The sequence below is a fragment of the Paenarthrobacter sp. NPDC089675 genome, from assembly GCF_044749185.1.
Taxonomy (GTDB): Bacteria; Actinomycetota; Actinomycetes; order Actinomycetales; family Micrococcaceae; genus Arthrobacter.
This window is the reverse complement of sequence record NZ_JBIVHM010000007.1, coordinates 112770-157767: the sequence shown is the minus strand read 5'-3', so window position 1 is coordinate 157767 and position 44998 is coordinate 112770. Positions and strand designations below refer to the sequence as shown.

The 44998-nt window shown below is 63.2% G+C and carries 45 protein-coding genes and 3 tRNA genes (1 of these 48 running past the window's edge); 26 read left to right on the top strand and 22 right to left on the bottom strand.

Annotated elements, in window-relative coordinates; all coding sequences use genetic code 11:
- Nucleotides 1-21: 21 nt before the first annotated feature.
- Together ACIPY2_RS15960 and ACIPY2_RS15955 are read left to right on the top strand one after the other, a co-directional pair.
- Nucleotides 22-94, top strand: a tRNA-Asn gene (locus ACIPY2_RS15960).
- A 115-nt stretch (nucleotides 95-209) separates the two neighbouring features.
- Nucleotides 210-282: transfer RNA gene (locus tag ACIPY2_RS15955), tRNA-Asn, on the top strand.
- A gap of 44 nt (nucleotides 283-326) precedes the next feature.
- Here ACIPY2_RS15955 and ACIPY2_RS15950 read toward each other — a convergent pair.
- The 5 genes from ACIPY2_RS15950 to ACIPY2_RS15930 form a co-directional block, all read right to left on the bottom strand.
- Complete coding sequence (locus ACIPY2_RS15950; protein WP_400267361.1) at nucleotides 327-734, bottom strand: hypothetical protein; 408 nt, start codon at nucleotides 732-734, stop codon at nucleotides 327-329.
- A 63-nt stretch (nucleotides 735-797) separates the two neighbouring features.
- Nucleotides 798-2081 (bottom strand): alpha/beta hydrolase, encoded by a 1284-nt coding sequence (locus ACIPY2_RS15945; RefSeq protein WP_400267360.1) that lies wholly within the window; start codon nucleotides 2079-2081, stop codon nucleotides 798-800.
- 22 nt (nucleotides 2082-2103) lie between these two features.
- The gene (locus ACIPY2_RS15940) at nucleotides 2104-4533 is read right to left on the bottom strand and encodes a bifunctional lysylphosphatidylglycerol flippase/synthetase MprF (RefSeq protein ID WP_400267359.1); all 2430 of its coding nucleotides are present in this window, start codon (nucleotides 4531-4533) and stop codon (nucleotides 2104-2106) included.
- 152 nt (nucleotides 4534-4685) lie between these two features.
- The gene (locus tag ACIPY2_RS15935) at nucleotides 4686-4865 is read right to left on the bottom strand and encodes a hypothetical protein (protein WP_400267358.1); all 180 of its coding nucleotides are present in this window, start codon (nucleotides 4863-4865) and stop codon (nucleotides 4686-4688) included.
- A gap of 54 nt (nucleotides 4866-4919) precedes the next feature.
- Nucleotides 4920-6149 (bottom strand): multidrug effflux MFS transporter, encoded by a 1230-nt coding sequence (locus ACIPY2_RS15930; RefSeq protein ID WP_400267357.1) that lies wholly within the window; start codon nucleotides 6147-6149, stop codon nucleotides 4920-4922.
- A 173-nt stretch (nucleotides 6150-6322) separates the two neighbouring features.
- Between ACIPY2_RS15930 and ACIPY2_RS15925 the strand changes: the two genes are divergently transcribed.
- The 6 genes from ACIPY2_RS15925 (at nucleotide 6323) to ACIPY2_RS15900 (ending at nucleotide 11613) form a co-directional block, all read left to right on the top strand.
- Entirely contained in the window at nucleotides 6323-7171 is an 849-nt protein-coding gene (locus tag ACIPY2_RS15925) for a phage holin family protein (RefSeq protein ID WP_400267356.1), read from the top strand.
- Nucleotides 7172-7257: 86 nt separating this feature from the next.
- The gene (locus ACIPY2_RS15920) at nucleotides 7258-7881 is read left to right on the top strand and encodes a CDP-alcohol phosphatidyltransferase family protein (RefSeq protein WP_400267443.1); all 624 of its coding nucleotides are present in this window, start codon (nucleotides 7258-7260) and stop codon (nucleotides 7879-7881) included.
- Entirely contained in the window at nucleotides 7881-8783 is a 903-nt protein-coding gene (locus ACIPY2_RS15915; protein WP_400267355.1) for a DMT family transporter, read from the top strand. The genes ACIPY2_RS15920 and ACIPY2_RS15915 overlap by 1 nt, the downstream gene beginning before the upstream one ends.
- Before the next feature lie 110 nt (nucleotides 8784-8893).
- Entirely contained in the window at nucleotides 8894-10090 is a 1197-nt protein-coding gene (locus tag ACIPY2_RS15910; protein WP_400267354.1) for a glycosyltransferase, read from the top strand.
- Between the two features lie 84 nt (nucleotides 10091-10174).
- Nucleotides 10175-10248: transfer RNA gene (locus ACIPY2_RS15905), tRNA-Ile, on the top strand.
- Nucleotides 10249-10422: 174 nt separating this feature from the next.
- Entirely contained in the window at nucleotides 10423-11613 is a 1191-nt protein-coding gene (locus ACIPY2_RS15900; protein WP_400267353.1) for an acyl-CoA dehydrogenase family protein, read from the top strand.
- Between the two features lie 46 nt (nucleotides 11614-11659).
- On the opposite strand, the gene ACIPY2_RS15895 is transcribed toward ACIPY2_RS15900, so the two are convergent.
- Entirely contained in the window at nucleotides 11660-12178 is a 519-nt protein-coding gene (locus ACIPY2_RS15895) for a M23 family metallopeptidase (RefSeq protein ID WP_400267352.1), read from the bottom strand.
- A 402-nt stretch (nucleotides 12179-12580) separates the two neighbouring features.
- Between ACIPY2_RS15895 and rpsB the strand changes: the two genes are divergently transcribed.
- The 6 genes from rpsB to ACIPY2_RS15865 all read left to right on the top strand — a co-directional run bounded on the left by rpsB (nucleotide 12581) and on the right by ACIPY2_RS15865 (nucleotide 17447).
- Nucleotides 12581-13426: a 30S ribosomal protein S2 gene (rpsB, locus tag ACIPY2_RS15890; protein WP_400267351.1), complete on the top strand. Its 846-nt coding sequence runs from the start codon at nucleotides 12581-12583 to the stop codon at nucleotides 13424-13426.
- Between the two features lie 123 nt (nucleotides 13427-13549).
- Nucleotides 13550-14386: a translation elongation factor Ts gene (gene tsf, locus ACIPY2_RS15885; RefSeq protein WP_400267350.1), complete on the top strand. Its 837-nt coding sequence runs from the start codon at nucleotides 13550-13552 to the stop codon at nucleotides 14384-14386.
- 121 nt (nucleotides 14387-14507) lie between these two features.
- The gene (gene pyrH / locus ACIPY2_RS15880) at nucleotides 14508-15245 is read left to right on the top strand and encodes a UMP kinase (RefSeq protein ID WP_400267349.1); all 738 of its coding nucleotides are present in this window, start codon (nucleotides 14508-14510) and stop codon (nucleotides 15243-15245) included.
- A 100-nt stretch (nucleotides 15246-15345) separates the two neighbouring features.
- Nucleotides 15346-15903: a ribosome recycling factor gene (gene frr, locus ACIPY2_RS15875; RefSeq protein ID WP_400267348.1), complete on the top strand. Its 558-nt coding sequence runs from the start codon at nucleotides 15346-15348 to the stop codon at nucleotides 15901-15903.
- Entirely contained in the window at nucleotides 15903-16838 is a 936-nt protein-coding gene (locus tag ACIPY2_RS15870) for a phosphatidate cytidylyltransferase (protein ID WP_400267347.1), read from the top strand. Before frr ends, ACIPY2_RS15870 begins: the two co-directional genes overlap by 1 nt.
- Before the next feature lie 24 nt (nucleotides 16839-16862).
- Nucleotides 16863-17447: a DivIVA domain-containing protein gene (locus ACIPY2_RS15865; RefSeq protein ID WP_400267346.1), complete on the top strand. Its 585-nt coding sequence runs from the start codon at nucleotides 16863-16865 to the stop codon at nucleotides 17445-17447.
- Here ACIPY2_RS15865 and ACIPY2_RS15860 read toward each other — a convergent pair.
- The 5 genes from ACIPY2_RS15860 to ACIPY2_RS15840 all read right to left on the bottom strand — a co-directional run bounded on the left by ACIPY2_RS15860 (nucleotide 17444) and on the right by ACIPY2_RS15840 (nucleotide 21968).
- Nucleotides 17444-18151 carry a hypothetical protein gene (locus ACIPY2_RS15860; RefSeq protein WP_400267345.1) on the bottom strand — a complete coding sequence of 236 codons (708 nt, stop codon included), beginning with the start codon at nucleotides 18149-18151 and terminating at the stop codon, nucleotides 17444-17446. The genes ACIPY2_RS15865 and ACIPY2_RS15860 overlap by 4 nt on opposite strands.
- Before the next feature lie 86 nt (nucleotides 18152-18237).
- A complete protein-coding gene (locus tag ACIPY2_RS15855) occupies nucleotides 18238-19707 on the bottom strand; it encodes a cation acetate symporter (protein WP_400267344.1) in 1470 nt (489 codons plus the stop codon).
- Nucleotides 19704-20063, bottom strand: coding sequence for a DUF485 domain-containing protein (locus ACIPY2_RS15850; RefSeq protein ID WP_400267343.1), 360 nt, complete (start codon nucleotides 20061-20063; stop codon nucleotides 19704-19706). Before ACIPY2_RS15850 ends, ACIPY2_RS15855 begins: the two co-directional genes overlap by 4 nt.
- Nucleotides 20060-20779, bottom strand: coding sequence for a LytR/AlgR family response regulator transcription factor (locus ACIPY2_RS15845; RefSeq protein WP_400267342.1), 720 nt, complete (start codon nucleotides 20777-20779; stop codon nucleotides 20060-20062). The genes ACIPY2_RS15850 and ACIPY2_RS15845 overlap by 4 nt, the downstream gene beginning before the upstream one ends.
- 16 nt (nucleotides 20780-20795) lie before the next feature.
- On the bottom strand, nucleotides 20796-21968 hold the full coding sequence (locus ACIPY2_RS15840) for a sensor histidine kinase (RefSeq protein WP_400267341.1): 1173 nt from the start codon (nucleotides 21966-21968) through the stop codon (nucleotides 20796-20798).
- A gap of 196 nt (nucleotides 21969-22164) precedes the next feature.
- On the opposite strand from ACIPY2_RS15840, the gene ACIPY2_RS15835 reads away from it, so the two are divergent.
- On the top strand, nucleotides 22165-22545 hold the full coding sequence (locus ACIPY2_RS15835) for a DUF485 domain-containing protein (protein ID WP_400267340.1): 381 nt from the start codon (nucleotides 22165-22167) through the stop codon (nucleotides 22543-22545).
- 5 nt (nucleotides 22546-22550) lie between these two features.
- Entirely contained in the window at nucleotides 22551-24158 is a 1608-nt protein-coding gene (locus ACIPY2_RS15830; RefSeq protein WP_400267442.1) for a cation acetate symporter, read from the top strand.
- A gap of 71 nt (nucleotides 24159-24229) precedes the next feature.
- Here ACIPY2_RS15830 and ACIPY2_RS15825 read toward each other — a convergent pair whose 3' ends face one another.
- From ACIPY2_RS15825 to ACIPY2_RS15805, 5 genes are all read right to left on the bottom strand, one after another.
- Nucleotides 24230-25249 carry a PHP domain-containing protein gene (locus ACIPY2_RS15825; RefSeq protein WP_400267339.1) on the bottom strand — a complete coding sequence of 340 codons (1020 nt, stop codon included), beginning with the start codon at nucleotides 25247-25249 and terminating at the stop codon, nucleotides 24230-24232.
- Between the two features lie 74 nt (nucleotides 25250-25323).
- Nucleotides 25324-25911 (bottom strand): hypothetical protein, encoded by a 588-nt coding sequence (locus ACIPY2_RS15820; RefSeq protein ID WP_400267338.1) that lies wholly within the window; start codon nucleotides 25909-25911, stop codon nucleotides 25324-25326.
- Nucleotides 25912-25975: 64 nt separating this feature from the next.
- Nucleotides 25976-26383, bottom strand: coding sequence for a DUF4383 domain-containing protein (locus tag ACIPY2_RS15815; protein ID WP_400267337.1), 408 nt, complete (start codon nucleotides 26381-26383; stop codon nucleotides 25976-25978).
- A gap of 126 nt (nucleotides 26384-26509) precedes the next feature.
- On the bottom strand, nucleotides 26510-27193 hold the full coding sequence (locus ACIPY2_RS15810; RefSeq protein ID WP_400267336.1) for a hypothetical protein: 684 nt from the start codon (nucleotides 27191-27193) through the stop codon (nucleotides 26510-26512).
- A 166-nt stretch (nucleotides 27194-27359) separates the two neighbouring features.
- Nucleotides 27360-27830 carry an Lrp/AsnC family transcriptional regulator gene (locus ACIPY2_RS15805; protein ID WP_400267335.1) on the bottom strand — a complete coding sequence of 157 codons (471 nt, stop codon included), beginning with the start codon at nucleotides 27828-27830 and terminating at the stop codon, nucleotides 27360-27362.
- Nucleotides 27831-28023: 193 nt separating this feature from the next.
- On the opposite strand from ACIPY2_RS15805, the gene pdhA reads away from it, so the two are divergent.
- Genes pdhA through ACIPY2_RS15790 form a run of 3 tightly spaced genes read left to right on the top strand, consistent with a single transcriptional unit; the run spans nucleotide 28024 to nucleotide 31624 of the window.
- On the top strand, nucleotides 28024-29193 hold the full coding sequence (gene pdhA, locus ACIPY2_RS15800) for a pyruvate dehydrogenase (acetyl-transferring) E1 component subunit alpha (RefSeq protein ID WP_400267334.1): 1170 nt from the start codon (nucleotides 28024-28026) through the stop codon (nucleotides 29191-29193).
- Nucleotides 29193-30203, top strand: a complete 1011-nt coding sequence (locus ACIPY2_RS15795) for an alpha-ketoacid dehydrogenase subunit beta (protein ID WP_400267333.1) — start codon at nucleotides 29193-29195, stop codon at nucleotides 30201-30203. The genes pdhA and ACIPY2_RS15795 overlap by 1 nt, the downstream gene beginning before the upstream one ends.
- Entirely contained in the window at nucleotides 30200-31624 is a 1425-nt protein-coding gene (locus tag ACIPY2_RS15790) for a dihydrolipoamide acetyltransferase family protein (RefSeq protein ID WP_400267332.1), read from the top strand. The genes ACIPY2_RS15795 and ACIPY2_RS15790 overlap by 4 nt, the downstream gene beginning before the upstream one ends.
- A gap of 94 nt (nucleotides 31625-31718) precedes the next feature.
- Here the strand turns inward: ACIPY2_RS15790 and ACIPY2_RS15785 are convergent, their stop codons facing one another.
- Both ACIPY2_RS15785 and ACIPY2_RS15780 read right to left on the bottom strand, forming a co-directional pair.
- A complete protein-coding gene (locus tag ACIPY2_RS15785; RefSeq protein ID WP_400267331.1) occupies nucleotides 31719-32591 on the bottom strand; it encodes an NAD-dependent epimerase/dehydratase family protein in 873 nt (290 codons plus the stop codon).
- Between the two features lie 152 nt (nucleotides 32592-32743).
- Entirely contained in the window at nucleotides 32744-33373 is a 630-nt protein-coding gene (locus tag ACIPY2_RS15780; protein ID WP_400267330.1) for a TetR/AcrR family transcriptional regulator, read from the bottom strand.
- Between the two features lie 128 nt (nucleotides 33374-33501).
- Here ACIPY2_RS15780 and ACIPY2_RS15775 point away from each other — a divergent pair, with 128 nt between their 5' ends.
- Genes ACIPY2_RS15775 through ACIPY2_RS15745 form a run of 7 tightly spaced genes read left to right on the top strand, consistent with a single transcriptional unit; the run spans nucleotide 33502 to nucleotide 41386 of the window.
- Nucleotides 33502-35112 carry a carboxyl transferase domain-containing protein gene (locus tag ACIPY2_RS15775; protein WP_400267329.1) on the top strand — a complete coding sequence of 537 codons (1611 nt, stop codon included), beginning with the start codon at nucleotides 33502-33504 and terminating at the stop codon, nucleotides 35110-35112.
- Between the two features lie 2 nt (nucleotides 35113-35114).
- A complete protein-coding gene (locus tag ACIPY2_RS15770; protein WP_400267328.1) occupies nucleotides 35115-37277 on the top strand; it encodes a biotin carboxylase N-terminal domain-containing protein in 2163 nt (720 codons plus the stop codon).
- Nucleotides 37274-38437, top strand: a complete 1164-nt coding sequence (locus ACIPY2_RS15765; protein WP_400267327.1) for an acyl-CoA dehydrogenase family protein — start codon at nucleotides 37274-37276, stop codon at nucleotides 38435-38437. Before ACIPY2_RS15770 ends, ACIPY2_RS15765 begins: the two co-directional genes overlap by 4 nt.
- Before the next feature lie 39 nt (nucleotides 38438-38476).
- Complete coding sequence (locus ACIPY2_RS15760) at nucleotides 38477-39256, top strand: CoA transferase subunit A (RefSeq protein WP_400267326.1); 780 nt, start codon at nucleotides 38477-38479, stop codon at nucleotides 39254-39256.
- A 2-nt stretch (nucleotides 39257-39258) separates the two neighbouring features.
- On the top strand, nucleotides 39259-40011 hold the full coding sequence (locus tag ACIPY2_RS15755) for a CoA transferase subunit B (protein ID WP_400267325.1): 753 nt from the start codon (nucleotides 39259-39261) through the stop codon (nucleotides 40009-40011).
- Nucleotides 40008-40514 carry a MaoC family dehydratase gene (locus ACIPY2_RS15750; RefSeq protein WP_400267324.1) on the top strand — a complete coding sequence of 169 codons (507 nt, stop codon included), beginning with the start codon at nucleotides 40008-40010 and terminating at the stop codon, nucleotides 40512-40514. The genes ACIPY2_RS15755 and ACIPY2_RS15750 overlap by 4 nt, the downstream gene beginning before the upstream one ends.
- A gap of 23 nt (nucleotides 40515-40537) precedes the next feature.
- Nucleotides 40538-41386 (top strand): HpcH/HpaI aldolase/citrate lyase family protein, encoded by an 849-nt coding sequence (locus ACIPY2_RS15745; protein WP_400267323.1) that lies wholly within the window; start codon nucleotides 40538-40540, stop codon nucleotides 41384-41386.
- A 73-nt stretch (nucleotides 41387-41459) separates the two neighbouring features.
- Here ACIPY2_RS15745 and ACIPY2_RS15740 read toward each other — a convergent pair whose 3' ends face one another.
- The 4 genes in view from ACIPY2_RS15740 to ACIPY2_RS15725 are tightly spaced (at most 37 nt apart) and all read right to left on the bottom strand, a layout consistent with a single transcriptional unit that may run on beyond the window.
- Complete coding sequence (locus ACIPY2_RS15740) at nucleotides 41460-42581, bottom strand: Gfo/Idh/MocA family protein (protein ID WP_400267322.1); 1122 nt, start codon at nucleotides 42579-42581, stop codon at nucleotides 41460-41462.
- Nucleotides 42566-43267, bottom strand: a complete 702-nt coding sequence (locus ACIPY2_RS15735) for a ThuA domain-containing protein (protein ID WP_400267321.1) — start codon at nucleotides 43265-43267, stop codon at nucleotides 42566-42568. Before ACIPY2_RS15735 ends, ACIPY2_RS15740 begins: the two co-directional genes overlap by 16 nt.
- Before the next feature lie 37 nt (nucleotides 43268-43304).
- Nucleotides 43305-44309, bottom strand: a complete 1005-nt coding sequence (locus ACIPY2_RS15730) for a sugar phosphate isomerase/epimerase family protein (RefSeq protein ID WP_400267320.1) — start codon at nucleotides 44307-44309, stop codon at nucleotides 43305-43307.
- Nucleotides 44306-44998, bottom strand: partial view of a Gfo/Idh/MocA family protein gene (locus tag ACIPY2_RS15725; RefSeq protein ID WP_400267319.1) — the 3' portion only. Its footprint extends 552 nt past the window's final position; only the last 693 of its 1245 coding nucleotides appear in the window; the start codon falls outside the window, past its right edge; it ends in the stop codon at nucleotides 44306-44308. The genes ACIPY2_RS15730 and ACIPY2_RS15725 overlap by 4 nt, the downstream gene beginning before the upstream one ends.

The following is a 44998-nucleotide window of genomic DNA, read 5'->3' as shown; positions in this document are numbered from 1 at the left end:
TTAAGCTAATTACCGCTTCAATCCTCCGTAGCTCAATTGGCAGAGCATTCGACTGTTAATCGAAGGGTTACTGGTTCAAGTCCAGTCGGAGGAGCGTGCAATCCCCCCGTTCCGCGACTGCGGAACGGGGGGATTTTTTATACCCCCAGGGGGTATGGGGTCCGATTTCGTTTTTCGGCCCGGCCCTGTTAAGCTAATTACCGCTTCAATCCTCCGTAGCTCAATTGGCAGAGCATTCGACTGTTAATCGAAGGGTTACTGGTTCAAGTCCAGTCGGAGGAGCGCACGAATCCCGCACCGGCCTGCTGCTGGTGCGGGATTCTTTTTTACACGAAGTCCATTTCCACCTGCAGGAAACGCGAGGCTTCCCCGACTGCGGCCAGGAAGGCCTCTTGTTCCGTTGGCGGCGTTCTGGGATCCCTGGGATGCCACTCGTGGGGAGCTGAGTAGACGCGGGTGAAGCCACCACCGGGTGGGGCGTAGAAAATGCCGAAGCGCTGGACAGGCCACTCGGGGGAAGTTTCCGGAGCCACCAGCAGGGCCGCATCGGCGTCGGGGTTGTACCACTGGGCGATGGGTCGGCGCCTGTCGTCCGTGAAGAGACCTGCCGCGTATAGGGCTGCCGATTGCGGGCTCGTCACGGAGCACAGCCTGTCCCACCACAGCGGCAGGATGCGTTCATCCCGTCGCTGCCAAGGTGCCGGAAGCGGCTGCAGCTCTTGCCAATGTGGCACATATCAACTTTATCGTCCGCGCCGTATGCGCAACAGGGGCGGGTGCGGCGAGGGGGACGCATTTCAGGGCGATAGACCCAGCCGGGGGTACAACACCTCGAAGCCCTTGGCCAGGCCCGCGTTCAGGGCGATCCCCACATGTCCGCCGTTCGGCACCTCGTAATAGGTCACGTGCATCCCGGCGGCCTTGGCAGCAGCCGAGACAGCCTTGGCAGCGGCCACGTAGACCACGTCGTCCGATCCCGCCGTGAACACCGCCGTGGTGTCCGGGAATTGCTTCCCCTTCATGATGTTGATGGGCATCTGGGCGTTGTACGCCGCCTGGTCTCCCTCGAAGATGTCCGCAAGGTTCCCCGCCGGGTCTTCTGCGCCGGGATATTCCTCCCCGGAGATGTCCACCACGTTGCCCCACATCTGCGGATACTTCACGGCAAATGAAATGGCACACTGCCCGCCATTGGAGTACCCGGCAATGGTCCAGTGGTCCCGGTCAGGAAGGATATTCAGGTTTGCCTTGGCCCAGTTCACCACGTCCACGTTGATGTATTTCTCCACATTCCCGTACGTGGGAGTGTCGAGGCAGAGAGTGTCGTCTTCATTGGGTCCGATCTGGTCCGCAACGATCACGATCGGGGCCAGTCCGTTGTTCCTGGCGGCAAAGTCATCCAGGGCTGCCGCAACGTATTGCGGGTCGGGGAGGCCGGGCTGCCCCATCATGAGCACGAACAACGGCAGCTTCGGAGGATTGGCGGTGAGGGCTGCCGGAGGCAGATAGATTCCCGCGGGGCGGGCATTGAAGCCTGAATCCGTGGGAGGGATGACCTGGGTGCCCACCTTTCCCGCGGCAGGCATGTTGGCCGGCGGCTGCCAGTTCCGCCACAGCGGGCCGGAAGGGACACGCTCGTCGGGGTTTGGCTTGGCCAGCTTGATGGGGTCCTGGGTGGGAATGCCCAAAGCGGATCCCAAAGTGTTGTTGAGGCCAAACTCCATATTGATTCCAAGCGCACTCACCAGCACGAAGACCGGGATGGAGAACGCCGCGGCGACTTTCCGCCACCGGGGGCTGTGCCGGAACGTGACCACTGCCAGTCCCAGCGCGGCGAACCCGCTGATGGCCCAGAACCAGACCCTGGGAGTGAGGCCCACATGGAAAACATCCAGCACGTCCTCCACCAGCCATACGGTCAGCCACCCAAGGACGGCGGCCGCGGCGATGCCCAGGATTGCCGTGACGGTCCAGCGCGAGGACGGGCGTAGGAGAAGGAGCAGGAACATTCCGACCCCCACCGCTACGGCGACTGTCATGACCACGGGGCCGGTGATTTCGAGTTTCAGGAGCTCGTTCATTGCGACTGTTCCGGTCCCGCGATCATGCGGCGGGCTCCCTTGCCACCATTTGCCGCAGCAGGCCTGCGCTCTGCGTGGGGGAGAGCCCGGGGAGGTAGGCGGAGCCGACCGCCAAACCTATTGCCGGAAGCGACAACGGGTCCCGGTAGTACATGTACAGCGTCCGGTGCTCGGGCTGGAATCGTGACTTGAATGCCGCGAGTGACTTGAAACCGTACATCGGTTCCAGCGCATTGCCCAGGAGGGCGAGGACCCGGTCCAAGGTGCTGTGGTCGCCTTCGGCAGGGACATCGGCCGCGTTGGCCAGCGGGGAACCGGACAGGGAAATCTGCGGTACGTCCTCCCTGAAATGAGTGACGGCGGAGGCGATCAGGAACTCCATGACGCCTTTGAAACCCGTGGTGCGTCGGCGCATGAAGTCCAGGGTCCAACCAGTCACGACGCCGTCCGTGAAAACCGGCAGCCAGCTGGTGACGCCGTGGACCAAGCCGTCGTCGTCCACCGCGACGCAGCACAGCACTTCCGGGTCCTTCAGTTCGTCCAGGCCGCCGAGGGTGAACCCCATTTCGGGGAGCGCCTTGTCTGCCACCCACTCTTCGGAGATTTCGGACAACTGCGCCCGGATCCCCGGCGGCATCTGGTTGTAGTGGTGCCAGCGGTCCCTGATCGAGAGCTTGTCCGCCCGGTTAAGGGCGGTCCTGACGTTCTGCCATTCCTTGCCTTTGAATGTCATGGTCCGGACATTCAAGAGGGTTTCCTCGGCCACCTCCAGCTTGCGGAAGCCGCGGGCGAGAAGTGGTTCGTCGAGCTCGTCGGTCGCCGAATAGAAACATGGTGTGAGGCCCAAGGACGCACAATGTGCAAGGAATCCTGTCGCAGCATCAGCATGGTGTTGCCTCACGCCGAACGGGCCGGCAACTGTCAGGGCCACGCCATTATGGACCTGGTAGGCGATGCCCGCCCTCCGGTCCCGGGTGAACCAGTACCGGTTGTTGTCCCACAGCGCCATCCACGACAGCGAGCCGCCGCCGTCGTGGATCAATTCCCGGGCGTGTCCGAGGTCTGCTTCCGGGTCGGTCGCCAAAGCGCGGAACCGCTGGAAGTTGCCGAGGACAAGGAAGAGGATGGCCAGCCAGATGACGACGCCTCCCAGTCCGTAGATGACAGTACTGAACAAGCCCTGGGGGAGCTCAGTGACGAACGGCAGGGGGAAAGGAACCAGGATATGCATCAACTGGCCCACGAGGTCCCACGGGGTTGAACGGTCCGGATTGCCCTCCATGAACCAGAAGAGGATGTACAGCGTCACCGCGGCAGTGGTCATGGCCAGGGTGGTCACGCCGAGGATGCGGTAGCCGGCGTCGCTGGACTCTACCCGGAACTTGTGGCGGTTTCCCCACAGGAGTGACGCGATGATGAGCGGGGCGAGGATGGCCGGGACGGCATACAGCAGGAGGAATCCCGTGTCTTCGCTGCCCAAGGTTACTTCCGGGTCCGTCACGTACTGCACAATCGTGAAAACAGTGACTCCTGCCAGGTAGAGCTGTATAGCCAGCGTCAGCCTGTACGCAAGGCGGCGACCGCGTCGCAGCCCTTCGGCGCACACCAGCAGCAACAGGACAGGAATCACGCTAAGGATGGTGGCGCCAAAGCTCCGCACACCAACGATGCTCTGGAGCGTCACGCAGCTTTTGTCGTTGTCGCAGGCTTCCTGGACCTCGTCCACGGTGGGACTGGCCTGCAACATGACCTGCGAAACCACGGAGAGGGGCCCGACTTCCAGCGTGCCCGTCAACTGTGTCAGGAGGGGACCCAAGGCAAAGACGCCCACTACTGTTCCCACCAGGAACCGGGTCTCCCGAAGACTCGACGAATGGAAGGATGCCGCGCGCCGCCGCAGGAGCAGCGACTGGACCGCCCAGCCCGCAAGGATGCCGATCACGGCTCCGGCCAGCGCTTGGAGGGTTTGCGCCACACCCACGAACAGGGCGAACATCAGCGTTGCAGCCAGCAACCACGTCCTGATTCGACGTCGCCACAGGGCCTCAAGCGCCGCCGTCGAACATCCCAGAGCAGCCGCGGCGCCACCATAGGCGCCAACCACGTATTCGCCGCCGAGGAAGCTGAGCCATTGGTCGCTGTTGTCTGTGCCGAACTCCACCAGCGCCACCACCACCAAAGCACTGAGCGCAGTTCCGGCTACGAACGAAGCCAGGGCCAACCAAGGCCCCATGGTCCGTTCGGCAATCCCCACTCCCACCAGGATTGCCAAGGTGCAGGCCAGGTAATCCAGCAGCGAAGTCGCGAAGAACCCCGAGGTGAAGATCGACCACCATGGCCCAGGCTCCACTGCCAGGCCCAATCCCACCTGCTCCAGAAGCGGTTCGCCGGGTCCGGCCACGAGGCCTGCTGAAAATGCGCCCAAGGCCAGGAAAACGATGATGAGCCCCACGGCTACCGGCAGTCTTCGGAGGGCCCGTAGACCTCGGGTGGTGCTCTTGTGACCCAGAGCCGTCCTCATGCGATGTCCCCTCCAGCGGCAAGCGCGGGTAATCCCGGCTGGCCACCATTCTGCCCTGCCGGGCCACCGAAGGGGAGGTCCGGCTAGTCGTGTTTCCAGGGACCGGGGTTCACACGGTAGAGCAACGCGGATCCGATGACCGCTCCCAGGAGGGCGCCGAACAAGGCGCTTCCAGCCACACGGCCCAGCAAAGCTCCGACGACGACGCCCAGCACGGCACCGAGGAACAGCCCCCGGCCGTTGCGGTGCGGTTTTTTCGTCATGGTGAACAGCCTACGGTGCTTGGAGGGGCACGCGTTTCGGCGTGCGGACGGGCCCTAGTGAATGGAGGGGACGGTTCGCGGCCTGACCACCAGCCACAAAGCAACAATTGCCCCGGCGATGCAGACCACTTGGACGGAGCCCATGGGCACCGCGGAACTGACACCCAGCCAGCCGACCACCGGAGGGACGATCCCTGCCATCAGGAACTGCGCGGCGCCAAGCATGGAAGCAGCTGTTCCGGCCTGTGCCCCGTGGTTGGCAAGCGAAAGAACCTGGACGCAAGGGAACATGAAACCCGTGGCGCAGATGTAGAACCACAAGGGGATAAGGATGCCCCAAAGCCCGACGTGCAGGAGGTCCAGCACAATGATGAGTGCGGCCATCAGCAGCAGGGTCAACGTGGCACCCGCAACGATCCACTGCGGCGCAACCCGCCGGATCAGGCGCGAACTGATCTGGACGCCTGCAACAATGCCAAGGGAGTTGACGCCGAAGAGGATGCCGTATTGCTGCGGCGAGAAGTGGTAGATGTTCTGGAAGAGGAACGTTGAGGCCGAAAGATAGGCAAACAGGCCACCGAAGTTCAGGCTTCCCACCATCAGCATGCCCACGAAAATACGATCCGTCAGGACCTTCTTGTAACGCTGGCGAACGGTGATGTCCGATGTCCCGCGCCGTCCCGCAGGCAGGGTCTCCTTGATGAAGAAGATGGAAGCGAGGATCACCAGGCTGCCGTAGCAGGCCAGGAAGTAGAAGATTCCGGGCCAGGGCAACACCAGCAGCAACTGGGATCCAATGATGGGGGCGAGGATGGGTGCGAGTCCGTTCACGAGGGACATCCGCGAGAACATTCGAACCATCGCATAGCCGTGGAACAGGTCACGGACCATGGCCATTGCCACCACGCCGCCGCCCGCTGCGCCGATTCCCATCAGGACGCGGAACAGGGACAGCAGCCCGATATCCGTGGACAAGGCGGCCCCCAGTGACGAACCAATGTGCAGGGCGGTGGCCAGGATCAGGGGAAGGCGCCGGCCGAACTTGTCGCTGAACGGGCCCACTACCAACTGGCCGAGACCGAAACCGACTGTGGTACCCGTCAGTGTGAGCTGGATCGCCGCTGCCGACACGCCGAAGCTTTCCTCCAAAGCCGGGAATGCGGGGAGGTAAAGGTCCACCGTAAACGGTCCAAGGGCAGTCAATGCGCCAAGGAGGAGGATGTAGACAAGCTTCTCGCGTCGGCTGAGGGAATCTCCTGGAGCGGTGGTGTGCGTCACGATCATCTATCCTATGGCCGTCACATCATATTTATGGATGACCTTTGGGCGCGCCGCGTTGTTGGCGGCGGAAGTCGAGCCGGAACCTGAATGGTAGTTTTGAGGACAGGTGCCCGCGGCGTGCGTTTTGCCCGCGTTCGCCCGTCACGAAGCCCAGAGGAAGCAGTTAGGCGGAACCCATGAGTGGACGTCACACCAGCCGGACCGGTAAAGGCCCGGCTATCCGTACTTTGCCGAAGACCCTCAAGCTTGTTGCCCGGTTGGCCCCGAGGCAACTGAATGACGAAATTGCGCTGGCCAAGGTGGAGCTCAAACGCAAGGCCACCCAGGTGGGCGTTGCCGGTGCTTTCTTCGGTGTCGCCGTGGTCTTCCTGGCACTCTTGGTGATTGCCCTGGTGGTTGCCGCCATCCTCGGGCTCGCCACGATCATGCCCGGTTGGTTGGCGGCATTGATCGTTGCAGCCGTTTTCCTCATCATCGTGGCCCTGGGAGCCTTGATCGGCGTCGCCAAGTTCAAGAAGGCCATGCCCCTCGTGCCGGAAGACACCATCCGCGGCATCAAGCACGATCTCGGTATTGCCAAGGAAGGTTCGGCTTTCGACGAGTCCATCCTGGATCCGAACTCGCCGGCAGCCAAGGCAGCGAAGGCCGCGAAGCAGGCCGAAGCGGAGAAAGCCAAGGCGGAGAAGGCAGCCAAGGATGCGGCCAAGGAAGCCGACGCCGCCAAGGCGCCCACCGAGGCCGAACTGCGTCGCCGCCTGGATAAGCGACGCGAGCACCTGACCGGCGTACGCGATGAACTGGGCGAGCAACTGGACGTCAAGAAGCAAGGCCAGGCACTCCTGGACAGCGCCGGCCAAAAACTTCAGGAAGGTCGCGAGTACGCCGCTGCAAGGTTTGCTGCGGTCAACGAATCCGTGTCTGAAGACCTGACGGGCCGGATAGCCTCCCGGTGGAAGGATCTCGTGGCTTTCGCTGCGGCCGCCGCCGTCTTCGTGGTTGCCCTGCGAAAGCTGCTGAAGAAGTAGCGCAAGCTGCCGAAGATGTAGCGGGAGCTGCTGGCGTGGCAGCACTCTGGCGCATCGGGAACATGGAAACGAGGAAGGGGGACATCATGCGGTTGATCGGTGCCGGTTCACGCGCTGACCGTCCCCAAGTGGACCATGACCTCATCTTCACGGTTCCCAACGTCCTGACGGTCCTCCGGTTCATGGGCGTTCCCTTGTTCGTGTGGCTGGTCCTGTCGCAAAGGGAATACGGCTTCGCCGTGCTGGTCCTCGTGATCATGGGAAGCACCGACTGGGTGGATGGCTACATCGCCCGGCGCTTCGACCAGACGTCCAAGCTCGGGCGCGTCCTGGATCCAATGGCTGATCGTGCCGCCCTGATAGCTGTTGCCGTGACCCTGGCGATCGCCGGCGTCGTGCAGTGGTGGTACCTTGCCGCGCTTGTGGTGCCGGATGCCATCCTGGCCATCGCCTCCTTGATTTACTTCCGCAGCCACCCGGACCTGCCGGTCAGCATCATCGGTAAGATCCGCACCGCCCTGCTGTTGGTGGGCACGCCGCTGCTGGTTCTTTCGAAGCTGCAGGTGCCGCTCGCGGACGTCTGTTTTGCAGCCGCGTGGACCTTCCTCACCCTCGGGCTGGTGGGTCACTGGATTGCTGCCTGGAACTACTTCTGGGCCATCCTGCGCAAGGGCAAAGAACTGCAGTCCGACGGCGGCGGGAACGGTTGATGGTCTGGCTTGCGGTTTCCTTGGCGGTACTTGGTGCATTCTTCCTTGCCGTGGGTGCCCAGCGACAGGGCAGCGCAGTCAAAGCCGATACCGGCGGACTGGCGCTCAGCTCCAACGGGTTCCTTCGACTCCTTCGCAATCCGCGCTGGATGTTCGGGCTTTTGCTGCTCTGCCTTGGCATGGCCTCCAATGCCATCGCCCTCGTCTCCGCCCCGCTGACGGTGGTCCAGCCCATCGGCGCCATCGCTTTGGTGATCACCACCGTGGTCAACGCCAAGGACCAGGGGCTCAGCATCAACCGGGCCACGGTCGTCGCCATCTCCGCCTGCGTGACGGGCTCGGCGCTCTTCGTGTTGCTGGCCGTTTTTGTCACCCAGGAGAACCACCACGTCAGCGGTGACGACGAGCTCACCATCGTGCTGCTCCTGGCACTGGCGGTGGGGTTGTTCGGTACCCTTGCCGTCCTCTTCAAGCACCGGATGAGTGCCTTCATCTACATCCTCGGTGCCGGGGTGCTGTTCGGCTTCGTGGCCGTGTTGACCCGCATCATTGGCAAGCACTTGCTTGATCCGAACGGGCTTTTCCTGCTCAACGTTCAGTGGTACACCCTGATAGCCATTGCCGCCGCTGGAGGCCTGGGTTCCTGGTTCGTGCAGAGTGCCTACTCCAGTGGTCCGCCGGACCTGGTGATCGCCGGATTGACCGTGATCGACCCCATGGTGGGCATTGCCATCGGCATTGTGATCCTTGGTGAGCTTCGTCCCGATGTCCACGCCGTGATGGCCGTTTCCATGGCTGCGGCGGCCGTCCTTGCTATCGTGGGGGTTATTGCCCTGAGCCGCCATCACCCGGAAGTCACCAAGCGCAAGAAGGACGCCAAGGGACCAAGCCGGAAGGCCTAGGGCAGTGCAGCATCTTGCGCCACCGCCTCCGCGGTAAGGCAAAACCGGCGACACCGCAGCATTGCCACCTCTCATGCTGTCCGCACCGTGACCATCAGGAGTTCTCCATCGTGACCATTCCCGACACCAACAAACCCCTCACCATTTTGATAGCGGCGGATACCTACCCGCCCCACGTCAACGGTGCAGCCCAGTTCGGCTACCGCCTGGCCAAGGGAATGACGGCGCGCGGTCACAACGTGCACGTACTGGCCTGCCGGCAGGACAAAGGGAAGAGCTTCACCGAGTTCAGGGATGAAGCCACCGTCCACCGTCTCCGTTCACACAGCGTGCCGACCCACGAGTACTTCCGCATCTGCTTCCCCTGGGAAATCAAGAAGGAAATCAGCCTGCTGTTCGACAAGGTCCAGCCGGATGTGGTCCATATCCAGAGCCACTACATGATCGGCGAACACGTGCTTTACGAGGCCGTGAAACGGGGCATCCGTATTGTTGCCACCAACCACTTCATGCCGGAAAACCTGAACCCCTTCCTGCCCTTCCCGCAGTGGTTCAAGGACATCGTCGGGCGGATTTCGTGGAAAGACATGGGCAAGGTCATGGGCCAGGCGCACGTGGTCACCACGCCCACACCCCTCGCCGCCAAGGCGATGCACCAGCATGCCTTCCTCCGGAAAGTCCTGCCCCTGTCCAACGGCATCGATTCGGCTGCTTACGAGTTGCAGCCCGGCGAAACGATCGAACCCCATGCCCACCCCACTGTCCTCTTCGCCGGGCGGCTGGCCGAGGAGAAGCACGTTGACGTGCTGATCGATGCAATCGCAAAGACTCCGCGTGAACTGAACGTGCACCTGGAGATTGTTGGCGGCGGCGAGGTCCGGCCTGCCCTGGAGGCACAAGTGGCCCGGCTCGGCCTGGGCAACCGCGTGAAGTTCCTGGGTCTGGCCAGCGATGAGGAATTACGCGAGGCGTACATCAAGGCCGATATCTTCTGCATGCCAGGTACGGCGGAGTTGCAGTCCCTGGTGACACTCGAGGCCATGTCTGCCTCCACTCCCGTGCTCCTCGCGGATGCCATGGCCCTGCCGCACCTGGTCCGCGACGGCGAAAACGGCTTCCTGTTCACGCCGAACAACAGCACCGAGCTCGCGGCCAAGATCACCAAACTGGTTGAGCTTCCCGAGGACCAGTTGCGGGCCATGGGCAAGGTCAGCCGCGAGATGGTGGAGCCGCACAGCATCAACGGCACGCTGCAGACTTTCGAGGACCTCTACAGGGGCGCAAGCTACGACGACAAGGTGTTGTGACCAAAGCACTCCTTCCCAGCTATTAGTATTGCTAGAGTGCTTTGCCTGGCTGGCCCGCTTTGATGCGGCCCGGCCGGGCAACACGGGGCTATAGCTCAGCTGGTTAGAGCGCGGGACTCATAATCCTAAGGTCCTCGGTTCAAGTCCGAGTAGCCCTACATTTCACGGGAGCCGTGGTTGACGCGAAGCGTCGGCTACGGCTCCTTTGCTGTCCGGCGCCATTGCGGGTTCCATGTCGATTGGGGTAAGTTACTCATCAGTAACATATACTCACCGGTAACTTTTACTGACTCGATGTGGTCATTGTGGACCACTCCCGTAAAGGAGAGACAATGCCCAACCCCTCCATTGACCCCGCAAACCTTCCCTACGCCGACGGGGACTTCTACGCCTTCGAGCAGATGCTGACCGGCAAGGAGCAGGATCGCCTGGCGGAAGTCCGCGAGTTCCTTGCCCGCGAGGTAAAGCCCATTGCCACTGATTGCTGGAACCGTGCGGAGTTCCCCATGGAATTGATCCCCAAGCTGGCTGAACTGGACCTGGTGAGCCCGGTGCGCAGGCAGGGCTACTCCAACCTCTTCGCCGGCATGCTCCATGCCGAAGTGACGCGGGCCGACGCATCGATCGCCACCTTCATGGGAGTTCATGACGGCCTCTTCACGGGCTCCATTGAAGCGCTGGCCTCGCAGGAGCAGCAGGACGCCTGGCTGCCGGACATTTATTCCCTCAAGAAGATCGGTGCCTTCGGCCTGACTGAGCCGCTTGGCGGTTCGGACGTTGCCGGCGGCACCCGCACCACCGCGCGCCGCGATGGTGACAACTGGATCCTCAATGGCGCAAAGCGCTGGATCGGCAACGCCACCTTCTCCGACTGGGTGGTCATCTACGCCAAGGATGTTGCCGACAATCAGGTGAAGGCCTTCCTGGTGGACACCTCCCTGCCGGGCTACGCGGCCAGCAAGATCGAGAACAAGATCTCGTTGCGCACGGTTCAGAACGCGGACATCACCTTGGACAGCGTAGTGGTGCCGGACTTCTTCAAGCTGGCCAATGCCAACAGCTTCCGCGATACCAACAAGGTCCTGAAGGTAACCCGCTTGGCCGTTGCCTGGCAGGCTGTGGGCCTTCAGCTTGCTGCCTTCGACGTCGCCCGCAGCTATGCCGTGGAGCGGCTGCAGTTCGGCAGGCCGTTGGCGGCTTTCCAGCTGGTCCAGGACCAGTTGGTCCGGATTCTTGGAAACGCAGTCGCATCAATGGGCATGATGGTCCGCCTGGCCCAGTTGGAAGATGCCGGGGTCGCCAGGGATGAGCAGTCGGCACTGGCCAAGGCTTTCACCACGGCACGCATGCGGGAGAGTGTGGCGCTCGGACGAAGCATCCTCGGCGGCAACGGGATTGTCGCCGATTACGGCATGGCCAAGATCTTCGCCGATGCGGAAGCAATCTACTCCTATGAGGGCACCTACGAGATCAACACGTTGGTCACTGGGCGCGCGATTACCGGAGTCTCGGCGATCGTCTGATCTTTTCGCCCTTGCTTGCCCGCCTGCGCCCCTCTCTCCTCGCTGCTCACCCGAGCGGCAACAGGATGGAGGGGCGCAGGTCTTCAACCAGCGTCAATGGATTGATGTAATCCTCTCCCCGCCGGACGCCCCAATGCAGGCAGGCGTCCGCGCAGTGTTCCGATCCCACATGGCCGTCCGGGACCGAGCCGATCACTTGTCCCTTGGTGACTTTGTCTCCGGGCCTCAGGTCGCTGTCCACCGGTTCAAAACTGCTCCGCAATCCATCCCCTTGGTCAATGGTGAGGACGGGCCGGTCAACAACGACGCCGGCGAAGGTCACCACGCCGTCCGCCGGCGCGGTGACCTCCTGCGCAGTGGTGCCAGGGCCGGCGTCGTGCGCTATCCCGAGGTCAACGCCCCGGTGCCCGCTGAGCCACGGCTTGTCCGGAGGGTCGAACTTGTGCACGACCTCCGGTTTGGGGGAGAGGGGCCAGGCCCAATGATCCTGTGCCGGCGCCGGGGTTCCTGACGGGCCTGCCAGCAACGCGGCGAGAAGCACTGTGATTGGCTTTTGGAAGGTCATGGACCAAGCCTTTCGGGAGCGGACTGCAAGGGGCAGGTCCGAGGTCTTGTATGTGGACAACCGGCCCCCGCCGTGGGTCAGATCCGCTGGTTCGCTGTAGTACACTGGGTGGAGCAGTTTGCTGTGCCCTCAAGCTTTTTCAGGAGCATGTCTCATTCAGATGTGCGGGGGCCTCAGGCTGACTACGCGTATCCAGCCCTCCACCAGCGAAGCCTTGTGGCTTCAGGCTGCGGAGGATTGTGCCTCCTGCGGTCCGGCCATGAACCCATGCCGGATGGGAAGTGCAAAGGATGCCAGGAGCCGCGCCCGTCCGGGCAGCGGCTGAACAACCGTCAACTATTGGCAGGGTAAGAGCAGCCCCATGGGCTCTCTCATGAATGACCTGCCGGAAGGAGCGTCGGCATGCCCGTCGTAACCATGCGCCAGCTGCTTGACAGCGGCGTCCACTTTGGACACCAGACCCGTCGTTGGAACCCGAAGATGAAGCGCTTCATCTTCACCGAGCGCAACGGCATCTACATCATTGACCTCCAGCAGTCGCTGTCCTACATCGACCGCGCCTACGAGTTCGTCAAAGCTACTGTCGCCCACGGCGGCACCGTCCTGTTCGTCGGCACCAAGAAGCAGGCTCAGGAAGCAATTGCCGAGCAGGCTACCCGTGTTGGCCAGCCTTACGTGAACCAGCGTTGGTTGGGCGGTATGCTCACCAACTTCCAGACCGTTGCCAAGCGTATCCAGCGCATGAAGGAGCTCGAAGAGATCAACTTCGAGGACGTCGCCGGCTCGGGCTACACCAAGAAGGAGCTCCTGCTCCTCAAGCGCGAACTCACCAAGCTTGAGTCCAACCTCGGTGGTATCCGCAACCTGACCAAGGCTCCTTCCGTTCTGTGGGTTGTTGACACCAAGAAGGAACACCTTGCCGTTGACGAGGCCAAGAAGCTGAACATCCCGGTTGTTGCCATCCTGGACACCAACTGCGACCCGGACGAAGTCGACTTCCCGATCCCGGGCAACGACGACGCCATCCGCTCCGTCAACCTGCTGACCCGCGTTGTTGCCGACGCCGTTGCTGAGGGCCTCATCGCCCGCAACCAGCGCGCAACCGGCACCACCGAGGCTCCCGAAGAGCCGCTGGCTGAGTGGGAGCGCGAGCTCCTCGAAGGCAGCAAGGCTGAAGCAGCCGCCGCTGAGGCTCCTGAAGCAGCCGAGGCTCCCGAAGCTGCAGCCGGCGAAGCCGAAGCCAAGTAACTCCGGACCTTCCCTGAAGCAGGCAACTGCGTAGGGGTCAACTGACAGGATGGCGGCCCACCTGGGTGGGTTGCCGTCCTTCAGTTACGTAAACACATAAATTTTCTAGACAGAGGGGTTCACATGGCGAACTACACTGCTGCTGACATCAAGGCCCTGCGTGAGCGCACCGGCGCCGGCATGATGGACGTCAAGAAGGCTCTTGACGAGGCCAACGGTGACGCCGAGAAGGCCATCGAAATCATCCGCATCAAGGGCCTCAAGGGTGCTACCAAGCGCGAAGGCCGCTCCACCGCTGAAGGCTTGGTTGCTGCCAAGGTCAACGGCGGCGTTGGCGTAATGATCGAGGTCAACTGCGAAACCGACTTCGTTGCCAAGGCTGACAAGTTCATCCAGCTGGCTGACAAGGTCCTCAACGTTGCCGTCGAGTCCGGCGCTGCCGACCTCGAGACCCTGCTCGCCACCGAGGTCGACGGCAAGAAGCTCGCCGACGTCGTGATCGAAGAGGGCGCTGTCCTCGGCGAAAAGGTCGTTGTCCGCCGTATCTCCCGCGTTGAGGGCACCACCGTTGACGCTTACCTGCACAAGACCTCCAAGGACCTCCCGGCCCAGGTCGGCGTCCTGTTCGCTGTTGACGGTGAAGGCGAAGCTGCTGCCACCGCCGCACACGACATCGCCGTGCACGTAGCTGCAATGGCCCCGAACTACCTCACCCGTGAGGACGTTCCGGCTGAACTCGTTGAGTCCGAGCGCCGTATCGCGGAAGAGACCGCAAAGGCCGAGGGCAAGCCCGAAGCCGCTCTCGCCAAGATCGTGGAAGGCCGCGTGACGGGCTTCTACAAGGGTGAAGTCCTGGTTGACCAGGCATTCGCCAAGGATTCCAAGAAGACCGTTGCACAGGTCCTCGAGGAAGCCGGCGTCAAGGCAACCGCAGTAACCCGTTTCCGCGTCGGAAACTAGCAAGTCATGAAAAGGGGTGGTCACTTCGGTGGCCGCCCCTTTTTCATGCACCCGTCCGGGTAGTACCTGCACGGACCCACCGCACGATAATCTAGCCAAAGTCCACCAACGGGAAGGCACCATGGAAACCGTCAATACTGCAATCCAGCCCGAGAAGACCCGCCGTCGTGTACTTCTGAAACTTTCCGGCGAGGTCATCGGCGGAGGCAAGCTCGGCGTTGATCCTGAGACTGTTCGCGCGATCGCCAAGCAGATCGCTGCCGCCGTCTCCGACGTTGAGGTGGCCATTGTGGTGGGCGGAGGGAACTTCTTCCGCGGCGCCGAGCTCTCCCAAAGCGGCATGGACCGCTCGCGTGCCGACTACATGGGCATGCTCGGCACGGTCATGAACTGCCTCGCCCTCCAGGACTTCCTGGAGCAGGCCGGCGTCGAAACCCGCGTCCAGAGCGCCATCACCATGGGCCAGGTTGCCGAGGCCTATATTCCCCGCCGTGCCATCCGCCACATGGAGAAGGGCCGAGTGGTCATCTTTGGAGCCGGCGCCGGACTGCCGTACTTCTCTACGGACACCGTTGCCGCGCAGCGCGCCCTCGAAGTCCATGCCGATGTTGTCCTGATGGCAAAGAGCGGCGTTGACGGCGTCTACACGGCAGACCCCAAGAAGGACCCGTCCGCTGAAAAGCTCGACGTCCTCAGCTACGACGACGCCTTGCGGCGCGACATCCGCGTCATGGACCAGACGGCCATGACGATGTGCAAGGACAACAAGCTTTCCATGGTGGTATTCGGCATGGAGGGCGAAGGAAACGTTACCCGCGCCATCCGTGGTGAAACGCTGGGGACCCTGGTTACGCCGTAGCAGCCGCTAGGATATTTTTAGGACCGTCCGCCCGAGTGGCGGATCTTTACTGTGCATGGCCGCCCGCAGTCGGGCAGCGACTATTACTGAGGAGAACCCCGTGATCGAAGAGACCTTGCTCGAAGCCGGCGAGAAGATGGACAAGGCGGTTGAGGTAGCCAAGGAGGACTTCGCCTCGATCCGTACGGGCCGCGCCAACCCGGGCCTCTACAACAAGGTCATCGTGGAGTACTACGGCACGCCCACCCCGCTGCAGCAGCTTGCTTCCTTCGCAGTGCCGGACGCGCGCACCATCCTCATCACCCCTTACGACAAGACCGCCCTGCGTGACATCGAGAAGGCCCTCAGCGACTCCGAGGTCGGGGCCAACCCCTCCAACGACGGCAACGTCATCCGCGTTACCATTCCTGAGCTCACCAAGGAACGCCGCAAGGAATACGTCAAGATCGTCAAGGGCAAAGGCGAGGACGCCAAGGTGTCCGTCCGCAGCATCCGCCGCAAGGCCAAGGATGCCATCGACAAGCTGGTCAAGGACGGCGAGGCCGGCGAAGACGAGGGTTCCCGCGCCGAAAAGGAACTCGACGCCATCACCAAGCAGCACGTCGACAGCATCGATGACCTGCTGAAGCGCAAGGAAGCCGAGCTGCTCGAGGTCTGATGAGCCAGCCAGAGCCGGCGCCCGCTGGGCGGGTCCCAACCACCGGGGCACGCAAACTGGCCAGGCGCCTGCAAGGTAACCCAACGCCGAAGGCGGGCCGCAATCTGCCGGCCGCCATCGGCGTCGGGCTTGCCATGCTGTTTGCCGTGCTGGGGGGATTGCTGTTCCTGCCGCTGGGCTTTGTCCTGCTGGTTACCGCATTTGCGGTTCTGGGGGTCTGGGAAGTTTTCCGTGCCCTTGAGGCGCAAGGCACCCGCATGCCGGTGATCCCGGTGATGGTGGGTACGCTGGCCATGCCCGTGTCGGCCTATTTCGGCGGTCTTGAGGGCTTGCTGTTCACCTTGGTGGTTACCTGCGTGGCCATACTCGTGTGGCGTTCCATTGAGAGTGCCGCGGGCGCGCCCCGCAGTGTTTTTGCTGGCGTGTTCACCGTGGCATGGGTGCCGTTCCTGATCAGTTTCGCGGCTTTGCCGCTCCACGCGAGCGGCGGCGCAACGCCGGTGGGGCTCTGGCCGGACGGCCTCCCTGGCGGCGCCTGGCAAATCGCCACCATGTTGTTGCTGGTGGTGGCCAACGATACTTTCGGGTATATCGTCGGGGCGACCTTCGGAAAACACCCGATGGCCCCGAAGATCAGCCCGAAGAAATCCTGGGAAGGATTTGCCGGTTCCGTGGCAGGAGCCATGGTCATCGGCGTTCTGGCCTGTTTCCTCATCCTGGACAAGCCGTGGTGGGTAGGCCTGATCCTTGCCACCGGAATGGTTGCGGCGGCGACGGCAGGGGACCTCGCCGAGTCCATGGTCAAACGTGAACTTGGAGTCAAGGACATGAGCAGCATCCTCCCCGGACACGGCGGAGTGATGGACCGCTTGGATTCAATCGTTTTCGCAGCCCCCGTGGCTTACGTACTGTTTTCGCTGCTAAGCGGCGTCTGACACATCCCCGACGAAGGACTATTGATGGCTTTGGATATTCGACGCCAGATTCCCGCAACATTCGACCGCGTGGAACGCAGCAAGTACGGCTACAACGCCAAGCAGGTGGACGCTTTCCTCAACCGCGCCCGCAAGTCGTTCGAGGACCCTTCCGGTTCCGCCGAGCCGGTCGCCAGTTCGGACGTCCGGGATGTGGCGTTCGATCCCGTCAAAGGCGGTTACGACGCACACAGCGTGGATGCCGCCTTGGACCGCCTTGAGGATGCCTTTGCACGCCGCGAACGCGACGACCTCATCAACAGCCAAGGAGAGGAAGCCTGGCTGCGCCAAATCGGCAAACTGTCGGGAATTCTGCGTGGCCGGCTGCACCGTCCCGACGGCGAACGCTTCCGTCGTCCGGTGAAGAAGAATGCCCGCAGCTACAACGTCCAGGACGTCGATGCCCTGTGCGCCGAGCTGATCGGCTACCTGGAAAACGACCAGCCCCTCAGCGTAGACACCGTGCGCCGCGCCGTATTCCGTGCCGCCAAGGGCGGAGAAGGCTATGAGGAAGCCCAGGTGGATGCGTTCCTGGACCGCGTGGTGGAGCTCATGGCGGCCATCGACTAGTCCGCGGAGGGCCTGGCACGGGACGGACGCATCGGCGGGTTGTTGCGCCAAATTTCGTCGTAGCGCCTCTTTCCGCGCAGCAAAGACGTGGCGAAGAATGCCAGTCCGGCAACCGCCGCCAATCCTACTGCCGGCCCGACGGGCAAACCGGCCACCAACAGCGCGGAGCCTGCCAGAAGCCCGATCAGTGCGGCGTTTACGGCTCCCATGAACACCATGCTGCTCCCGGCCACCTGGCTGAAGTCCTTCCGGCCACCGAAGAAGTAGTAGGTCCTTTTGGAGCCTTCCTCGTCATCCGAGAAGCCCGCCATGAGATACGGGGCAACGCCCGGGTCCAGGTCCACATAGGCCGCACGGAGCCTGTTCATGGCAACCACGTACATAAGGTCTTCCATGCCCACGCTCATGACGCGGATATGCGTCAGGAGCCCCACCAAGACGTCAATGCCAAGGATTGTCAGCGCGAAGGCGCGGAAGGCATCGGAGAACTGGGTGGCGTTGCCCACGAGGGCGACACTGAGCAAACTGGCCGATGTGAACGTGAGGAACATGCTGATGCGTGTGAGCACCTCGCCTTGCGTGGTGCTTCGGGAAGCGAGCAGGCTCCAATGCTCAGTGGCCAGCAATTGGGCCCGGATGCTCAGCGCTGGCGGCGGCTGTGCCGCAGGCGGTTCACTGTCGGCCGGGACGGACTCCTGGGACATGGCGTTATTGTCCACCTTGCGGAAGCCCCGGACAACAGTCACAGGGCCCGGACAGCAGTCACTGTTCCCGGACAACAATTACCGAATCAGGGCCGTTCAGTCACGACGGGCCGTTCCGGAACGTGCAAACGGGACATGACCCGGTTCACCGTGGCGGGTACGCGCGCTTTGGTTGCGAGCGAAACACCGATAGTCACGGCGAACGCTGCCGGCACGGTCCATGCGGCCGGCTGGGCGAGCCACGCAGGAGCAACGGCGGCCCCCATCGTTGTACCGGCCACCATGGCGCCCCCGCACAGCAGTCCACCGGTGAGCATCCCCGCGATCGCTCCCGCGTCGGTCAGTCCCCGCCACCAGATGCCCAACAGCAGCACCGGACAGATGGTCGATGCCGTAAAGGCAAACACGAGGCCGACGCTGCCGGCCAAAGCGAGGCTGTCGGTCATGAAGGCAAAACCCAGGGGCACGACGGCGGCCAGCAGCGCTGCGAGGCGGAACCCCCGGACACTGCCGCCGAAGAGGTCTTGGCTGATGACGCCGGACAAGGAAACCACCAGCCCGGAGGTAGTGGAAAGGAACGCTGCGAAGGCGCCGGCCACGACCAGTGCGGAGAGCGCATCCCCCGCAATGCCACCCACCAGCTTTCCCGGCAGCAGGAGGACCAACGCGTCGGCTTGTCCGGAGCGTGCCAGTTCCGGGGCAAAGACGCGGCCAAGCGCCCCGGCCACCGTAGGAAAAACATAAAAAACCGACAGCAGGCCGAGCACGATCAAGGTGGTCCTGCGGGCGGATTGGCCATCTGGATTCGTGTAGAAACGGACCAGGACGTGCGGCAGGCCAAGCGTGCCAAATAGCAGGGCAACCATGAGCGAGATGTTCTGGTAGGCGCTGGCCGCCTGTTGGCCGGAGGGGTTCACCGGAAGGGGAGCCTGGGCCGGAGTGCCGTTGCGGGCAAGGACCAACAGCACGAAGATTACCGGTACGGCCAAGGCGGTCAGTTTCAGCCAGTACTGGAATGCCTGGACGAAGGTGATGGAGCGCATGCCGCCGGCCACTACCGTCAGGCACACCACCAGGACCACCGCCGTCGAACCCACCCAGGACGGCAGTCCAGCGGTGATGCGTATGGTGAGCGCTGCGCCGTGGAGCTGCGGAACGATGTAAAGCCAGCCGACGGCGACCACCACCAGGCTGGTGACGCGGCGGACCACCACAGAATCCAGTCGGGATTCGGTGAAGTCGGGGATAGTGTACGCCCCCGAACGGCGCAGGGGAGCTGCAACGAAGAGCAGCAGCATGAGGTAACCCGCGGTGTAACCGATGGGGAACCACAAGGCGTCCGTCCCGGACAACAGGATCAGCCCTGCCACGCCCAGGAAGCTGGCAGCGGACAGGTATTCTCCGCCGATCGCAGAGGCGTTCCACCACGGCGGGACCGTTCGGGAGGCAACGTAGAAATCGCCCGTGGTGCGCGAGATGCGCAAACCGTAAAAGCCGATGGCCGCCGTCGTGAGTGAAACGGCAACGAAGGCAATGAGGCCGACGGCAGGGTTCACTTGTCCTCCACAAGGTCCCGGTACCGCGCCTCATTGCGGGCAGCCGCACGGGTGAACAGCCAGGCGCTTAATCCCACCACCGGGTACACGCCAACACCGAGCAAAAGCCAGTCCAAGGGAACGCCCAGGACCTTGGTCTCCGCCACTCCGGGGCCGAAAGCCAACAGCAAAGCGAAGGCGGCCAGGATCAGCAGGAAGCCGCAGGCCACCACCAAGGCCAGGCGTAGTTGGGAGCGAACCAGCGAGCGGATGAACAAGCGCCCGGCATCGGAGTCCTCCGGGACTTCACGGGCCATGGGGGAGCGGCCGGCAGTGGCAGCAGATTGCCGGGGCGCCGTGACCCGAACGCGCGTCATCCTTGCGGCCGAAGGCGGGTGGACTGCAATTTATCCCTGACGGAGGGCAAATGGCGGCGGCTGATGGGTAGCTCCGCGCCGGCCACGGTGACGCTCGGGGAACCGGCGGAAAGCTTCAAATGGCCCACATGGTTGAGTGCGATGAGGTAGCTGCGGTGAATCCGGATGAATCCCGCTTCCGCCCACTGCTGTTCGAGGTCGCTCAGCGGTACGCGGATCAGGTAGCTCGCTTCGGCGGTGTGCAGGCGCGCGTAGTCGCCCTGGGCCTGGACATAACTGACGTCGTCCCGGCGGATCATGCGGGTTGTGCCGCCCAAATCAACGGTGATCATCTCCGGGGCCGGGGCGCCGTCCTTGATCAGTTCGCTGATGCGGTCAACGGACCTCGCCAGGCGTTCGGCCCTGAGCGGCTTGAGCAGGTAGTCGATGGCGGCGAGGTCGAAGGCCTCCAAGGCGCAGTCCTCGTCCGCGGTGACAAAAACGACGGCGGGCGGGTTGCCGCTGCGCGAAATCGCGCGGGCAATATCCAGTCCGGAGATCGCCGGCATATGGATGTCGAGGAAGACAGCGTCCACGGACTCGGTCTCCAGGGTCCGCAGCGCTGCGGCTCCCGAGGAAGCCCTGTGGATGGTTCCGATCCGTCGATCGCGGCCCAGGAGGAATGCAAGCTCCTCAACGGCGGGGAGTTCGTCATCGGCGACGAGCACGTTGATCATGATTACAAGACTAGCCTTACGCGTCGTGGCCGGGCTGGGACTTGGGCACCCGCATGGTGATCAGGGTTCCCTCGCCGGGGGCGGTCTCAATGACCAGGCCATGTTCGTCCCCGTAGACCTGCCGGAGGCGGGCGTCCACGTTGCGCAGCCCCACGTGCTCGCCGTCGCTGTGCCCTGCCAATACTGAACGCAGGTGCTCGGGGTCCATCCCCACGCCGTCGTCCTCGATGGTGACTTCCGCGAAAGCGCCCGAATCGTTGGCGCAAATGGTGATGTGGCCCGGTCCTTCCTTGGCCTCGAGGCCATGCCGGACGGCGTTCTCGACCAGCGGCTGCAGGCTCAGGAAGGGAATCACCGTGCTCAGCACTTCCGGGGCGATCCGCAGGCTCACCTGGACGCGCTCGCCGAAGCGGGCACGCTCCAGCAACAGGTACCGGTCGATGCACCTGAGTTCCTCGGCAACGGTGGTGAAGTCACCGTGCCGGCGGAACGAATACCGGGTGAAGTCCGCAAATTCCACCACGAGCTCCCTGGCCCGGGCAGGGTCGGTGTTGATGAAGGAGGCTATGGCATTGAGGGAGTTGTAGATGAAGTGCGGGCTGATCTGCGCGCGCAATGCCCGGACCTCGGCTTCCGCCAGCAAGGTCCTGGAGGCCTCCAGTTCCGAGAGTTCAAGCTGTACGCCGATCCAGTCGGCCACCTCGCTGGTGGCCCTCACGAGTCCGGCGCCGGCTACGGGCGCGAGCGCTGCGACGGAGCCCACCACCCGTGACCCGGCGCGGATCGGTGCAATGACGGCGCTGTAGCCGCCTGACTGGTCTCCCGCGACCACTGCAGTCCTGCCGCTCGTAAGCACTCCTGAGGCCAGGCCCATCAGCGTGGGCCGGAGTTCCTCTGCCGCGCCGTCCCAGGCCACAACATCAGTGGTGTCCGTCATGGCCAAGGCCTCGCTGCCAAGGAGGGCGCGCAACTGCTTGCTGGCCTTCGCGGCTCCGGTACCCTGGAGCCCGCCGCGGAGATGCTGGCCCGCGCGTGAGGCCGCATGCAGGGTGTTGTACGTTGCTCGCTCGGCGTCAGTGCCCAGGTCGCGGAAGGAGCGGATCACCTTCAGCCCGACCCCGACGACGACCGCGACGGCCAGCACGATGACCGCGATCGCGGCAGCGGTGAAAAGCGGGTTATCAGGCATGGAGCCAGAGTAGCGAATCCGGGCATACGCACGACGCCGGTCGGCCCACCTGCCGCCGTTTGGCGCAGCATCGGGACCGTTGGGCGACGGCGGAGGCCGATGTGCTGGAACGGCCAGCCTGGACCGTTCGATAGTGATTGCAGTCACATCAACGGCGTGTGGACCTGATGTGAACACATCCTAACCAGGAGGAACCATGGGTAATGAAGCCCAACCCCAAGACGCCGCGGCGTCCGTGGACTTTCAGGAAGTCCAACAAACGGAACGGTTCAAGACACTGCGGAAGCGGCACCGGAGCTTCGTCTTCCCCATGGCGGCAGCATTCCTGCTGTGGTACTTCGCCTACGTTCTGCTGGCCGACTACGCGGTGGGCTTCATGTCCATCAAAGTCTGGGGAAACATCAACGTGGGCCTGATCCTTGGCCTGCTCCAGTTCGTCACCACCTTCGGAATTACGGCGTGGTACGTGAGCTACTCCAACAGGAAACTGGACCCCATCGCCGCCGAGATCCGCCACGAGATCGAGGGGCACGAATTCGACAAATCAGGCACCACGACCCGCGGGGGAGCGCAGTGAATACCATGGTCCCGGCAGTCGAAGTCTCTGCCCTGAAAGACTCAACGCTCCTGAACATGGGCATTTTTGCCCTATTCGTCGCGGTCACCATGGTGATCGTGTTCCGCGCAAGCCGCAACAACAAGACCGCGGCCGACTACTACGCGGCCGGACGGTCCTTCACGGGTTCCCAGAATGGAACCGCGATCGCGGGCGACTACCTCTCTGCCGCATCCTTCCTGGGCATCACCGGAGCCATCGCCATCAATGGCTATGACGGCTTCCTCTACTCCATCGGCTTCCTGGTGGCGTGGCTCGTGGCCCTCCTGCTGGTGGCGGAGTTGCTGCGGAACACCGGCAAATTCACCATGGCAGACGTGCTCTCCTTCCGCCTGCGGCAGCGGCCCGTCCGCATCGCAGCAGCGCTCTCTACCCTGGCCGTCTGCTTCTTCTACCTCCTGGCCCAGATGGCCGGCGCCGGCAGCCTCATCTCCCTCCTGCTGGGAATCAGCGATTGGGGCGGACAAGCGCTGGTGATCATCGTCGTCGGCGCCCTCATGATCATGTACGTCCTCATCGGCGGCATGAAGGGCACCACCTGGGTACAGATCATCAAGGCCATCCTGCTGATCGCAGGTGCAGCGGTGATGACAGCATGGGTGCTGGGAATCTACGGATTCAACCTGTCCAACCTCCTGGGTTCGGCAGCCGAAACAGCCAACAACCCGGCAGTCCTCAACCCCGGCCTGCAATACGGCAAGACCGAGACGTCCAAGCTCGACTTCATGTCCCTCGGCATGGCACTCGTGCTCGGAACGGCCGCCCTGCCCCACGTGCTGATGCGCTTCTACACGGTCCCCACGGCCAAGGAAGCCCGCAAGTCTGTGGTGTGGTCCATCTGGTTGATCGGCCTGTTCTACCTCTTCACCCTGGTCCTGGGCTATGGGGCAGCGGCACTGGTAGGTGCAGAAACCATCAAGTCCGCTCCCGGCGGCGTCAACTCCGCGGCCCCGCTGCTGGCCTTCCACCTTGGTGGACCCTTGCTCCTGGGCTTCATCTCGGCGGTAGCTTTCGCCACCATCCTTGCCGTGGTGGCCGGCCTGACCATTACGGCGGCAGCATCTTTTGCCCACGACATCTATGCCAACGTCATCTCCAAAGGCCAGGCCGATGCCACCACCGAGGTCAAGGTAGCCCGCCGCACAGTAGTGGTGATCGGGATACTGGCCATCCTCGGCGGGATCTTCGCCAATGGCCAGAACGTCGCGTTCCTCGTTGCGCTCGCCTTTGCAGTGGCGGCCTCGGCCAACCTGCCCACGATCGTCTACTCCCTGTTCTGGCGCCGGTTCACTACGCAGGGTGCAGTGTGGAGCATGTACGGCGGTTTGGCGGCGGCCATCCTGCTCATCACTTTCTCGCCAGTGGTGTCCGGCTCCAAGACGTCCATGATCCAGGGAGCCAACTTCGCGATCTTCCCGCTGAGCAACCCGGGGATCGTGTCCATTCCGCTGGCCTTCTTCCTCGGTTGGCTCGGCACCGTCCTGGACAAGCGGAAGGAAGACGCCGCCAAGCAGGCCGAGATGGAAGTGCGTTCGTTGACCGGCGTGGGCGCAGAGAAAGCCGTAGACCACTAGTCCCGGGCAAGTAGTATCGGCAAAAAAGCGGGCTCCCTCGGCGACCAGCCGGGGGAGCCCCTTTGCTTCCATCACTTCTTCAGTAACAGCCATTCCTGCAACTGCTTGAGCGGCCATGTGGTGACGATGCGCTCCTTGGGCACCCCGGCAGCTTCGGCCCGCTCGGCACCGTATTGGAGGAAGTCCAGCTGTCCCGGCGCGTGGGCGTCGCTGTCGATGCTGAAGAGGCAGCCTGCGTCCAGGGCCATCTGGATGAGGCGCTCCGGTGGGTCCTGCCGTTCGGGCCGGGAGTTGATCTCGACGGCCACGCCCCAGTCCGCGCACTCCTTGAAGACCTTCGCGGCGTCGAATTCGGATTCGGGGCGGGTCCCCCGCGAGCCCTGGACCAGCCGTCCGGTACAGTGCCCGAGGACGTTGGTGTGGGGGTCCGAAATGCCACCGAGCATGCGCCGGGTCATGGCCTGCTTGTCCGATCTGAGCTTCGAATGGACGCTGGCAACCACCACGTCCAATCGATCCAGCATCTCCGGGGTTTGGTCCAGGGTGCCGTCCTCCAGGATGTCCACTTCAATGCCCTTGAGGAGGCGGAAACCGTTATGCCCGGCGTTGATGCCGTCCACGATCCCCAGCTGCTCGTCCAGCCGTTCGGCGCTGAGCCCGTTGGCCACGGTGAGGTTGGGGGAGTGGTCGGTGAGGGCCAGGTACTCCCGGCCGAGGGTACGGGCCGCTGCCACCATCGTCTCGATCGGTGATCCGCCGTCGGACCAATTGCTGTGGCTGTGGAGGTCGCCCTTGAGGGCCGAACCCAGGCCGTGTCCGCCGTTTGCCAAGGGCTGGGCTCCCCGCTCGCGGAGGTCCGCCAAATAATCGGGAACGCGATCCTCCATGGCCTGGGTGATGACCTCGGCACTGCGGTTCCCGATGCCCTTGAGGCTGGTGAGGCGGCCCGAGGCAATCAGCCGGGGGAGGTCGCCCGGGGGTAGTTGCCGGACTGCGTCGGCCGCCTTCCGGAAGGCCTGAACCTTGAATGTGGGGGCCAGGCTGCGTTCCAGCCAGAAGGAAATTTCATCGAGCGCCTCAACGGGATCCATGGCTCTATCCTCCACGAAGGAGGCGCACCATCAACAGGGCAAAGGCCGATGATGCGCCTCCTACGAGTCGCCGCCTAGTGGTGGTGACTTGGAGCGAGCCCGGGATTTGCGCCGTCGGACGGAGACTGGCCGTGCTCTCCGTGCGGAACGGCATGCTGGCCGGCCATTGAGGCCGCCAGGCCCGGGGTGGCCACCGAGGCAACAACGACGGCGGCTCCGAACGCGGCTGCCAGAAGCCGCCCGGTCCTTGGCTGGCCGTGGGCGCCGCCGTCGTTGGTCTTGTGTTGCCGCCGCAGCCATCCCGCGCCGGCAAGAGCCATGAGGGTCAGGCCGAGTGCGGCCAGATGGCTGATGCCGGCAGAACCGGCACCTGCCCGGTCACCCGCGAGGAGGGCGACGACGTGGGCAGCGCTGGCCAAAGCCAGGACAGGCAGGGCCACCCGGGAGAAAACCAGCGCGTTCCGGTGCAGCCCCCACAAGGACCACGCAAGGAACGCAAGCCCTGTCACGAGGATTGCCGCGCCGGTGGGCAATGCTGACGCGCTGCCGCCTTCGAGGTAGCCGGCGGCCAGGGCAAGGTCCACCATGCCGCCCGCCATCGCTGCGAAATAGACGAACAACAGGGTTGCTGCTTTCAATGTCGGGTGCGTTCTTCCGGGCATGACGGGGTCCTCGCGCTTCTGTCCTGGTGGTTTCCGTGGGCTGGCGGCGTGCCTCGGGGGCTTTTCAGGCGCGGGCGGAGACTGCCACTACCTTGTCCTGGGAGAGAGCCACGCCAAGCAGGACCACTGCGCTGGCCAAGTGCAGCACGTTGTCGGCACCGTTCAGGGCAATGATGTTCAGGGAGCTGCCGACGAGGAACAGGCCCAGGATACCCACCAGGAGATAGACGCCGCCGACGATGGTGTTCACGGTCTTGGACAGCGTGATGCTGTTCAGGCCGGCAAGGAGGAGTGCGGCGCCGATGGCCAAATGGATGACGTTGTGCAGCGGGTTCACGGCAAAGATGATCAGGGTTGCGCCTTCGGTGGCGAAGAACCCGGTTCCGGCCGTGACAAAGAAACCGAGCACGCCTACCAGGAGGTATACGGCTCCGAAGATGGTGGCGATCAGGCGATTGGGCGAAGTACGCATGGTCCGAACCTTTCGGTGTTGGCCGGTTCATGCCGGCCGGTCTGCGAAGTCCCGGGCGGGACTTCAGCAGTGATTCGGACCATGCGCCCAGGTGGATGGGTGGGAGTGGGAAGTTTCTTCGCGGAATTATGGCCGCAAGCGGATGCTGGTCATTTTGAGGTCGTTGGTTCCCTCGAAGACGTACCGGAGCTCAATGTTCTTGCCGTCGCACTGGAGGGTGCCGGCTACGTCCGCTTTGTTGTTGCCGTTGGTGTTGTTCACGTTGACGGAGCTGTAGTTGGGCTTACAGGAGCCGTCCAGGTCCAGGCTCGCGATTCCGTCTACGAAAGACTGCTTGTCCAGTTGGTCCTTAAGGCCCTGCTGCAGGTAGTCGTCGTACGCCTTCTCCGTATCACCGGCCACCACCAGGTTGGTGAACTCGTCGGCAAGGGAGCGGGCCTTCGACGTCGCGTTGCCCACCAGGTTCACCAGCACGAGTACCCCCACCACGGCCAGGACGATCACGCCGGCCACGATGCCCAGGACAATCCACAGCGTCTTCCGCTTCCTGGCCGGCGGCTGGGCGTACTGGCGTTGGGGATCGTAATAGCCTTGGGGATCGTTATGGCCCGGGGGATATTGTCCAGTGGGGTATTGCCCCGGAGGATATTGTCCAGGCGGGTACGGGGCTTGGGCTGCTGTTCCGTAGGGCGGCGTTCCGTAGGACGGGTTGCCGGGCGCCGGCGGCACGGGCGGCGGCGGATATTGTCCGGGTTGGTAGGGATTCCGGGGGATGTCCTCGCGCCCGTCCGGTTCTTGCGGGTTGCTCACTGCGGTGCCCCTTTCAGCAGCCTGCGGGCGTGCCACCATGTGGCCGGGACCTTGGCCGGCCCCCGATGCGTCCATTTGAATCAAACAGCATGCTTGTGTTCCCGGGCAATAGGACCCGCCGCGCTCGAGCCGACGGGCTCGAGCCGCTGCGATCAAGCCGCCGCGCTCAGGCCTCCGAGCGCCGCCCAAGCAACGGTTGCACTCGGTAGGGAATCATTTCCCGCATTGCCAGCGCGGTGTCGGTGCGCTCCACGCCGTCGCAGGCCAGGATTTTCCCGTTGATGCGGTAGAGGTCTTCTGCATCCAGGGCGACAACGCGCAGCAACAGGTCCGCCGAGCCCGTCAGGCCGAAGCCCTCAAGGATCTCGGGGATGTCCGACAGTTCCTGAGACAAGCCTGCCAGCTTCTGCTGCTGGACGTGCACGCTGATGAAGGCAGTGAGCGGGTACCCCAGCGCTACGGGGTTGATGCGGCGTTCGAAGGACAAGAATGCGTGCTTTTTCTCAAGCTGTGCCATCCGGGCCTGGACCGTATTGCGCGAGAGGCCAAGCTTCTGCGCCAAAGCAACCACAGTTCCGCGCGGATCCTTTGCCATCGCGGAGAGAAGCCGGGTGTCAGTGCCATCCAAAGGTTGCATAATGCGCAAGATTAGCACGGCGCGAACTCCCGCAACATGGCATTTTGCTCAACTTTGGTACGGGTAGTTGTACCCGTTGCCACTTGTGAGTAGGGTCACAAATAACCCGGGCGAAGGAGCCAGGGGGCTGGCCTGCGCCGGGACCACAAGTCCTGCCAAGGCCGACGAATACGAGCCGGAAGGTCGATCACCAATGTTGACGGACAGGGCGGGAAACGGGGCAGGAAACATTGCTCCGGACCCGGGACATAGTGCACATCATCCATTGCGGACTGGTGGCGATATGCTCCAGTTGGTTTCGCCGGAGGGCGAACGGATTAGCCATCCCGAGTTCGATCTTTGGATCAAGGACGTAGGCGATGAGCAACTGGGCTCGCTCTACGAGGACATGACGGTAATCCGCCGGATCGACGCCGCGGCAACTGCCTTGCAGCGCCAAGGGGAGTTGGCTCTTTGGCCGCCGCTCCTGGGCCAGGAAGCTTCGCAGATCGGCTCCAGCCGTTCGCTGCGCGATGATGATTTCGTTTTCCCGAGCTATCGCGAGACCGGCGTGGCCTATGTCCGGGGAGCCCACCTCTCGGAAATCGCCAAGGTCTGGCGAGGAAATGCCCTGTACAGCTGGGATCCCCAGCGCATCAACATGGCAACGCCGCAGATCATTATCGGTTCACAGAGTCTCCACGCCACCGGCTATGCCATGGGCGTTCAACTGGACGGGGCGAGCACCGCGGTACTGGGCTATTTCGGCGATGGTGCCACCAGCGAGGGCGACGTCAGCGAAGCCATGGTCTTCGCCGCCAGCTTCCAGGCTCCCGTGGTGTTCTTTTGCCAAAACAACCACTGGGCCATTTCTGAACCGGTGCGGGTGCAGTCGCACATCCAGCTGGCAGACAGGGCTACGGGCTTCGGGATTCCGAGCATGCGCGTGGACGGCAATGATGTCCTCGCGGTCATGGCTGCCACTCGCGTGGCGCTGGACCGGGCACGCAAGGGCGGAGGGCCAACCTTCATTGAAGCAGTCACGTACCGGATGGGTCCGCACACCACCGCCGATGATCCCACGCGGTACCGGGATGCCAACGAGCTGGAAGACTGGGCCGCGAAGGACCCGATCCTGCGGCTCCGCAGGCTCCTGGACGCCAAGGGCCTGCTCACTGACGAGCTGGAAGCGCAGGTCAAGGCCAAGGCTGATGCGGTGGGTGCTGAACTTCGCGCAAGCTGCATTAATATGCCGGATCCCGAACCGCTGGATGTCTTCAACCACGTATACAGCAGCAGGAACCCCTGGATCGAACGTCAGAAAGACCACTACTCGCGCTACCTGAACAGCTTCACCCAAACAGTCGAGGAAGGTGCCCTCTGATGTCCAAGCTCACTTTTGCCCGGGCAATCAATGCGGGCCTTCGCAAGTCGCTCGAAAACGACCCCAAAGTTGTGCTGATCGGTGAGGACATCGGCTCACTTGGAGGTGTTTTCCGTGTCACTGACGGACTCCAGAAGGACTTCGGGAAGCACCGCGTGATTGATTCCCCCCTCGCGGAATCCGGCATCATCGGCACTGCTGTGGGCTTGGCCTACCGCGGCTACCGTCCGGTCTGCGAGATCCAGTTCGACGGCTTCATCTACCCGGCATTCGACCAGATCGTCAGCCAGGTGGCCAAAATGCATTACCGGACCCAGGGCCGCGTGAAGATGCCCATCACCATCCGTGTTCCTTTCGGGGGCGGGATCGGCTCCCCGGAACACCATTCCGAATCACCCGAGGCCTACTTCACCCACACCTCCGGGTTGCGGGTAGTGGCCGTGTCCAATCCGCAGGATGCCTACACCATGATTCAGCAGGCCATCGCCTCGGATGACCCCGTGCTTTATTTCGAACCCAAACGCCGCTACCACGACAAGGGCGATGTCGACGAAGGCCTCGACCTTGCCTCGGCCCTGCCTTTGGACAAAGCCGCAGTGGTGAACCAGGGCTCGGATGTGACCCTCGTGGCTTATGGCCCACTGGTCAAGACCGCGAAAGATGCCGCCCAGGCCGCGGCTGACGAAGGAATGTCGGTGGAAGTCATCGACCTCCGTTCGCTTTCCCCGGTGGATTATCCGGTGGTGGAGGCTTCAGTCCGCAAGACCGGCCGGCTGGTCATTACCCACGAGGCGGGTCAATCCGGCGGACTTGGTGCGGAAATTGCCGCGAGCATCACCGAACGCTGCTTCAACTACCTTGAGTCGGCTCCCGTGCGGATCACCGGCTTTGACGTGCCGTACCCGTATTCGAAGCTCGAAATGCACCACTTGCCGGACCTCGACCGGATCCTCGACGGTGTGGACCGCGCGCTGGGGCGCCCCAACTCACTGAGTGGACTGGAAGGATGAGCGCCACCATGATCAAGGAATTCAGGCTGCCCGATCTTGGCGAAGGATTGACGGAGTCGGAGATCCTGAGCTGGAAGGTCGCCGTTGGGGACACTGTCACCCTGAACCAGGTCATCGCCGAGGTTGAAACGGCAAAAGCCGTGGTGGAGTTGCCGTCGCCTTTCGCGGGCGTCGTCGCGGCGTTGCACGAGGAACCCGGCACCGTGGTGGAGGTCGGCAAGCCGATTGTCTCCTTCGAAGTGGACGACGCCGGTGCCTCCAACGGTGGGAAGCCCGCCGAGGGCGCTCCCGGGCAGGGATCAGGAACTCCTGACGCGCCTGCTAAGCGGGAACCGAACCTCGTAGGCTACGGGGCCGTCGTCGAACATTCCGGGCGACCTGCGCGACGCGCCAGGGGACAGGTCCGGACGGAGCCGGCCGCTTCCCCGGTCCAAAAGCAGGCACCCGCCGAAACGCAGGCACCCGCCGAAACGCGGGCACCCGCCGAAACGCGGGCACCCGCCGAAACGCGGGCACCCGCCGCGCCTCCCGCCGTCGAGCATGAATCGGGCGAGCGTCCCCGCTCGACGCCTCCGGTGCGCAAGCTGGCCCGCGACCTGGGCATCGACCTCGAACAGGTGACGGGAACAGGTGCCCACGGCCTGATTACGCGGGAGGATGTGCAGAACTTCGCCGGGAAGCCGGCGGATGTTGCTGGTGCTGTGCCCGCACGGTCGGACGACCGCGAAACGCGCACGCCCATCAAGGGTGTGCGGAAGTTCACTGCGGCAGCCATGGTGCAAAGTGCCTTTACGGCGCCCCACGTGACCGAATTCCTGACGGTGGATGTCACGCCCACCATGGAATTGCTGGCCCGGCTCAAGGCCAACCGGGCATTCGACGGCCTGAAGCTGACTCCGCTGACCATCGCCGCCAAGGCCGTTCTCATAGCCCTCCGGAACAATCCAACCCTGAACTCACGCTGGGACGGGGAGCGGCAGGAGATCGTCCAGTTCAACTACGTCAATCTGGGCATCGCCGCGGCAACGCCACGTGGCCTGACCGTTCCGAACATCAAGGATGCGCACCACTTGTCACTGCGTGAACTCGCGGAACGGTTGTCCGAACTGACCGATACTGCGCGGGCTGGAAAGACTGCCCCTGCGGAACTTTCGGGCGGCACCATTTCCATTACCAACATCGGGGTGTTCGGGATTGATGCAGGCACTCCGATCCTGAACCCCGGGGAAGCTGCAATCGTAGCGCTGGGTGCAGTCCGGAAGGCCCCTTGGGTGGTTGACGACCAGCTGGCTGTCCGGCAGGTGATGTCGCTGAGCCTGTCCTTCGATCACCGGCTGGTGGACGGCGAACAAGGCTCGCGATTCCTGGCCGACCTTGGCGCCATCCTTGCTGATCCCGCCATGGTGCTGACCATGGTTTAGTCCTGCCGCGACTGCGCCGGCCCACCCCTTGACGAGTACCCGCGGGAAACTGCGGAGAAGGGGTGGGCCGGCGCGTTATGTACCGGTACGGTGGTCAGTCCTCTGTGGGGGTGGTCCGGTTCGAGTGGACGTCCCGCCAACTGTGTTCCGGATCGAAGCCCAGCAGGCGCCGGGCCTTATCGATGGACAGCATGGTTTCGTGGTGGGCCAGTTCCTTGACGACCTCGACGCCGGGAAAGACTTCCGCTGCCAGTTCGTCGCTGCTCCGGCTCATCACGGTATCGGCAGCGGCGATGATGAACCTGTCAAAGCCGGGCGGTGCAGTTTCGAGCGCCCGGGCCACGGCCTGCGCGCCATCCCTGGCATCGATATAGCCCCACAGGTTCCACTTACGAAGGGTCGCATCCGAGTCGAAGGAAGGGAAAGCGTCGTAGTCTTCCGGGTCCATGACATTCGAGAACCGCAACGCCGTGATGCTGAGCTCCGGGTCCCAACGGGTGAGCTGGATGGCCATTTGTTCTTCCAGGTGCTTCACCAGCGAATACGTGCTTTCCGGCCGGGCCGGGTATTCCTCGTCCACCGGGATGTAGGGTGGGGGAGTGTCGAACGGCAGGCCCAGTACAGTCTCGCTTGAGGCGTAGACGACTTTCTTGATCCCGGCCCGGCGGGCCGCTTGGAAGACGTTGTAGGTGGAGAGCATGTTGTTCTCGAACACCGCAGCGTCTGGAGCAAGTCCCGGAGCGGGTATGGCCGCAAGGTGAACGATCGCGTCGAGGCCGTCATGGCGGTCGTCCAGGCCGAGGATGACGTCCACCACCTGCCCGTAGTTGCGCAGTTCCACGTTGACGTACCCGGGGCTGCGCTTTCCGGCCTGGTCCAGGTTGAAGACCTTATGGCCGTCCTGCGTTAGTCGCCGGACCACGCTCCTGCCCAGTTTCCCGCTTCCACCGGTGACGGCGATCTTCATGGCGCGCCTCTCTTCTCTCTGCTGTGGGTGCTGTGGCTGTGACGTTTCAAACCACGTTGACACCAACACTAGGCGGGGCCCGGCGGACATGCAGCCCTCAAGCTGGTCCTGTGAGTCCTAGGAAGGAAGGGTCCTTGTTGTTTGCCGGTTGGCTACGCCGTCAATGCCGCGATTGCCATCTGCTCCAGGATCGGCCGGGCGGATTTGGCCGCAATCCGACGGCCGTGCTGGCGTACGGAATGGGGCGTTGAGTTGATGAGGCCAAAGGCGGCGTGTGCCCGGACCCGGAGATCTGCCGGATCGGTCCCTGCGTGTACTTGCCCAAGCACGCTTACCCATATCTCGACATAGCTGCGTTGCAGTGATCTGACCTCGGCCTGGTCGGCATCGCTGAGGCTTCCGAAGTCTCGGTCTTGCACGCGGATCACATCAGGGTTTTTCAGCGCGAAGTCCACCTGGAAGCCCACCAGCCCACGCAACGCAGCAGATGGTTCGCCGGCCTCCAGGACAACGTTGCGGCCCCCGTTCAGGAGGTCGCGGCTGACGCTGAGCAACAACTCGCCAAGGACCGCCTGCTTACCTGGGAAATGCCTGTATACCGCGGGTCCGCTGACTCCTGCAGCTGCCCCGAGGTCTTCCAGGGAGACACGGCTGAATCCGTTCTCGCCGAAGAGGGTGGCGGCAGCTGTGAGCAAGGCCAAGCGTCGTTCTTCCTTGGCCTGGCTTCGTTGCGTGGTACCGGCCTGGGAGCCTGCTGCAGCGGCGCGCGGAACACCGGACACGTTTCCTCCTCACAGCTGTAGCCTGTGCTGGACATCACAGTTAATACAGACTAACCTAAATTTCAGTTACGTGGCACTAACCGAAATGGCCTGGCGCGATCCGCCGGCCGGGAATGGAACAGCAGTCGATGGAGACAATGGCCAGCGTGGCAGGAGTCGGGACGGGCGCCTTTGAAGCGAACCGGCAGGCCCAGTCCGACTTGGTGCGGGAACTGAAGGAGCGGCTGGCGAAGACCGCCTTGGGCGGTCCCGAAAAGGCGCGGGAACGCCATCTGGCGCGAGGCAAGCTCCTGCCCCGCGAGCGCATCAATTACCTGTTGGATGAGGGAAGTCCATTCCTTGAGATCGCGCCGCTCGCAGCCAACGGGATGTACAACGACGATTCACCCGGAGCTGGAGTGATTGCAGGCATCGGCCTGGTTCACGGACGCCATGTCCTGGTCATCTCGAACGACGCCACGGTCAAGGGCGGAACCTACTATCCCATGACGGTGAAGAAGCACCTCCGGGCGCAGGAAATCGCCATGGAGAACAACCTGCCTTGTATCTACCTGGTGGACTCCGGGGGAGCCTTCCTGCCCAAACAGGACGAGGTCTTCCCGGACAAGGAGCACTTCGGACGGATCTTCTACAACCAGGCCAGGATGTCGGCCGCAAAGATCCCGCAGATCGCATCGGTCATGGGTTCGTGTACGGCCGGCGGCGCCTACGTCCCTGCCATGAGCGATGAAACAATCATCGTCCGGAACCAAGGGACCATCTTCCTCGGCGGACCGCCGCTCGTGAAGGCAGCCATCGGTGAGATCGTCACGGCCGAAGAACTCGGCGGGGGCGAGGTCCATGCCAAGATCTCCGGCGTGGCGGACCACCTGGCCGAAAACGACCAGCATGCCCTCGAGATCGTCCGTGATGTGGTGGCGACCCTGCCCAAGCCCGCGCCGCCCGCATGGGACGTGCTCGACGTCGTCCTGCCGCCCGTCGTCGACCCTTCCGGGCTTTACGGTGTGGTTCCCACGGACGTCAACGCCCAGTACGACGTCCGCGAGGTGATCGCCAGGCTCGTTGACGGATCGGAATTCCACGAGTTCAAGAAGAACTACGGCACCACGCTGGTCACGGGCTTCGCCCATCTGCATGGCCATCCGGTGGGAATCGTGGCCAACAACGGCGTACTGTTCAGCGAATCATCGCTGAAGGGAGCACATTTCATCGAGCTGTGCGACCAGCGCGGCATACCCCTGGTCTTCCTGCAGAACCTTTCCGGATTCATGGTGGGCAAGGACTACGAACAGGGCGGCATCGCCAAGAACGGCGCCAAGATGGTCACGGCGGTTGCCACAGCCAGGGTGCCGAAGCTCACCGTAGTGATCGGCGGCAGCTTCGGAGCCGGCAACTACTCCATGTGCGGCCGGGCATACTCGCCACGTTTCCTCTGGATGTGGCCCAACGCCCGGATCTCCGTCATGGGCGGGAACCAGGCCTCCAGCGTGCTCGCCACGGTCAAGCGGGAGCAAATGGAAGCAGCCGGCCAGGAATGGTCCAGCGAGGACGAGGAAGCCTTCAAAGCGCCCATCAAACAGCAATACGAAGACCAGGGAAGCCCCTACTATTCAACGGCCCGATTGTGGGACGACGGAATCATCGATCCGGCCGATACCCGCCGGATCCTGGGGATGGCCCTGGATGTCGTCTCCCGCCAAAATCTGCCCGGGACCTCTTTCGGCCTCTTCAGGATGTGACCATGACCGTGCCAGCAACCACGGTGCCTGCTTCCCTGCGGGCCACCGGAAAACCGTTCAAGACTGTCCTCGTGGCCAATCGCGGCGAGATCGCGTGCCGGGTGATCCAAACGCTGAAAAAGATGGGCATCCGTTCCGTCGCCGTGTATTCGGATGCGGACAAGGATGCCAAGCATGTGGGCCTTGCGGACGCAGCTGTGGCAATCGGGGGAACTACCCCGGCCGAGAGCTACCTCCGGATCGAGGCGATCATCGACGCTTGCCGCCGCACCGGAGCCGAGGCTGTCCATCCGGGCTATGGATTCCTGTCCGAGAATGTCGGGTTTGCCAAAGCCTTGGAGGAGGCCGGGGTTGCGTTTATTGGCCCGGGCATCGCGGCGCTCGAGATCATGGGCGACAAGATCCGCTCCAAGAACCACGTGATGGGGTACGGCGTTCCCTGCACTCCAGGTATCGCCAAACCGGGCCTCACGGACCAGGACTTGATCGAGGCAGCAGGCGACGTCGGATTTACCCTCCTCATCAAGCCGTCGGCAGGCGGCGGCGGCAAAGGCATGCATGTTGTTGAAAAGCCGGAGGATCTCCCCGCCACGCTCAAGACGGCCCGCCGAGTGGCCGCTGCGGCGTTTGGTGACGACACCCTTTTCCTTGAGCGGCTGGTCAGTACGCCACGGCACATCGAGGTCCAGGTACTGGCCGACAACCACGGAAACGTGATCCACCTCGGCGAGCGTGAGTGTTCCCTCCAGCGGCGGCACCAGAAAGTGATCGAGGAAGCACCGTCCGCGCTCTTCGGTTCCCTGGCCGATGGTGAAGCACAACGCGCCAGGATTGGTGAGGCAGCCTGCAACGCGGCGCGCTCGGTCAACTACAGCGGAGCGGGGACGGTCGAATTCCTGGTTTCCGACCAACATCCGGACGAGTTCTTCTTCATGGAGATGAACACGCGCCTGCAGGTGGAACACCCGGTGACGGAACTGGTGACGGGCATCGACCTCGTCGAATGGCAGGTGCGGATCGCCGCCGGGGAGGTGCTCACCGTGGCGCAGTCCGACGTCGTGCTTAACGGCCACGCCGTGGAAGCCAGGGTCTACGCTGAGGTGCCCGAGCGGAACTTCATGCCCTCCATGGGGCGGGTGGTGTTGCTCGAGGAAGAAGGGCAGCTCCCAACGCATGGCAACATCCGTATCGACTCCGCCATGCGCCAAGGCCTTGAGATCACCGGTGACTATGATCCGATGCTGGCCAAGGTGATCGCCTGGGGTGCGGACCGTTCCGAAGCCCTCGGGACACTCGATGCCGCATTGGCGCAGTACACGCTGCTGGGCGTCGACACCAACGTCGAATACCTGCGACTGCTCATCACTGATCCTGAAGTGCAGGCCGGCCACCTGGATACCGGCCTGATCGAGCAAAAATTGCCCTCCATGTCCTTCCGCCATATCGGGGCAGATGAACTAACGGCTGCGGGGCTGGCGCTGTGGCTCCAGCGGCCGGGCTTCACAGGTGCAGGCCACGCCTGGGCGGGAGCAGACTCTTGGCGCGTGGGGACACCGGCGCCGTGGACCGCCACGTTCGGCCTGCCCGACGGCGGCATGGCCGGCGTCTCGCTGGAGGAACAGCAGGGCACCCTGGTGGTAAAGGTGGACGGCAGCCCGGTGCTCGCACGGGAAGCCGCAAAGGTTGCAGTCGTTGACCACGGCGGGGGCCACCTCGCGGTGGAGATCGACGGCGTTCCCCTCGCCTTCGCCATGGCCGCGGCCGACGGGGTCCTCTATCTCGGCAACGACGGCTGGTCATGCCGCCTCGAAGTGCTGGACCGTGCAGGGCGCCTGAAGCGGATGCTGGCAGGACTCCATCGTGAAGAAGGTGCAGCCGATCCCGAGGTCCGCTCACCGATGCCGGGAACGGTCGTATCTGTTTCGGTGGCGGACGGCGACATCGTCCAGGAAGGCCAGGTGCTCCTGGCCGTCGAAGCCATGAAGATGGAGCATCAGCTGGTGGCGTCCGTGGCCGGGACCGTCCATCTCGCCGGCAAGATCGGTGACCGCGTCAAGGCAGACCAGGTTCTGGCCACCATTCACGTTACACACGCCGACGAGGCGAACCCCCCAGCGGCGAACCCCACAGCGGCGAACCCCACAGACAAGGAAGTCCAGCCATGAGCACCTTCGATCTTTCAGAGGAATACCAGGACCTCAGCGATTCCGTCCGCGAATTCGCCGACGAGGTGGTGGCACCGGTATCGGCAAAACACGACGAAGAGCACAGCTTCCCGTATGAGGTAGTGAAGCAGATGGGCGAAATGGGCCTCTTCGGGCTGCCTTTCCCCGAAGAGTATGGGGGAATGGGCGGGGACTACTTCGCGCTTGCCTTGGCATTGGAGCAGTTGGGCCGCGTGGACCAGTCGGTTGCCATCACCCTTGAAGCCGGTGTTTCCCTGGGCGCCATGCCGGTGTACCGCTTCGGCACCGAGGAGCAGAAACAGCAATGGCTTCCCCGGCTGGCTTCCGGCCAGGCGCTCGCAGGCTTCGGCTTGACTGAGCGGGAAGCCGGATCCGATGCCGGCGGAACCAAGACCCACGCCCACGTGGAGGCCGGCGAATGGGTGATCAACGGCAACAAGGAGTTCATTACCAATTCCGGAACGGACATCACCAGGCTGGTGACGGTCACGGCCGTCACGGGCCGGGAGGAACGCCCCGATGGAAGCGTCAAAAAGGAAATCTCCACCATCCTGGTACCCACCGACACGCCCGGTTTCAGGGCGGAGAAACCGTACAACAAGGTCGGGTGGAACGCCTCCGACACCCACCCGCTGACCTTGGACAACGTCCGCGTTCCGGAAGCGAACCTGCTGGGTGAGCGAGGCCGGGGCTACGCGAACTTCCTTTCGATCCTGGATGAAGGCCGCATCGCCATCGCAGCCTTGGCCACCGGAGCCGCCCAGGGATGCGTTGATCTTTCAGTGAAGTACGCCAAGGAACGCAGCGCTTTTGGCCAAAACATCTCCAAGTACCAAGCCATCCAATTCAAGATCGCCCGCATGCAGGCCAGGGCCCATACAGCGCGCCTTGCCTACTACGATGCGTCCTCAAGGATGCTGGCAGGCAAGCCGTACAAGACCGAAGCGGCCATCGCTAAGATGGTCGCAGGCGAGGCGGCCATGGACAATGCGCGGGATGCCACCCAGGTGTTCGGCGGCTATGGCTTCATCAACGAATTCACCGTGGCGCGCCACTACCGCGACTCCAAGATCCTCGAAGTCGGCGAGGGCACCACGGAGGTCCAGTTGATGCTCATCGCCCGCGAGTTGGGTCTGTAACCGTACGTTGGGTCTGTGACTGCAGGGGAAGGATCAACGATGATCGACAAGGTTGTTGCCAGCGCCGCGGAAGCGGTGAAGGACATTCCGGATGGCGCTTCGCTCGCTGTCGGTGGTTTTGGACTGTGCGGAATCCCGGCTTCGTTGATAGAGGCCCTCCATCGGCAGGGAACCACGGACCTGGAGACCGTAAGCAACAACTGCGGTGTGGACGACTGGGGGCTGGGCATCCTCCTCAAGGATGGCCGCATCCGGCGGACCATCAGTTCCTACGTAGGCGAAAACAAGGAATTCGCCCGGCAGTACCTCGCCGGCGAACTGGAAGTGGTCCTGACACCCCAAGGAACGCTCGCCGAGAAGCTCCGGGCCGGGGGCGCCGGGATCCCCGCGTTCTATACCAAGGCGGGAGTGGGAACCCAGGTTTCGGAAGGCGGGCTGCCGCAAAAGTACGACGCCGATGGCCAGGTTGCGGTGGCCTCGTCACCCAAGGAGGTGCGTACTTTCAATGACGCCGAGTACGTGCTGGAGGAATCGCTGACCCCGGACTTCGGACTCGTCCATGCCTGGAAAGGTGACCGTCACGGAAACCTCGTGTTCCACGCCGCGGCTATGAACTTCAACCCCCTGTGCGCCACGGCGGCCGGAATCACCATTGCTGAGGTCGAGGAACTTGTGGAACCCGGTGAACTTGATCCGGAGCACATCCACACCCCGGGTATCTTCGTTCAGCGGGTTGTACTGGCACCTACTGCCGAGAAACGGATCGAGAAGCGCACAGTGTCCCTCGCGGGCTCCGGCAACCCGGAAGGAAAGGCGTAGCCATGGAATCGAACACCTTCCACGACGTTCCGCCCCGCCCGGAAGCCGTGCGGCACGAATACCGCCGTGCCGACGTCGAGCATCACGAGGCCAAAGGATGGACCCGCAACGAACTGGCCGCCCGCGTTGCCAGGGAGTTGGAGAACGGCCAGTACGTCAACCTCGGCATCGGGATGCCAACGCTCATCCCCAACTACATCCCCGATGACGTGGAAGTCATCCTCCACTCGGAGAACGGCATCCTCGGTGTTGGCCCGTACCCTACGGAGGACGAGATCGATCCGGACCTGATCAACGCCGGTAAGGAGACGGTCACCGTGAACGCGGGCGCGGCCTTCTTCGACTCGGCGTCGTCCTTCGGCATGATCCGCGGCGGGCATGTGGACGTTGCCGTGCTGGGTGCCATGGAAGTTGCGGCAAACGGCGACCTCGCCAACTGGATGGTTCCAGGCAAAATGGTCAAGGGCATGGGCGGTGCGATGGACCTGGTGTTTGGTGCCAAAAAAGTCATCGTCATGATGGAGCACGTCGACCGGAACGGCAGGCCGAAGATTGTCCAGGACTGCACGCTTCCGCTCACCGGAAAGGGCTGCGTGGACCGGATCATTACGGATCTGGCGGTGATCGACGTCGTGAAGGACGGGGACGAGCCTCGGCTGGTCCTGCGCGAACTGGCACCCAACGTCACCCTTGAGGACGTACTGGGCGCCACCGGCGCGGAGCTGTTCGAGGAAGACCAGGAACTGACCGTATGACGGAGAACAGCCCACGGATCGTGGAGCAGCGCGGACTCTATTTCGACGAGCTCGAAGAGGGTGTGGTCTACGCCCACAAGCCCGGACGCACCGTGACGGAAACGGACAACGTCCTCTTCACCACGCTCACCATGAACACCCAGGCACTGCACTTGGATGCCGCCTGGAGCTCGGCGCAGCCCTTCGGGCAACGGCTCATGAACTCGATGTTTACCCTCGCCACCATGGTGGGACAGTCGGTAACCCAACTGACCCAGGGAACCATCGTGGCGCAGTTGGGCCTGACCGACGTCACGTTCCCGCACCCGCTCTACCACGGCGATACGCTGTACACGGAAACGGTGGTCACGGGTAAGAGGCTTTCGTCGTCGCGGCCCGGCCAGGGTTTGGTAACCATGCAACACACAGGCAGGAACCAATCCGGCGACGTCGTGGCCCTGGCAACCAGGACTTGCCTGATGTGGACTCAGGCAGCGCACGCGGACCACGTATCCAAGCAGTAGGACGTCAAGCAGCAAGGAACTTCATGCACTCTACGCACCCCGCTCCGTTCACCATGGGCCCGGCCCTCCTTTTTTGCCCGGCCGACCGTCCGGAGCGCTACGGCAAGGCGGCCGGCCGCTCCGATGCGGTCATCCTGGACTTGGAAGATGCCGTGGCTCCCGCGGACAAGCAACGGGCAAGGGGTGCCATCCTGGCTCAGCTCGCCGGCGGGGGAGAGGCTCCGGAGCTGGACCCCAGCCGGACTATAGTGCGGGTCAATCCCGTGGGGACGGCGGAGTTCGAAAAAGACCTGCACAGCCTCGCGCACACGCCCTACCGGACGGTCATGCTGGCCAAGGCCGAAAACGCTGCGCAGCTGAAGGCACTGGAGGGCTATCGGGTCATCGCTTTGTGTGAAACGGCCGCAGGGATCGTGAACGCGGCGTCCATCGCGGCCGAGCCCAACGTCGTTGCCTTGATGTGGGGAGCCGAGGACCTGCTGGCGTCGTTGGGCGGCCTCTCCAGCAGGAACGACGACGGCGGCTACCGGGCCGTTGCGCTGCACTCGCGATCCGCCGTGCTGCTTGCCGCCAAGGCTGCTGGCAAGGAGGCCATCGACGCGGTGTACGTCAACATCCCGGATCTTGATGGATTGGCAGAGGAGTCCCGCGATGCCGTTGCGAGCGGTTTTGGTGCCAAAGCCTGCATCCACCCATCACAGGTGGCTGCGGTTCGCGAGGCCTATGCTCCCGCCAGGGAGGCCGTTGAGGAGGCAACTGAGCTATTGGAAGCAGCGAGGGCAGCCGGTTCCGGGGTATTCCAGTTCAAGGGAAAGATGATCGACGGTCCCATCCTGAAGCACGCGGAGTCGGTACTGCGCAGGGCCCGCTGACACCACCCGCGGGACAGCATGTGATGCCAATGTTCGTGGGGAACAGTGCCATCACATGCCGTCCTGGCGGGATTTAGGCGGATACCGTCGTGGCCAGTTCAGCCAGTGGCACGGCTGCAGGACGTTTGGCCGTGCTCTTGATGGAGACCGACTGTCCGGTCTTGGCTGATTCAAGCACCGATTCCATGACTTCCAGTGCGTGGAAGGCCAACTCACCGCCTGCCCTTGGTTCCTGGCCGGCAGGCGTAGCAGCGAGGTCGGCGATCCCGAAGCCACGGCCTGAATCCACGTACCCGGCGGAGACCGGCAGTGTTTCCCAGTCGTCGGCACCGAGTGCGAACAGTTGGACATCGCCATCGAAGTGGTTGGGGTCAGGTACCACCAGGGAGCCCTTTTCGCCGTGTATTTCGATGTTGGGGCTCTTGGTCTTCACCGCGTCGAAGCTCATGAACAAGGTGGACAGGGAGCCGGAGGCATGGACCAGGACGCCCGTGACGTGGGAGTCGATGTCCACCGGGACCTTCTGTCCCTCGCGGGGCCCGGAACCAATGGTCCGCTCGTCACGGGTATGGCTTGCTGCCCCCACCACGGAGACCACGGGACCCAGCAGGGTCACGAGTGCCGAGACGTAGTACGGCCCCATATCCAGGAGCGGCCCGCCGCCGGGCTGGTAGTAGAAGTCCGGGTTGGGGTGCCAGCGTTCGTGTCCGGGTGTCGCCATGGTGGCGGTTGCCGAGATGGGCGCGCCGATGAGGCCATCGTCAATGGCTTTGCGTGCGGTTTGGATCCCGGTGCCGAGCACGGTGTCCGGAGCGCAGCCAACCACCACACCGGCTGATTTGGCGGCCTCCAGAACCTCCCTGGCTTCGGCGGTGGTGGCGGCCAGCGGCTTTTCGCCATAGACCGACTTGCCCGCAGCGATGGCTTTCAGCGCGATCTCCGCGTGGGCTGCCGGGATGGTCAGGTTGAGCACCAAATCAACATCGTCGGCCGCCAGGAGCTCATCCACAGCCAACGCACGGACACCTTCATAGGAATCGGCGACTGCCTGTGCACGTGATCTGTCCAGATCGGCAACTGCCACCAGATCGATTGAGTCCAGGCGGCGGAAGTTGGTGAGGTACTGGGCGATGATGGCACCGCAGCCGATGATCCCAACCCTCGTTGGCTGGATTGTCTCTAGCGGGTTGCCCACAGCATTCCCCTTTCAATGATTGTCCGGACGTTCGTATCCTCGAGAACTTCAACCCGGTGTCCCGGCGTGCAGACGAAGATCTTTCCCTTGCCCCATTGGCGGGTCCAGATGGCCGGCGAAGTAACTTCGCGGTTCCAGGGGTCCCATTCCCGCACCTTTTGGGTGGTGGTGGCCAGGACATCGATGTAGTCGTCCGCAAGCACCCAGTACTGCTCAGTCACCAGGTCAAAGTCGTCCAGGCCCGCCGTAATGGGGTGCCCCGCGGCTTCCGGGAGGAGGTTCACCGTGTACGGAACGTAATTATCCGACTGTTCGCCGATGCGCTCGTCCGGATGCTTCCCGGGGTGGCAGGCGAACTGTCCGCCGATCAGGTGCAGGTAGTCGGAGTTGTTGCGGTAGGAGTCGGCGATGCCCCCGTGCCAACCCGCCAGGCCCGTCCCGTTTTCGATTGCGGCGCGTAGCCCCTCGAACTCGTCCTTTTCGATCGTGGACATGGTCATGCACTGGACGATCAAGTCCACGGTGGCCATGTATTCCGGATCGGCATAGATCTTGGGGGATTCTTCCACCCTGACGTCGAAACCTTCGGCTTTGAGATAGGGAATGAAAAGTTCGGTGGCTTCGACAGGCTGGTGTCCATCCCAGCCGCCGCGCACCACCAAGGCGGTCTTGTTACTGCTTGTCATGGGTTTCCTTCGTTCGGGGCGGATCCGTTAGTGGTCTTTATCGTGTGGTGAAGGCCGCGTCGAACGCGGCCGCCGGGGGCTGGATTGCCGCCAGTTCCTTCACCATGGCCAGGGCCTGCGGAGCTCCGACCAAGCGATCCATGCCGGCGTCCTCCCACTCGATGCTCGTGGGGCCTGCGTAGCCAATCGCGTTGAGGGTGCGGAAGATCGGCTCCCAGGCAACGTCGCCGTGGCCGGCAGTGACAAAGTCCCAGCCCCTGCGGGGATCGGCCCATGGCAGGTGCGATCCGAGGCGGCCGTTGCGTCCGTTGAGTTGGCGCACTGATTCCTTGACGTGGACATGGAAGATTTTGTCCGCGAAGTCCTGAAGGAACATCACGGGATCCAGGTCCTGCCAGATGAAATGCGAGGGGTCGAAGTTCAACCCGAAACCCTCCCGGTTGCCGACGGCTTCCAGGGTCCGTTTGGCGGTCCAGTAGTCGTAGGCGATCTCCGACGGGTGGACTTCCAGGGCGAATCGCACGCCTACTTCGTCAAAGACGTCCAGGATCGGGTTCCACCGGTCGGCAAAGTCCTGGTAGCCGCGTTCGATCATTCCTTCCGAGGCGGGAGGGAACATGGCTACGCACTTCCAGATGGAGGAGCCGGTAAAACCGGTCACCGTCTTGACGCCAAGCCTGGCTGCAGCGCGGGCTGTGGTCTTCATGGCTTCAGCCGCCCGCTGGCGGACACCTTCGGCTTCGCCGTCGCCCCAAACCTCGGGGGAGAGGATGTCACGGTGTCGCTCGTCGATGGGGTCGTCGCACACGGCTTGGCCAGTCAAGTGGTTGGCAATGGCATGGACGGAGAGCCGGTGTTTCTCCAGGATGTCCAGCTTGTTCCGCAGATAGGCGTCGTCTTCCACGATCCGTTGCGGGTCCAGGTGGTCGCCCCAACAGGCGATTTCCAGGCCGTCGAATCCCCATTCGCCTGCCAGGCGTGCCACTTCCTCGAAAGGCAGGTCGGCCCATTGGCCCGTGAAGAGAGTGATTGGTCTGGTCATGATGGTTCCTTGTCTACGTTCTGCCAACGGCTTTGCGCCGCTGCGCTGGCCTCGACGGCGGCCAGCACCTTTTGGACCTGCAAGGCGTCAGCGAACGACGGCGAGGGCTGCTCGCCGGCGCCGATGGCGTTCACCAGGTCCACCACTTGGTGCGTGAATCCGTGCTCGTAACCGAGTCCGTGGCCTGTGGGCCACCAATTGGCGGTGTAGGGGTGGGAGGGCTCCGTCACCATGATCTTGCGGAAGCCGGCATCGGGCTCCAGCGAGGAGTCGTAGAACTGGAGGGAATTCATGTCCTCGAAATCGAAGGCCAGCGAACCCTTGGTTCCGTTGAGTTCCAAGCGCATCGCGTTCTTTCGGCCCAAGGCAAACCTGGTCGCCTCGAAGATCCCGATAGGACCTGTGGCCGTTGCGGTCCTGTCCGCCGTTCCGCCTGAGGTGGCACCGCCGTCGGGCCTTCCGCTGAAGCGGGCCGTGAACAAGGCGGCGTCGTCGACTGTGACCGGGCCCTTGGGTCCGTCCGTGCCGCCGTGGCCGCCGAGTCCCACAAAGTCCCCGGCCACGTGCCGTTCTTTGACGAAGGTCTCGAGCAGGGCGGATACGCCGGTGATCTGCTGCCCGGTGATCCACTGGGCAGCATCGATGCTGTGGGCGCCGATGTCGCCCAGCGAGCCGGAGCCGGACTTTGA

Bases quoted from the DNA above. Each gene is read 5' to 3' on its own strand.
- ACIPY2_RS15945 (WP_400267360.1), bottom strand. From the start codon at position 2,081: ATGAACGAGCTCCTGAAACTCGAAATCACCGGCCCCGTGGTCATGACA.
- ACIPY2_RS15935 (WP_400267358.1), bottom strand. From the start codon at position 4,865: ATGACGAAAAAACCGCACCGCAACGGCCGGGGGCTGTTCCTCGGTGCC.
- ACIPY2_RS15930 (WP_400267357.1), bottom strand. From the start codon at position 6,149: ATGATCGTGACGCACACCACCGCTCCAGGAGATTCCCTCAGCCGACGC.
- ACIPY2_RS15925 (WP_400267356.1), top strand. From the start codon at position 6,323: ATGAGTGGACGTCACACCAGCCGGACCGGTAAAGGCCCGGCTATCCGT.
- ACIPY2_RS15920 (WP_400267443.1), top strand. From the start codon at position 7,258: ATGCGGTTGATCGGTGCCGGTTCACGCGCTGACCGTCCCCAAGTGGAC.
- ACIPY2_RS15915 (WP_400267355.1), top strand. From the start codon at position 7,881: ATGGTCTGGCTTGCGGTTTCCTTGGCGGTACTTGGTGCATTCTTCCTT.
- ACIPY2_RS15900 (WP_400267353.1), top strand. From the start codon at position 10,423: ATGCCCAACCCCTCCATTGACCCCGCAAACCTTCCCTACGCCGACGGG.
- ACIPY2_RS15895 (WP_400267352.1), bottom strand. From the start codon at position 12,178: ATGACCTTCCAAAAGCCAATCACAGTGCTTCTCGCCGCGTTGCTGGCA.
- rpsB (WP_400267351.1), top strand. From the start codon at position 12,581: ATGCCCGTCGTAACCATGCGCCAGCTGCTTGACAGCGGCGTCCACTTT.
- tsf (WP_400267350.1), top strand. From the start codon at position 13,550: ATGGCGAACTACACTGCTGCTGACATCAAGGCCCTGCGTGAGCGCACC.
- pyrH (WP_400267349.1), top strand. From the start codon at position 14,508: ATGGAAACCGTCAATACTGCAATCCAGCCCGAGAAGACCCGCCGTCGT.
- ACIPY2_RS15870 (WP_400267347.1), top strand. From the start codon at position 15,903: ATGAGCCAGCCAGAGCCGGCGCCCGCTGGGCGGGTCCCAACCACCGGG.
- ACIPY2_RS15865 (WP_400267346.1), top strand. From the start codon at position 16,863: ATGGCTTTGGATATTCGACGCCAGATTCCCGCAACATTCGACCGCGTG.
- ACIPY2_RS15860 (WP_400267345.1), bottom strand. From the start codon at position 18,151: ATGTCCCAGGAGTCCGTCCCGGCCGACAGTGAACCGCCTGCGGCACAG.
- ACIPY2_RS15850 (WP_400267343.1), bottom strand. From the start codon at position 20,063: ATGACGCGCGTTCGGGTCACGGCGCCCCGGCAATCTGCTGCCACTGCC.
- ACIPY2_RS15845 (WP_400267342.1), bottom strand. From the start codon at position 20,779: ATGATCAACGTGCTCGTCGCCGATGACGAACTCCCCGCCGTTGAGGAG.
- ACIPY2_RS15840 (WP_400267341.1), bottom strand. From the start codon at position 21,968: ATGCCTGATAACCCGCTTTTCACCGCTGCCGCGATCGCGGTCATCGTG.
- ACIPY2_RS15835 (WP_400267340.1), top strand. From the start codon at position 22,165: ATGGGTAATGAAGCCCAACCCCAAGACGCCGCGGCGTCCGTGGACTTT.
- ACIPY2_RS15830 (WP_400267442.1), top strand. From the start codon at position 22,551: ATGGTCCCGGCAGTCGAAGTCTCTGCCCTGAAAGACTCAACGCTCCTG.
- ACIPY2_RS15825 (WP_400267339.1), bottom strand. From the start codon at position 25,249: ATGGATCCCGTTGAGGCGCTCGATGAAATTTCCTTCTGGCTGGAACGC.
- ACIPY2_RS15820 (WP_400267338.1), bottom strand. From the start codon at position 25,911: ATGCCCGGAAGAACGCACCCGACATTGAAAGCAGCAACCCTGTTGTTC.
- ACIPY2_RS15815 (WP_400267337.1), bottom strand. From the start codon at position 26,383: ATGCGTACTTCGCCCAATCGCCTGATCGCCACCATCTTCGGAGCCGTA.
- ACIPY2_RS15805 (WP_400267335.1), bottom strand. From the start codon at position 27,830: ATGCAACCTTTGGATGGCACTGACACCCGGCTTCTCTCCGCGATGGCA.
- pdhA (WP_400267334.1), top strand. From the start codon at position 28,024: ATGTTGACGGACAGGGCGGGAAACGGGGCAGGAAACATTGCTCCGGAC.
- ACIPY2_RS15795 (WP_400267333.1), top strand. From the start codon at position 29,193: ATGTCCAAGCTCACTTTTGCCCGGGCAATCAATGCGGGCCTTCGCAAG.
- ACIPY2_RS15790 (WP_400267332.1), top strand. From the start codon at position 30,200: ATGAGCGCCACCATGATCAAGGAATTCAGGCTGCCCGATCTTGGCGAA.
- ACIPY2_RS15785 (WP_400267331.1), bottom strand. From the start codon at position 32,591: ATGAAGATCGCCGTCACCGGTGGAAGCGGGAAACTGGGCAGGAGCGTG.
- ACIPY2_RS15775 (WP_400267329.1), top strand. From the start codon at position 33,502: ATGGAGACAATGGCCAGCGTGGCAGGAGTCGGGACGGGCGCCTTTGAA.
- ACIPY2_RS15770 (WP_400267328.1), top strand. From the start codon at position 35,115: ATGACCGTGCCAGCAACCACGGTGCCTGCTTCCCTGCGGGCCACCGGA.
- ACIPY2_RS15765 (WP_400267327.1), top strand. From the start codon at position 37,274: ATGAGCACCTTCGATCTTTCAGAGGAATACCAGGACCTCAGCGATTCC.
- ACIPY2_RS15760 (WP_400267326.1), top strand. From the start codon at position 38,477: ATGATCGACAAGGTTGTTGCCAGCGCCGCGGAAGCGGTGAAGGACATT.
- ACIPY2_RS15755 (WP_400267325.1), top strand. From the start codon at position 39,259: ATGGAATCGAACACCTTCCACGACGTTCCGCCCCGCCCGGAAGCCGTG.
- ACIPY2_RS15750 (WP_400267324.1), top strand. From the start codon at position 40,008: ATGACGGAGAACAGCCCACGGATCGTGGAGCAGCGCGGACTCTATTTC.
- ACIPY2_RS15745 (WP_400267323.1), top strand. From the start codon at position 40,538: ATGCACTCTACGCACCCCGCTCCGTTCACCATGGGCCCGGCCCTCCTT.
- ACIPY2_RS15735 (WP_400267321.1), bottom strand. From the start codon at position 43,267: ATGACAAGCAGTAACAAGACCGCCTTGGTGGTGCGCGGCGGCTGGGAT.
- ACIPY2_RS15730 (WP_400267320.1), bottom strand. From the start codon at position 44,309: ATGACCAGACCAATCACTCTCTTCACGGGCCAATGGGCCGACCTGCCT.